Below are 57,671 nucleotides of genomic sequence, written 5' to 3' on the forward strand. Positions count from 1 at the left end.
CGCCGTACCGTTGTACCAGCACACCATAATGCCCATGATGAGTGCAGCCATAAGGATGGTGAAGTAGCCGCCGTGGAAGAACTTGGTGAGCGAGCTCACAAAGAAGAAACCCTCGAGCAAAAGGAAGAAGGCAGCAAAGATCCACGGCGCGACCTTGAGATTGCGCTCCACGTGCAGATAGAAGAAGAGCAGCATTGTCGTGCACATCATGGTCAGGGTAATGGCCAGGCCGTACGCGGCCTCCATGTGCGCCGAGTTCTGGAACAGCAGCACCACGTCGACGCAGCCCACGAGCATGACGTTGTTGACCATGGGGATGTAGAGCTGGCCCTTGGTCTCGGCAGGATAGAAGACCTGCATATGCGGCATGAGGTCCAGGCGGCTGGCCTCGGACACCAGCGAGAATGCACCGGTGATGAGCGCCTGCGAGGCGATGATGGCCGCGACGGTGGAAAGGCCGACGGCAAAGGGGCGCAGACCCGGGGCGAGCATCTGGTAGAACGGGTTGAGGTCGGCGATACCCATGAGCTCCGGGTTGCCGGCGTTGTTGATAAGCCACGCGCCCTGGCCCATGTAGGACAGCAGCAGGCAGCACTTAACGAACGGCCAGGTGGCATAGATGTTGCCGCGGCCCACATGGCCCATGTCGGAATAGAGCGCCTCGGCACCGGTGGTAGCGAGGAAGCAGCTGCCCAAAATCATGATGCCCGCATGGTTGTTGGGGCTCAGCAGAAAAGCGATGCCACGCAACGGGTTGAGGCACAGCAGCACCGCGGGATACTGGCAGACAAAGAACAGGCCCGTGCCGCCCAGGAACAAAAACCACAGCGTCATGATGGGGCCGAAGGCGTGACCGATCTTGGCCGTGCCGATGCGCTGCACCAAGAAGAGCGCGATGATGATGGCAAGCGTGATGGCGACGACACGACCCTGGTCGTCACCGAGCACGGCATGGACCGCCGGGATGGTGCGCAGGCCCTCGATGGCCGTGGTGACGGTAACGGCAGGCGTCAGGATGCCGTCGGCGAGCAGCGCCGCGCCGCCCAGCATGGCGGGGATGATGAGCCACTTGCCGCAGCGCTTGACCAGGCTGTACAGGGCAAAGATGCCGCCCTCGCCGTGGTTGTCGGCGCGCAGCGAGATCAGCACGTACTTGACGGTCGTCAGCAGTGTGACCGTCCACACGACAAGGGAGAGCGCGCCGAGCACGAACTCCTGCGTGACGCTTCCGATGCCGCCGTTGCCGGCAACGAGCGCCTTGGTTACATACATGGGGCTGGTGCCGATATCGCCATACACCACGCCCAGCGTGACGAGCATCGCCGAGATGCTCACAGGAATCGCAGCGTGCGAAGCTGCCTCCTTGGCCTTTTGATTCATAAGCCGGTTTCCTCCCAACTTTAACGTTCGACGGGATTATATGTAATCAGCCCATATTTTAATGGCACCGTTTTCCCAGCTAGATAAACATTTATGCGGCCTTTAGGCCACCGCGGCGATATGGAATGTGACAAAGGGACTGCTCCCTTTGTCACATCCGTCATTTTCCGAACCAGTTTTTGAACCACCACTCCATGGAGCGGCTCATCTCGGCCATAAAGGGGCTCGTGTGCTTGCGGGTGTAGATATCGATGACGCGCTCGCCCGCCTCGCGGGCATGCGGGCGAAACATCGCGTCCATCTCGGCCACCTGCGCATCCATCGTCTCGGCGTCGGCGCGGCGGTAGTGCTCCTCGTGCACCAGGTTCACCACGGGATGCGCGATTGCCGGGCGCTCCTTACGGGGCGTGCCGATGATGAGCATCGACAGCGGCATGGTATAGGGCGGCAGATCGAGCAGCTCGGCGACTTCCTCGGCATTCTCGACGATATCACCGATATAGCAGCTCCCCAAGCCCAGAGCCTCGGCGGCAACCACGGCGTTTTGCGCGGCGATCACGGCGTCCTGGGCCGCGATGGCAAAGTCGCCCAAACCCGGCGCGCGGCGGGGCGCCTTGCCCGTACGCTCGACAAACTCGGGCTCAAAGCAGCCCACGTGCTCAAACAGATCGATCCACTTGGCATAATCGACCACAAATAATAGTGCCCAGGGCGCCTTGGCGATCATGGGCTGGTGGTCGCACAGGTCGGCCAGACGATCGAGCGTGGCCTGCTCGCGGATGCTCACGATGGAATACATCATCATGGCGCCTGCCGACGGCGCACGGCTCGCCGCATGCAGAATCGCCGCCCGCTGCTCGTCGGTCACCGCCACGGGTCGGCCGTCGTCATCGCGCGCAAAAGCGCGCGTGGAGGAACGGTGCTCCAACGTGTCCAGCACCGCATTGCCCGTGGTCTCGACCGGATAGCCGCACGTATCGACCGCCGCTCCATCGCCGCCCATGTCCGCCTTGCAAACCTGCTCGTTCATCGCCTCATCCTCGCTAATTCTTTAAGAAGCCTTTACGTTTCCGTGTAATTCCCGTCCATTATCGCGCAGGTCGCCACCACATTGCGCCACACCGCCACACGTGCGCGTTAATATGGCTGGTTGTTGTGCGCAGACACCAATTGCAGCGCATATCTTGGTAACAATCGGGTAAACCCCCGCTTTCGTAGGTTTTAGTTTGTGAGGAGTCTCAGCATGTTCGCTGCCGCCATCTCGCTCGTCGGTCTTGCGGCGACCGTCTACCTTGTCTTGCGCGAGGCCAAGGCCATTCGCGCTCAGTCGGGCACCGTTGCCAAAAGCGCTCTTGGGTGGAGCGTCGCCTTCGGCCTGTTCCAGCTCTTTTTGACCATTTGGGGCGCCATTGGCCTCGTCGCTCAAAACGAGCCGCTCGCCTTTGTGATTCTCATCCTGACCAACGCCATTCTCACCGGATGCGCTTGGGCCAGCATCGCCCGCGACCGCATCGCACCGCGCGTCTTTGCGTTCGCCTCGGCCGACGCTCCCGCCCCCACTGGCAAGCTCGCCCGCCTGCGCGGCGCCTTTGTGGGCAAACCGCTCGTCGCCGCCGTCCTGTGCCTGCTGCTCGCCGGCGTCTTTGCGCTGCTGGGCATGGAGGTCTCGTCCAACCACGACTTTACCTGGGTCTACCCCCTGTGCATCCTGCTCGAGTGGGCCATCATCACCGTGCTCATGACCGGCCTGTTCTTCCTATTCCAGCGCCACGGCGCAGCTCCCGCGGTCCTGGCCTTTGCCCTCTTTGTCCTGGGCATTGCCGAGTTCTTCGTTATCACGTTTAAATCCATGCCCATCCAGCCGGGCGACCTTTCGGCCATCTCCACCGCCGCCGCGGTCGCCGGCAACGGCTACACCTTCTCGATCTCGCTGTTCTGCGTGCTGTCCATGGGCTTTACCGCCATCGCCATGCTGCTGTGCGAGTACGCCGGCCTGGTGGCACCGCACCGTCAGAAGGGTGCCGCCAGCGCCAAGCGCATGCTGCTCACCAACCTGCTCGTGGCAGTGCTATGCCTGGGCGGTGTGACCGCGCATGTCACGCTCATCGACTACTACAACACTCTCGGCATCACCGTCTACACCTGGCGTCCGCTCGAGAGCTACTGGCGCGAGGGCTACCTGCCTGCCTTTATTAGTGCGGCGCAGTCCATCAAGCCGCCCAAACCCGCCGACTATTCTGTCGATGACGCCAAGGCCACGCTCAAAAAGTACGCCAAGGCCTACGACAAATCCGACGCGGCCAAGAGCGACGAGCGCGCCGCCGCAAAGGAGCAGTTCGACAGCGAGAAGCCCACGGTCATCGCTATCATGAACGAAACGTTCTCGGATTTGTCGATCTACCAGAACATGCGCGCCGGCTACGAGGGCCCGCAGTACTTTAAGAACCTGTCCAACTGCCTCAGCCGCGGCAAGCTCTATGTGAGCGCCTACGGCGGCGGCACGGCCAATACCGAGTTTGAGTTTATGACCGGCAACTCCATGGCCAACCTGGGTTCGGGCGTGTACCCCTACACCATCTACAACATGGAGACGACCGGGAACCTGGCAGAGCAGTTCAAATCGCTCGGCTATTCCACCACGGCCATGCACCCCAACCACGCCACCAACTGGAACCGCGAGAACGTCTATAAGGACTTTGGCTTTGACCAGTTCCTGTCCATCAACGATTTCCAGGGCGCCGATACCCTGCGCGGCATGGTGACCGACCAGGCTACCTACGACAAGATTCTGGAGCTTCTCGACCAGAACGCCGACCCGCAGTTCATCTTCGATGTGACCATGCAGAACCACTCGGGCTACGACACGGGCCTGCTGCCGGCAGATAAGCAGATGCACCTCAACATCGACACGACCGATCTGGACGCCAAGACCGTCGAGGACGGCACGCTGTCCGATGTCGACGAGTACGTCTCGTGCATCGAGCAGTCCGACCAGGCGCTTCGCTACTTCCTTAACGCCTTGAGCAAGCTCGACCGCAAGGTGGTCGTGGTGTTCTGGGGCGACCACCAGCCGTTCTTCCCGTCCAAGTTCAACGATAAGTGGTTTACCGGCGAGGACGACGCCACGCACCAGGAACGTCTGTGGCAGACCGACTACATCATCTGGGCCAACTACGACGTTGCCGGTTGCGACCAGACGAGTGAGGTCGACGACCTGTCCACCAACTACCTGTCCACCCAGCTGATGCAGCTGATCGGCGCACCGCTGACCGACTACCAGAAGGCGCATATGACATTGCGCGACTCGCTGCCCGCCATCAACTCCGTCGGCTACGAGGACGCCAGCCTGCGCTGGGCGCTCTCCTCCAACGTCACCGGTGACGACGCCGCTGCCGCAGCCGCCACCAAGGCGCGCGAGGATTACGCCAAGATGCAGTACTACGAGATGTTCCGCGACGGCAAGAACGTGTATACCGAGCACTTCCAGACCGAGGCCAACGAGACCGACCCCAACCTGGCGCCGGGTACGACCAAGATCAAGTAGCGGGTCGCTCATAACTGAAACGTCTGTCCGGGCGGAGGCATATAAGGTTCCCTGCTCGGACAGTCCTGCGCAAGACGGAGGCCACATTAAGTGGCCTCCTTTGCGTGCGGAACTCGCGATGAACCTTATATGCCTCCGCCCGGACAGACGCCTTGTTGTTGGAGCACGGCTTGTCATGGGGGTATCCGCTGAACATATATAAGTTGAAGGCCACGTCATGTGGCCTTTTTTGCATCCGGAAGCCGTATCCCAGAATTCACGTCCGGAATGGGATGCAGTTTCCGCTTACGGCCCCGTTGGGAAACTGTATCCCATTCCGATTGCAAATTCCGGGTCGCATTTTCCACCAGAGCCCTCAACCGGAAACCGCATCCCATTCCAAAGCCAAATTCCGGGACGCACTTTCCGAAACGCCGCGCATTCGGAAAGTGCGTCCCGCTCTGAATACATCCGGACATGGAATATCCGCTTATTAGGCCTTCCATCAATAAAGGGGCGCCCTCCCGAGCGGCGGGCTCGAAGTTCATCGCGAGTTCCGCACGCAAAGAAGGCCACTTAATGTGGCCTTCTTCTTGTGCAGGACTGTAAAGCAGGGAACTTCGTGCCCGCCGCCCGGGAGGGCGTTGCGTTTAGAAGATGGACCTAGCGCTTATCCCTCCGGGACAAAAGTAGCGCGGCTATAAAAGCGATGCTGGCAAGAGTTAGCAAAACTAAAAGCAACGTGAGCGTGTTGTCGCCCGTTGCCGCCAGACCAAGCAAGCCGGGCTTCTTGCTGTCAGCAGACTGCACGGGAATCTTCTCGCCATCGTCCTCGGCGGTAATCTCCCAGCGAATTGCCTTGTTTGCGTCGGCAAGCTCGTTGCCCACCGACGTCGGGACACTTAGTTGCAAATTGAGTACCGTGCTGCCATCGCTCGTAAACGTTGCGACCTGCGTGGGATAGGCAAACACGCTGCCCGGCGTTCCCGTCTGGAGCCAACCGGCAGACGCATCGGCCGCCGACGCCGTTAGGGTAATGGGCGACAGCAGACGTGCCGTCTCGTGATCGACAACAGCCCGCACAAACACACGTACCTGGGACTTTACACCCGTGGCACGAACCCCAATCTGTTGCTCGCGTACATCGCCGGGCATTAGATCTTTAAAGGCTGGAAACAGATCGGGCTCCCCCGAGGAGTCCGTCGCTCCCGATACCGTTAGCTGGCGTGCATTTCCGTCATAGGCAATCGAGGGCGTATCGGCGAACGCACGGGCAGGAACGGCGAGCGCGACCACGCAGAAAATGGCCGCGACCACACAACGCAAGGAACGCGCAACGTCTTTGAAAATCGGTAAAGCCATGCTTACGCACCTCCGTGCGGCGGCACCAGCACGCCATCTTTGACCGTACAGTTCCATGCCTCGGTGACCGCATCGTCGGGCGTAGACTGAATCGCTTGGGTCGAGATGTCAACAACTAGGTTTTTACCATCTGCCTTCTTCTCGGACACGCCCTTGATGAGCACGCCCGTCTTGTCGAGCGGCGCAACAGGAGACGTCCAGTAGTAGAACCCGTCGGCCGAGCGAACCCAAGACGAGGCGCTGCCAGTAGTTGAGGCATTGGACACGTTGCCCCACACAATGGCGTAGTCGGTACCCTCGACCGGCTCATCCCACAGGCGCGCGCCATCCTGGTCCTGCCAGTAGATATCCACCGCAGCACGCAGGTATGCCGGAGCCGAGCCCTTGTTTGTAATCGTGACGTCACTCTTCACGTTGCCATTGAGCTTCTCGTCTACCGAGGGCGCCACCGAACCAAAGCCAAACTCGTTGACCAGCACGCCCGTAACCGAAAGCCACGCAAAGGTGCCGGCAACGCCAGCCAAAAGAAGAACGCCGACAAGGAGGGCAACGATCTGCTTGCGCTTACCCATCCTAGTCCTCCCTCCTTAGCGTGCCGTTTTCCCAAACATTCTTGGCACGCGAGCCACCATCGACCCATTTGTCCTTCGCGCGCGTGTTAACGCACGTCACCACGGCGTCGCCTGCGCTCGAAGCAGACGAAATCGTCAGCTCGGCAGTTTTACCGGGCGCCTTGCCCGGCGTGCTCAGCTCGCCCCGGTAGCGCCATGCCCAAGCCGTATCTTCCTCGACGGTATAGATGCCCGCCGGAGCGGCGAACTGCACGCTGCCGACATACCAGGTCTCACCGTTTTCCGGCTGCTGCTTATCGACTTTCACCTCGACCATGCGCGTCTCGGCAGGAGAATCCTGCGACATCTTTCGCGTTACCTTAAAGCGGAACGTTTGCCCCATAGCGCTGGCATCGGTCGTCTTTTTAACGATCGTCAGCGCATGAGTCTGGGCAAAGTTGAACACGGCTTTGCCGGGGCCCTGATCGCCCTCGCCCGTCTTCTTGGACTCCAGACGGTTGGCCAGGTCGAACGAGCCGCCACCCGAACCCAGACTGTAGAGCGAGACAAACTTGCCGTTCACAGGCTTTTCCGCCGCAGAAACGCCCTCTGCACCAGGGCCGTAGCTTGCCTGCGTTACCGTAACGGTCAGTTGTGTTCCCATAAACGGCTCGGCAAAGCAGACCTTAAACGGCGCCTGGTCGGCACCGTCATCGACGGTGTTGGCGGCGGCGGGATCGAGCAGCCATTTAAGCTGCGCGGTCATGGTTACGGGTTTCGCGGGATCAGACGTATCGTTGGCAACCACGCGATACGTCACGGGATACAGGTCCATGTCGCCCTTGACTGGCTCGCCCTTGAACTCATCCCAAGACTTTGCAGTGCCATCGGCACCCACATATCGCCACTCCAAGAAGAGCTCGCGCTTATCGCCATTGGCAGCAGCCTGTTCATCGAGCAGCGCGACGATCTTGGAGTGGGCGTCCGGATCGTACGCCACGGATTTTTGCTCCATCACAGGATTGCCGTCGTTGTCGTAGAAAGGGTTGCCGCTCTCGTCCATTTTGGGAACATCGACCGTGTAGACAAAGCCAGGCTTACCGTCCTGCGCGCGCTCGTCGCCCGAGTCGACCGTCGCCGTAAAGATGACCGCCCCGTCGACGCTGTGATAGCGCACCTTATACGGCGTGACCTTGTACACCGCGGTATACGTCGCGCCCTTAAAGGGTTCACTACCCTCGAGGGGATACTTATCGTCTTCGGTCAACAGGGTGTATTTGCCATCGGGTTCATAGTCGCGCGACCAGCCGACAAAGTCGTACTTGGTGCCGTCAATGCCGACAACCTCAGCTGTAGCTCTTACTTCCAGCGAAATTTGATCGCCAGAGTCGGTGCGCGAAAGAGAACGCACGGAATCGGGGTTATCCAGATTGGCATCGATATTCGATTGGACAATTACCGCGCTGGCACGGTAGACCGGGTACAGCTCCATGGGGGCGTTAACCACAGTGTTTGTATTCACCATGGGAAGGCCGTCCGACCAAACGACATAACAGTTGCCGGATGCCGGTTTAGTTTCCGTCCAGCCTACGAAGGCATTGTATGCGTTCGTTGCATCATCGATGTCGCCAACGTTATACGTCGGCAGCGGGATGCCGTCCTTAAGGCTGCCGAGCGTATCGCCCTGCTGGGCTACCTTGCCATCCACATCTTTGGCATTGAGATGGTACACGACCGCCAACGGCGAATAGTACGCCACAAATGTATAGGCTCCGCCGGGTTCCACCTGATAGGAATACGAGTTATCGCCGTTAGGTTCGAGCTTTTTAACCTCACCGTTCGGGAGTTCGATTTCGACCTTATTCAGCTTGTATAACTCGCCGCCGGACTTGTATACCGTCGTTTCGATATCAGGAGTCACCGTTGCCGTGGCGGGATCGTTGTCCGCATTGAGATTAGGGGTGATGTCATACCTAGGAACATTCACCTCGGAAGTGCCATTAAAACCGGCGCGGTGCAGGTTGGTGGTGTAGTTGACGTCGAACTTTGCGTAGACGGGATAGGCATCCTGACACTTGGTGACCTTGAAGTCATCCGTCGCCAAGTATGGCGCCGCCTTTTCCGGATCGCTCGTCACATAGGGGTCGTTGGCGACATCATAGATATAGTTCCAGACGGGAGAATCCTTCTGGACCTCGGCGGTCGAAATCCAACCCAAGAACTTATATCTCGGATCCGGCTCGCCCTTAGGATTCCGCACGGCCATTTCAGTATCGGTCGGAGAAGACTCGAGGGTCAGGGGGCTCTCATACGATCCCTTCTCACCATCTTCTGGCTTTTCGGCCACTTTAACCGACTTATTAACATGCGGGTAGTAATACGTGAACGTCGGATCCGCCCCGTTCACCTTGGTCTGCAGCAAGTTACTCTCATAGCGCCGCGTGGCAGTCCTCACGACATTATCGCCCTTGTTGTAGAAATTAACGTCCGTGGTAATCATCGCGCGAACGTAGTACTTCTTATCTGTACGCACCATGCTCTCGATGGGATTTTTCACATATGTCCAATATTTACCATCGCGCTCAAGCGTCCAGAAATTCAGGCGATAGCGATCATTCACCGGTTTGACCGTTACGTTCAGCGAAGCCGAAGTCCAAGTATCGCTTAGCGTTGCAGCGCCTGGAAAATCGGTATCGGCATAGAGGTTTTTTAGAGTATCGGCTCCCGTATCGTTTTTAACGTTGTGCGAGTACGCGTTAAGGGGACTCACGACAAGGGTTTCCTTCGTGAAGCGTGTGCCACACGTTTCATAACTATCCTTTATACCGTGGTCAACATGCTCCGGGCCCCAGTGGACGACGTTTTCACGCACGAAGGTACTACCGACGTTTTCCTCAAAGGGCGTTTGATAGCGATTCCAAACGGAACAAAGTAGCTTGCTGTCCGTAAACTCATGGTTGGTATAAGCCCGAACGTAATAATCCACTCGGTACTCAAAGCGGGCGATGTAGGTATGCGGCGCGGTTAAATCGACATCGGTGGGGAGCGTATAGCTGGGATCGCGGCTTACGCGCACCTCAAGCGGGGCATCCTCGGTTCCCTTGTTTTCATACCAACCCAGGAAACGGTAGCCGTCGGGCAGCGCACCGTCCTCTGATAAAGGCTTGTTGTCCACGTCGCACACCCGCACCGTGTACACACCGGTGCCATCCTCGGCAGTCTCAACCTTAACGTCAGTTTTGCCCACACCATCGCGCCGAGTCTGATCGTCGATTGCATCCTGCTCATTGCCCTCAAACACCGTCATGATGTTCGACACATAGTCGGTGTACACCGGATAAAAATCGGTAGGGCCAAGCACAGTGATCTCAGCGCCGGCAGGATAGAACGCACCGGCGTTTTTTAGCTCGGCAAGCTTAGGCGAGGTGATGGCCGCGTAACCGCCATGCATCCCGGCCTCGCCGCTCGGCTGCGTCGTCCAACCAATAAAGGTGGCGCTGGCAGATAGAGTGCCGCGGTCCGCAGGGGCAACCGGCGTTAAACCGACACCATAGCGGTACCAATCCGTCGACTTGTCGTGCGCCTCGCCGCTCTGCCACGAGAGCATCTCACCCTTGACGTTATAGAACAGCACCTGCGCCTCGTACGAAGCAATAAAGAGGTCGTTGCCCTTAAAGGCCTCGGCCCCCTTCGCGTTATCGGCAGTATAGGTCGACGTTTTGTCGTTTGCCTCGTTCTTCTGGACCTGCTTGCCAGCAGCCACAGCATCGGCATCGGTCTTGCCGTCAAACCAGCTGTTGTCTTGTCCAATTCGGTTCACACGCACATCGGGCTCGCGGAACCAGCCCATAAAGCGGTAGCCGCCGTTCGCCTCGCTCAGGTCGGCAGGCTTTGCAGAGGTCTCCTGCTTAAACGTTACCGAGGTATCGCCCTGGGCCAAGCCCTGAGCAGTTCCCGCCAGCACGGCACTCACGGCAAAGGCATACGGATCCGAGGTCGCCTGATCAATACCGAGTTTGGTTGCCGTAATAGTCGCGGTACCCGCACCGGGAAAATCGATCGTCGCCTTAACGCTTTGGCCATGCACGGGGATATTCAGCTTGTAATCCATCGCCCATTCGTTTGCATGGTCGCCGCCCAGATAATCGTTATTGGCAGTCGAGCGCATGGTGCCGGCACAGAAGTCGTAGTCGTGCTCTTCCCATAGCTCACGCGTGGTATAGCGCTCGTCGTCCCACGGGCCATAGCCGTCGCCCTTGGTGGTACCGTCGCCGCCAAAAGAGGGGATCTTCTTCTTAGCCGCGGTACCCTGGCTGCTGCCGTTTAGGCTCACGCTCGGCTTAAAGTAGCACTCGGTGACCGTGGCGTCGCCCTTGTTGGCGCGCGCAGCAATACCGCCCAGGTTCACGTCGTTTTGGATGATGGGGATCACGGCGATGGGGTTGTATTGACGCGAGCTCAGGTCACCTGCAAAGTGGCTGCGGACGAGCTCATTGCCTTCTTTGGTTAAAATACGACCCGCCAGGCCACCCGCCCACGCGCGCGTCACGGCGACAACGCCCACGTACGACGCGGCATAGCTGTAGCACTGGGCCGTCGAGAAGCAGTCGATGATCTTGGCGTCACCTGCCATGCAGCCCACAAAGCCCGAGGCGTACACGTTGTTGCCGCCCAGGGCGCCAATGGCCACGTCGTACTTATTGGTGACGTCGGTCATGCCCTTCTCGGCAATCGAGCCGTCGTCCTTACGCGTCGGCGTCACGCGGCAGTACTCGATAGTCGATTTCTCAACGTAGCCGGCAAACGCCGCCATATACAGACCCTCACCGCCGAGCGCCTGCACGCCCGAAGTCGTGTTGTTAACGGCGCGGCCACCACGTACCTCGCAGTTATAGAGGGTACAGCCGTCGAGCTCGCCGGCGATGAGACCGCCCTCAAAGCCTGCGTTGGTAATGAGGTTGAGAGCATTGTTGGCGCAGGTCACGTGCAGCGTGCTCTCCATGACCATAACGTTTTCGAAACGCGTATTGACGGCCTTGCCCACGATAATGCCACCGCGGAAGTCCGCCCACACGTTGGCGTCCTTGACCAGGAAGTTTTTGATGGTGGCACCGTTGGTCTCGGCAAAAAATCCCGTATCGCGCTCGGGGTCAAAAGCGTCTTTATCGTAGTTCAGGCCCTCAACGGTGTGGTTTTGACCATCGAACACGCCCTTAAACGGATGCTCCTTGTTGCCAAACGACAGATGCTTAACGGTGTTTGCAACGATGTCTTTCATGTCGTCGCTGTCGAGCTCAATGTCGTTATCGAGATAAACGTGCCAGCCGGACGTATCGCGCTCGCGCGACAGCGCCACACACGACAAAAAGTCAGCCTCGTTTTTGATGTGGAATTCGTTTTTGTTCTCGGGCACGTCCTCGGCATGCACCGCCGTCGGCAGCGCCATAACGCAGCAAATGGCAATCGTCGCGACGGCAACTAGCCTGCTAAGCACGCCCCGGTTCATGTTCTTGATCTTCATAGGCTAGTTCGCCTCCGGCCAACCCACAACGTCAAGTACGTCGAGGGCGGTATCGCTTGCCTGCTGGTTTTTGGCCTGCACGGCCTGAACATCGATATCGAGCCTGAATGAGCCGCCGCGCGCGGCATCGTGGTAGTCGTCCACAAAGCGCAGCGAGTCCATGAGGCTTTCCGTCATGGCGCCGGGGTCGAGCGTGCCGCCACGCCCGGCCAATCCGCGGTAGTAGTACCACCCATCGCCGCCATCGATCCACGGGGACCCCTCGCCCGCGTTCACGTTAAAGGCAACGTTGCCCGAGGCGTCCGCGCTCGAACCGTCGGGCGCCACCGACGTCATGCGCAGACGCGCGCGAACGTACTCAGGCTCCGCGCCAACGTTCTCCACGCGCACTATGCGGCTGATGTCAGAGCCCCCAGCCTTGGTGTCGGGATAGTCCCCGTGCTCGTTGGGCTCAAACGGAATCTCCTCGCCCTGCTCGTTGAGGGTGTATTCGCAGACTCGTACCTTCACGCTGCCAAACGATAGAACGTTGTTCGCCGGAACCATATCAACGGTAAAAGCCAGCGTGCCGCACAGGCACGCCAGGGCCAACAGCGCCATCGCGGCAAGCGCCAAGGTGCGTTTCTGATTGTCGGAAAGATTATTGAGCATTACGTTCGCCAGTCGTCAATCAAAGGGGGACCGAGATCCCAGCCCGAAAATGGGGATGGGGAGCGAGCCGGGATCTCGGTGGGGGGGATTAAGCCTGAGTCTTAGCCCATTCCTTGGCCTGCTTAAGGGCATTCTGCGCGTCAGCATTTTCACCCTGCTCGGTGCCATTCTGGCCCGCGCCAAAGATGTAGGCAGAGACCGTCATCGTGGGAGCCTGTTTCGGGTCAGTAGTAGTCTCGACAACATCGGTGTTGTTCATGGCAGAGGGAATCGTCACGGCAGTGAAAAGCTCATCGGTATAAACGTCCTGCGCTGCTTTGTTGGCTTCGAGCTTTGCAGGCAGGTTCTCTGCGGCAGGGTTCTTGGAGTACATAAACAGACCGCTCACGTACTGGTTGCCAGAGTTGTCAGATTGGTTGGTCTTGACTTGACCCTCAACGGGCTTCCAATTCGTATTTTTGAGCGTAAAGTACGGGGTCTTTTCAAGGCTGGTGCCAGGCTTGACGATGGCATTCTTTACGTAAATGAATACGTATGCATCATCAGAGCCAGCCTTGATGCCGACATTGGGGTTCTTGGCCACAGTGGCGCCAGGAACCATCTTGGAGTTGGCAACCCACTGGGTCTCGAACAGGTAGGCCTTTTCAGTGTTCGGATTATCGGGGTCCGGTTTCTCGGGATCGGTCGGATCAGGCTTGTTTTCCGGGTGGCCAAAGCTACCCACCGTGAACACGTTGTCAATGTGCTCCTGCGCCGTCAGCCATGCATACGTTCCCACGCCGGCGGCCAGCACCAACAGCAACAGGGCGGCAATGATGCCGTAGCGCTTTTTCTTCTTGTTTTCCATCGTTCTCTTCCTTTCGAGAATCGTTTTCCCCGGCAACGGCCCCTACCGCCGCCGACGCTTTTCCCTGCCGCTATGAACGCCGCTCCCTCGCATGCACGCGGGTATGCTTGCCCGCAGGCTCGTCGGGAACCATCCGATCGAGCACTATCGACGCCGCGATCAGCAGCGCCAGAACGGCCACCACAACAAGCAAACCGGGCATCGTCGTGCAATATGCGTTGACGAAGCCCAGGTAAGGGACACAAAAGGAAACAGTGCCGATAACACTCGAAAAAGGCGTCTGCTCGGCATCGTGCATGATGCTTCCGTCTGCATTTTTGTTCGCAATTCCCTGCGTGCCGATCATCTGCGCGGCAGGGTCGATCTCGTACACCTGGTGCGTCACCACGGCGCCGTCCGATCGGTAAAAGGTTGCATTGTCGCCCACGGCAATATCCGTTGGCTCAACCTGGCGGACAAACACCATGGAGCCAACGGGAAGCTCGGGTTCCATAGAGCCCGAAAGCACAGCAAAGGGCGTGTATCCAAATGCGCGAGGCACAAAAGAAACAACGGCAAGGGCTATGACAAGCGCGAACGCCAAGCTACTCAAAAGTGCAATAAATCGTTTGAGTCTACGCGCCGTCAAAGTGATAATTCATCCCCCTTGAGGACCTATTCGACCCATCCAAAGGTCAGCAAGTTTCAACAGGAACCGCAAGGCGCTTGAAAAGTGAGTCCGAAATAAGCCAATTTGGAATCTTTTCGTAATAAAAACATAGCGATGTGCTACACATTTTTCAATGTTTTATCGCTAAATGCTACTTATTTTGGCGTAAGTGGTCATTTATCCCCAAATTAGTCTGTTTTATCCAATACTTATAACTAACCCCCTACGCAACTTCCCCATAGAAGGTTCGATTTTTTGCGGAACTAAAATAATGGTACCCCCCCCCACATTAAAACAAATTGCTGGAAGTGTCATTTATTTCCGACCCCCCTTTGCCGGAGTTTTATGACAGCCCCATGTAGTTCGCAGCCCATAATCCTCTGAGAACCGTGTCCCAGAATTCGCTTGCGAAATGGGATGCGGTTTCCGCTTGTGGCCCCGTTGGGAAACCACATCCCACTCCGATCGCAAATTCCGGATCGCACTTTCCGCCAAGACCCTCAACCGGAAACGGCATCCCATTTCTCGGCCGAAAACTGGGATGCGGTTTCCACAGAGCCCCTCAACGGGAAACCGCATCCCATTCCAAAGGCAAATTCCGGGACGCAGCTTCCGCAACCCCACCCATCCGGAAATCCCATCCCACTCCGCACACATCCGGGCATAGAACAATCAGCTTATTAGGCCTTCCATCAATAAAGGGGCGCCCTCGTGTCACGAAAAAAGCCTCGAGAATCTCGAGGCTTTCACGTTTGTATTATCTCGAGCGCGAGGCGACACGCCTACTCGCCCAGCACGGCCTTTTTGGCGGCTGCAGCCATGTTATCCAGATCTTCCTTGGTGGGATGGTCCTTCGCGGCAACCCAGTTGTCGAGCAGCATCTTAAATCGGGCGTTTTCGGGATCTTGCTCGAGCATGGCCTCGTAGCGCTGCTTAACCGCGGGACCCATCTTGCCCTGGCACATCGCCCAGCCCGCAAGCTCGGCATCCTCGGCCAGATTGGAAGTTACGCGGTCGACAATCTGCTGGTAATAGCTCTGGTCGGCCCCAAAGCCGCAGGTGCCAAACAGGAACACGCGCTTGCCGTGCAAGGCGGAGAGCAACGCCGCCACCGAGGGCGTGCAGGCACCCTTGTCGCACCAAAAACCGACAAGCACCGTATCGGCAGCGCAGGCACCCTCTGCCTCGTGCGCGACCTGCTCCGGATCTGCATCATCGCTCAGCGCGGCGGCATGGATAAACTCGACGCCTGCAGCCTGCAGGGCGCGCTTGATCGCCCCCGAAACCATCCTGGTATTACCGCTCTTGCTGTTAACCACCATAGAGCATGTCATAGTCACGTTGCCTCGTTTCCCCCGAAACTCGAGCCATTAATGCAATTTGTTAAAAGCATATCTTAGTACTAACGACGCAGATGTAAACCATCTGCCGCTAATCGGCAGCCCCTACTGGGCAAACTGGCTGCGGTAGAGCTCGGCGTAGAAGCCGCCTGCCGCTAGCAACTCGTCGTGCGTGCCGCGCTCGATAATCTGGCCGTCGCGCATAACCAGAATGCAGTCGGCATTGCGGATCGTCGACAGGCGGTGCGCCACCACAAAGCTCGTGCGGCCAGCCATGAGCTCGTCGAATGCCGCCTGCACCTGCAGCTCGGTGCGCGTGTCAATACTCGAAGTCGCCTCGTCCAGCAGCAAAATCGCCGGGTCGGTGAGCATGACGCGTGCGATGCACAGCAGCTGCTTTTGGCCCTGGCTAAACGTGCCGCCGTCCTCGCCGATGACCGTATCGTAGCCGCCTGGCAGCTGCACGATAAACTTGTGCGCGTGCGCGCGCTTGGCGGCTTCGATAACCTGCTCGCGCGTGGCGTCGGGACAGCCGTAGGCGATGTTTTCGGCCACGGTGCCCTCGAACAGCCAAGTATCTTGCAGCACCATGCCAAAGGCACGGCGCAGACTTGCGCGCGTGTAGTCACGCGAGGAACGGCCATCCACCGCAATGCGTCCGGCATCGATATCGTAAAAACGCAGCAGCAAGTTGATGAGCGTAGTCTTGCCGCAGCCCGTGGGGCCAACGAGGGCAAAGCGCATGCCGGCCTTGGCCTCGATGCAGATATCCTGCAGCAGCTTGCGATCGGGCACATAGCTAAAGTCCACGTGCTCAAAGGTCACCTCACCCTGCGGGGCGGCAAGTTCAACGGCATCCGCCGCATCAGGCTCCTGCTCGCGGGCATCGAGCAGCGCAAACATGCGGCGCGCCGAGGCGTACGCGGTCTGAATCTGCGTAATAACGTTGGTAACCTCGTTGAACGGCTTGGTGTACTGGTTGGCGTAGGACAGGAAGATCTGCACGCCGCCCACCGTGAGCGCCGCAGGCACGCCCGTGATCACGCCCACGCAGCCGATCACAGCAACCACGGCATAGATGATGTTGTTGATAAAGCGCGTACCGGGATTGGAAAGCGAGCCCATAAACTGCGCGCGCTCACCTGCCGTATAGAGCTCGGCGTTAAGGGCATCGAAGCGCTGCTGAGCGTGCGGGCCGTAGGCGAAGGCGTCCACGAGCTTTTGTTCACCAACATACTCCTCGATATGACCGCCAAGTTGGCCCTGGATGCGCTGCTGTGCCGTAAAGCTCTTGTTGGAAAGCTTGGCGATGGCGCCGGCTGCAAAAATGGAAAGCGGCGTGACGAGCACCACCACGAGCGTCATGGCCAGGTTAATGGAGAGCATAAACGCGAGCGTGCCCACGATGGTGATAACGCCGGTGAAGAGCTGCGTGAAGCCCTGCAGCAGACCGTCGCCCACCTGGTCGACGTCATTGACCACGCGGCTCATAAGGTCGCCGTGGGCATGGCTGTCGATAAAGCTGAGCGGCATACGGCTGAGCTTGTCGCTCGCCTCCACGCGCATGTCACGCACCGTCTCGTAGGACAGGCGGTTGACGCAGTAGCCCTGCAGCCACTGGCAGGCCGCGGCACCTACGACGACAATCGCGAGTTTGGTGACAAGCGGCAGCAGTGCATCGAAATTCACCTGGCCCGCGGCAACGATCAGGTCGATGCCCTCGCCAATGAGAATAGGCGTATAGAGCTGTAAGATCACCGAGACGGCGGCGCTCACAAACGACGCCGTAAACGAAATACGGTGCGGACGGACGTAACCCATCAGGCGGCGGGTCACCGCACCCACGGGATAGCGCTCGGGATCACCGGGTTGGCGCGGACCGTCGCCCAGGTCGTTAAGGTTATCGTTGCCGGACACGTTAGCGGTCATCGTGGCGACCGAACCGGAGGAAGTATACGGATTCATCTAGCAGCCCTCCTTTGTGCAGACGGATGCGGGGGCAGTCGAGGCGGGCGCGGCGCCTGGGGCGGGGGCGGGCGACGCGCTCCCCTGCTGACCCTCGAGCTCCTCACGGCGAAGCTGCGACTGACAGATTTCGCGGTAGAGCTGGCAGGTCGTGTACAGCTCATCGTGCGTGCCCAGGCCCGCAACCGAGCCGTGGTCGAGTACGCAGATCATATCGGCGTCGCGCACGGTCGAGACGCGCTGGCTCACAATCACCGTCGTGAGCGGCAGCCCGCCCTCGGCGGCACCGCGCATGCTGCGCTCGCGAATGGCACGGCGAAGCGCCGCATCAGTCTTAAAGTCGAGCGCCGAGGCGGAATCGTCCATGATCAATATCTGAGGCGAACCCACCAGGGCGCGCGCGATAGTCAGGCGCTGGCGCTGACCGCCGCTGAAGTTCTTGCCGCCCGCCTCGACCGGGGCGTCGAGCCCCTGGGGCTTGTTGTGCACGAACTCGCTCGCCTGCGCTATGTCGAGCGCCGCCCAGAGCTCCTCGTCGGTCGCCGCCTCGTCACGCCAGGTCAGGTTGCTGCGGATGGTGCCGCTCACCAGCGACGCGCGCTGCGGGACGGTCGCGACCACGTGGCGCAGCTGATCGAGCGGCCAGGTGCGCACGTCGGCGCCCATTACGCTCACGCTGCCGGTGCCCGCATCGTACAGGCGCGGGATAAGCGAAACGAGCGTGGACTTGCCACTGCCCGTGCCGCCGATAATGCCGAGCGTCTTGCCCAGCGGGAGTTCCAGACTCACATCGTTGACGGCGTTGGCAGCGCCGGCGCCAAAAGAGAAGCTCGCATGGCTCAAGCTCAGCGCGGAGGTCGGAGCGACATTGCCCGGCTCGGGCAGCGCGACCGGCTGGTTGCCCTCGTCGGTGATGCTCGGCACGCAATTGAGCACCTCGTTGATACGTGACGCACTGGCGCTCGCCTTGGTAAAGACCACGACCAGGTTGGCGACGTACACGATGGAGGTCAGGGTCTGCGTCATGTAGTTGACGAACGCCATGACCTGGCCCTGCGTGAGCTCGCCCACGTTGACCTGGATGCCGCCCACCCACAGGATGGCACACACGCCCAGGTTCATCACCAAAAACGTGACGGGATTAAGGATCGACGAGAGCTTACCCACCGCGATGGCGACATGCGCCTGATCGTCGGCCGCATGGGCAAAGCGCTCGCGCTCGTGATCTTCGCGCACAAACGCACGGACCACGCGGGCGCCCGAAAGACCCTCGCGGCAAATGAGCGCGATGCGATCGAGCTTTGCCTGCAGCTGCTTGTAGTACGGGATGCAACGCGCCATGACAAACCAAAACACCAGGCCGATGGCGGGCGTGCAAATCAAAAAGATGATGCCGAGCTTAAGGTCGATGGCAAGGGCCGCGCACATGGAGCCCACCGCCAAGAAGGGCCAGCGGATAAGCATGCGCACGCCAAGTGCCACGGCAAGCTGCACCTGATTGACGTCGTTGGTGATGCGCGTGATGAGCGACGGCGTGCCAAAGCGATCGAGCTCAACATAGCTCAGCTTGTTGATGTGCTTGTAGAGTGCGCCGCGAATGTCGGTACCCATGCCCTGCGAGGTGAGCGCCGCCATCTTTTGGCAGACGAGCGTAAACGAGATGCCGATCACAGCCATGGCGGCGAGCACCATGCCGTAGTGGACGACGGCACTCACGTCGTGCGCACCGATACCTTTATCGATCATCTGGGCAATCACCAGCGGCGTAAGCAGGTCAAAGATCACTTCGATCAGCTTGCACGCAGGGCCAATCACCATATACCGGCGAAACTTACCACCAAAACGCCTGAGCAACTCAATCATGTATAGGCGCTCCCTATCATCATCCACACTCAATTCGAATCATGATAGTACGGTGAGCCCAAAAGAAGCGTAAACAACTCGTCATTTCTAATGGGGTTCGGTTTCCAAAGAAGGGTTTCCAAAGAAGCGGAGAGGTCGCGCGCGCCCGGTCAGCGGCGCGCCAATCGCTTGGTATACTTACAGTAGTGCTACCAGCCGAGCCGCCGACCCTTGAAATGAGGTGCCGAGATGAACGACATTCTCGCAAGAAGAGCAAGACGAGCAACTGTGGGCATCGCCCTTTCCGCGGCGCTTGTCGCGGGAATCGCCCCCCGTAACGGCGATCGCGGCAGAAACCAGTTCCCCCACCGGTGCAGTTGCCTTGCAGACGGAAGATGCGGCCGCCGCAAAAGAAAAAGCGTATGCAACCATGCAGGAAGCGCTCAAAACCCTCGAGGCCGCAAAAGACGCCGCAAGTCCTGAGAAACTTGCGGTAATCGATGATGACATTGCCGCTTTTCAAGAGATCTACGACATGGTGGTGACGGAAGCCGCCAAATGGAGGAAACCCCTTCCCGCCATGCAAGCGAACGTCGATGCAGCCCAAGCCAAATACGATGAGGCCCACAACCGGACAAGCGGCCTTCAGGCAGAATTAAATAAGGCAATCGACGACGGAGCTTCTAACGAAACTATTAAGCAGTTGCGAAGTGAGATCATGTCGGCAGAAAGGCGAGAAAAATCTTGTGAAGATGATCTTCACCACTGCCAACGCCGGCTCGAAAGCCAGGAAAGACAGGTTCAGCGTTTCGAAAGTGAGGCGGAGAAAGCCAAAGCCCACATCGATGAGGACGTAGCCAAGCGAGATGCGCTCCTCGACGATTTGGAAAAGGCGCAAGCGGCCTATGACGACGCCTGCAAGGCATACGAAGAGGCGAAAGCCGCGGCAGACAAGGTCACCTCGCCCGAGATAACGCAACCGACCGAGACGACGCCTCCCTCCAACTCGGCGCAACCCGCCGAACCGGCACCGCCCGCCAGCTCGCCCGCGACCGGCAAAGGCGCCACGCCGAGCTCCACCAAGCAAGCGAACGCGAGCAGCGGCAAGCCCGGCAAGCTCGCAAACACGGGCGACACTGCACCGAGCGCAATCGCACTCGCAGCAGTCGCCGCCGCAGGCCTCGGAATAAACGCCACGGCTACACGCCGCATCAAGAACTCAAAATAGCTGCCAGCGGTTATTGTCTTCGCCAATCCACAAGCCCAGAGACAAAAAGAGGCCCGTTTCCCCAACCCAGAGAAACGGACCTCTTTACTTGTAAAAACAAATGGTAATGCCACTGTCTCTTGAAGCACATCGCCACCGCGCTCCAAACAACGCCAGCGAGCAGCATTCCTTAAGGGATAGATTTAATTAGGCTAACGCGCCTTTACGGGTGATTTTTGGACGAAGTGGTCCCGGTGCCGGTGGGCTGTTTGGTAGTCGAGCGATCCCGCAGGCAAAGCCGAGGACCAGCGAGGCACCAAACAGCCCGCCGACACCGGGACCGCATCGCGGCACCAAAAAAGCGCCCGTGCGCTCGATGGATTCGGATGCCCGACAGAGGCTCCTTATGGCTGCTTCCTTCCGGACCTGACCAGATTCGGAACATGTCGTCATCCGAACCCATCGAACGCGCTAGGCGCTCGATATATATTACCTGCTCCCGCCCGATGGGGCAAGACAGCTAATTTGGGACGAGGCTTTTTTGACTACTTTTTGACTGGGGACATCAGGGTGACGAAAGTAGCCAAGAAAGCCCCGTCCCAAAAAGACTGATCTGGTGCTGCGCCACGAAAAGGGCCTATCTACTACGTTTTGGTCGCAGGGGTCGACCATAGCCGACTTTTTCGGAAATCGGCAAGCTCTCTACCTGCGGTTTCATTTTTGCAAATTCCGAGATAGTCGAGGGTGGTCGGTTAAACGTAGTAGATAGCCGTGTTTCGTGGCAAACGGTCCGACTCGAAACCCATGTCGACCAGCCTCGGATGACCATTCACGAAGTTGCGGTGGAATACGTACTGAATTGGCACCTTAAAGGCAAAAACACTCCGTATTTCACCGCAACTTATAGAGAGATAGGTTTTAGAGGCGGGCGAGGTCGTAGGATCGAGCGGCAGACTCGCCGGCGCAGATAAGGTTGGTTATGGCTTCTTGGGGATCGAGCGCCAGCTCAAGGCCCATGGGCTTGCGGCAGATCGTCAAAACCAGGTCGACGCCCTGCTCATACACCGCATCCAGGTTGTCAGCGCGACCGCCCACGACGGCAACAACCGGCTTGCCATAGCGCTTGGCACGGCGGGCCACACCCACCGGCGCCTTGCCGGCGGCGGATTGCTCGTCCATATTGCCCTCGCCCGTTATGACCAGGTCGACATCGCGCACGCGCTCGTCAAACCCAATCAGATCAAGCACCGTCTCCACGCCCGAATGTAGCTCTGCACCGAGCGTTAGCAGCGCGGCGCCCAGACCGCCAGCGGCACCGGCGCCGGGCACACCGAGCACCGAGCCAAACGTCCGCGCGCCCTCGGGCACGCGCAGTAACCACTGAGCCCGTGCCTCGGCAATCGCCGTATCGAGCAGGCGACCGTAACCGACCATCCAGCCGTCGTACCCGCCCAGTGCTTCGACATCGTCTGTCGGCAGGCCCTTTTGCCCGCCAAACACCGCAAGTGCCCCGCGACGCCCCACGAGCGGGTTCTCGACATCGGAAAGCACCACGACACGCGCGCCGTTCAGCGCCCGAAGCGCTGGCGCCAAATCGATACTCACCACGTGTTCGAGACCCGCAAGACCGGGGGCGATATTGCAGCCACACTCATCGACAAGGCGCGCGCCCAGCGCCCGCAGCATACCGGCGCCACCATCGTTGGTGGCGCTGCCGCCCAAGCCAATATAGATAGTCTTTGCCCCGGCACGAACTGCACGGAGCATCAGCTCGCCCACGCCATAGGTTGTAGCAGCCAGCGCCGACAACTCCGTGCAAGGCGAATACCCAATGCCAGCCGCCTCGGCCATCTCGATGACCGCGGACTCGCGCTCGACATCAACCAGCATCCGGGCAGACGCGCGCTTGTCCAAGGGGCCTGCCACCTCGCAGGTCACAATCTCACCGCCGCACGCGGCAACGGCATCGAGCGTTCCCTCGCCACCATCTGCCAGCGGCAATGTGCGAACCTCGGCATCGGGCCACACACGGCGCACGCCTTCGGCAACGGCCGCCTCCGCCTGTGCACTCGAAACGCTGCCCTTAAAGGAGTCGATCGCCAGCAGCACACGGCGGGGCCGGCGCTGCACGGGGCCAAAATCGACCGCCTCAACGGCAATATCTTCGGCACACGCGAGCGCCTCGGCATGAGCGGCATGCGCCTCAAGATCGGCCCCACAACTGCAGCCAGCACCATCGGTACCACGCAGCCCACCAAAATAGCCGCTCAACACCTCACGACACTCATCCGCCAGTACGCCGGCATGTACGTTAAACCGATGATTCAGGCGCGAATCGACATTGAGGTCGTATAGCGAGCCCAGCGCACCCGCCTTGGCATCGGTCGCGCCATAGACGCAACGCCCCACGCGCGCGTTAACCATAAGCCCCGCGCACATACAGCAGGGCTCGAGCGTCACGTAGACCGTGCAATCGGAAAGGCGCCAGCGACCGAGCGACCGAGCGGCAGCGCACAGGGCCGCAAACTCTGCATGCGCCGAAGGGTCCTGGTCGAGCTCGCGGCGATTATGCGCCCGCGCGACAATCTCACCCGCGCGCACCACCACAGCGCCAATGGGCACTTCGCCCACTGCCGCGGCGGCGCGCGCCTCGGCCAACGCCTCGCGCATGAACTTCTCGTCGATTTCGGTGCTCGTCATCGTTCGCCTTCCCTGTTGCAAATTCAAAACGATGCTATCATTACGACTCACGGAGAGATGGCAGAGCGGTTGAATGCGGCGGTCTTGAAAACCGTTGAGCGCGAGAGCGTTCCGGGGGTTCGAATCCCCCTCTCTCCGCCACTTCTAGTGATGCACCGGTGTCATGGTCCGCTCAAACAGCGCATCGACCACGTCGGCCATCTCGGGTCGACGCTCAAGATCGTGGCCCGATTCCCACCATATCGTGAAAAGTCGAATAATACCGCCGGCGACAAACTCAGACGTCGTCTCGAGTGACACGGGGGCCAGGGCATCCTCGGCAAGCACGTTCATCACACGCTCGCGGATGGAGCGGGCAATACGGTCGCAAATAACGTTGGTCAACATGCCCGACATGCTGCTTGCCAAAATGTTATCCATGAGCTGCTCGTGCGCCAGAATCAAATCCATGGCATCGTCCAAAATCGCGTGCCGAAGCGCGCGCACGTCCTCGGCAGACACTGCGCCGGCCTCATCGGGCTGTTTTTGCGGCAAGCCCGACATGAGCTCATCGATATAAAAGGCAAAGTAATCGTTCTTGTCGCGAAAGTGCTTGTAGAACGTCGTGCGGCGAATCATGGCGCGGTCGCACAGCATTGCAACCGTCAGGTCCTCAAAACGATGCTCCTCGAGAAGCTCGGTAAAGGCATCGAACAGGGCACGGTAGGTTTTCTTGATGCGAAGGTCCACTGGTATCGCCATCCTCAGGGCAAAGACAACACTCGTCAATCTGTCGCATATCTTACACCTGTACCTCGCGCGCTTTGCCCCAGTGCCAACCCCACCGAAAACATAACGCTTACCGGAAAGTTCGGCACGGCAAAACGTTGCGGGTATACTAGTAGCGTTATACCAACGGCAGCTGGCGCATGCCGCCGCGGCCATTCGAAACGGAGACATCATGATTACCGTCATCATCGGCATCGTTGTTGTCATTGTGATTGTCTGCGCCATCGCCGGCATCTACAACAACATGGTCACCAAGCGTAACCGCATCGATAACGCCTGGCAGAACATCGATACGCAGCTGCAGCGCCGCAACGACCTGATCCCCAACCTGGTCGAGACCGTCAAGGGCTACGCCAAGCACGAGCAAGAGACGCTCTCCGCCGTGATCAGTGCGCGTAACACCGCCGTCAAGGCCACCACGCCCGAGGCCAAGATGGAAGCCGACAACGTGCTGACCGGTGCGCTGCGCCAGCTCTTCGCCGTGGCCGAGGCCTACCCCGATCTGAAGGCAAACACCAACTTTACGCAGCTGCAGGCATCGCTCGAGGATACCGAGAACAAGATTAGCTATGCACGCCAGAGCTACAACGACTGCGTGCTCAGCTACAACAACGCCATCCAGACGTTCCCGGCTGTCATCTTTGCCGGCATCTTCCAGTTTAAGGAGCGCCAGGGCTTCGAGGCCGCCGAGGCAGCCCGCCAGGCCCCGACCGTCAAGTTCTAGTAGTTTGGCAGCGCATCCTTAATCGGCCAAATGTATAAACCGCCCCATCGAACGCATACTTCGACGGGGCGGTTTCCTTTTTCGCGAAGGTCCCCCTCTAAGCGCCGTGCATTTTTGGGAGTATTCAACATAACCAAGAGCATCGGGTGCCACGACATAGGCCAAAGACCGCGAATATCCCTGCAAATCACCCGCTGTCAGCCCATAACCCCGCCCATCATTCGTAGAAAACATCGAGAAATCCCGATTTTTTGCCCGAGGTCGGTATGCAGGGGCCTTCGATTGCAGAATACTCGCAAAAATGCACGTCGCCATCACCCCCACATGGCGCGAACCAAAACAAAAGCGCGGCCTTCCTTTCCGGCGCACTCCGCAGGACGAAAGAACCTCCGCCGCACGAAGTGCGCAGCGGAGGTTCTTTCATGTCCGAGGACGCGCCGGAAAGGAAGGCCGCCCTCGGGCCGGACAGCTAAGACAGCTTACGCGACGGTGTAAACCCAGTTGTGCTTATCCTCGACAGCACCGGACTGGATACCAGTCAGGGTCTCGCGGAGCTTCTTCATCACGGGGCCGATCTCGGTGTAGCCAGCCGGGAAGGTCACGGTCTCGTCGGCACCGTAAACCTTGTTGTCGATCTCGCCGACCGGGGAGATGACGGCAGCGGTGCCGCACAGGCCGCACTCGACAAAGGTACCGGCCTTGACCTCGGCCCACTCGACGGGACGCTGGTCAACGGTCATGCCCAGGTCCTGAGCAACCTGAACGAGCGAGCGACGGGTGATGGAGGGCAGGATGGAGTCAGTGTGCGACTGCGGAACGACAAGCGTGCCGTCCTCCTTCACGAACAGGACGTTAGCGCCACCGGTCTCCTCGACATAAGTGCGGGACTCGGAGTCGAGATACAGGTTCTCGGCATAGCCCTCGCGATGGGCCTCCATCGTGGGCTTGAGGGACATGGCGTAGTTCAGGCCGGCCTTGATGTTGCCGGTACCGTGCGGTGCTGCACGGTCATACTCGGAAACGCGCAGCTTGACGGGCTTAAGGCCACCCTTAAAGTACGGACCGACCGGGGTCACGAGAATGCGGAACGTGTACTCAGGAGCGGGAGCCACGCCGATCACGTCACCGGAGCCGATCATAAACGGACGCACGTACAGGGTCGCGCCGGAACCGAAGGGCGGAACCCAGGCGGCGTTGGCAGAAACGACCTGCTTGACGGCCTCAACGAACTTGTCCTTGGGGAACGGGGGCATCTCGAGGCGCTGCGCAGAGTTGTACATACGCTCGGCGTTCATGTCGGGACGGAAGCAAACGATGCTGCCGTCCTCGGCGGTGTAGGCCTTCAGGCCCTCAAAGACCTCCTGGCAGTAATGGAAGATGCCACCGCACTCGGAGACATGCAGGGTGTGGTCGGTGGTCAGGCCACCCTCGTCCCACTCGCCGTCCTTCCAATGGGCCTCGTAGCTGTAATCGGTCTTCATGTAGCCAAAGCCGAGGCTACCCCAATCGATATCCTTCTTCTCGACAGTCATATGTCGCTCCTTACATACACAGTTGCATACTCGCGAACCCGCACGCAAGGACCGGGGCCGACCGCGTCGCAACGTCGCACGCCCGGAGCGTAGAGCCGGACGGGACACGCGGACAGCATCAAAGCCGATGGCACGTCGATTCGCATGCACGAGATTGTACTCCCCACATGCGTTGGATAAAACGTTTTTCTTTAACTAACTAAAGTATTTTCATTTGACCGAAGCAAAAAGGCCCGCCACCGTAAGCGGTGACGGGCCTCAACTGCACGGTTTGCGCGCTGGCTCGAGCTAAGCGTTCTTTTTGCCCAGCTTAGCCTTAACCAGACCGACCACGGTCGGGATAATCGACACGGCAACGATGCCAACGATTAGCAGCTCAAAGTGCTCCTGCACAAAGGGAATGCCGCCAAAGAAGTAGCCCAGCAGCGTAAAGACCGTCGACCAGGTAATGCCGCCCAGCACGTTAAAGATGACAAAGTTGCGCCAGTGCATGCCGCCCATGCCAGCGATGAAGGGCACAAAGGTGCGGATAAACGGAAAGAAGCGGCCCAGGAAGATGGCCAGGTGGCCCCACTTGTCCAAGAAGTCCTCGGACTTTTTAATGCGCTCGGGCGTCATGGCCTTGACCTTGCCCGAGGCAATGATCTTTTTGCCAAAGAAATGGCCGATCATAAAGTTGCACTGATCACCCAAAATGGCAGCCGCCCATGCGACGGCCAGCAGGGCCACGATATTAAAGCCGCCGTTGTGGGCAAAGAAGCCCGAGGCAAACAGCAGTGAATCGCCGGGAAGGAACGGGAAGAATACCACGCCCGTCTCGATAAAGATGATCAGGAACACGCAGCCGTAAGCCATAAGCGGGCCGGCGGCGATCCAACTGGCGATCGCAGTGCGCGGGTCTTTGAGCAGCTCGGCGATAAAATTAATGAAACCCATGAAGTAAAACCTCTCAGTTGTGGGCGCGGACACGTCCAAGTTGACCAGTATACGGTTGCGGCGCCCCCTCGTACGCAACCCCACAAAAGCATGACTCCATTACCAGCAAGTTTGCATAACTGACACCTGTCACGCAAAGCCGTGAAAGATTGCTCTTCCTAATCCCTAGCGAATCGCTATACTTTATTGAATTGCATTGTCGCGGCGCTAAGGGAGGGCGGCCGGTGAGCTTTATCAATACCATTCGCGAGGACATCAAGACCGTCCAGGCACAGGACCCCGCCGCGCAAAACGGCCTAGTCATCTTCCTTTCTTACCCCGGCCTGCACGCCAAGTGGAACCACGTGCCCGAGCACTGGCTGTGGGAACATGGACATCGCTCGCTCGCCCGCGCGCTCTCGCAAATCACCCGCCATATCACTGGCGTCGAGATTCATCCTGCCGCACAGATCGGCAAGCATTTCTTTATCGACCACGCCATGGGCGTTGTCATCGGCGAAACCGCCATTGTGGGCGACAACTGCGTGCTCTATCAGGGCGTCACACTTGGCGGCACCGGCAACGAGACCGGCAAGCGCCACCCCACCCTGGGCAACAACGTCACCGTGGGCACAGGCGCCAAGGTGCTCGGCAACATTCGCATTGGCAACAACGTCAAAATCGGCGGCAACTCGGTTGTCGTCAAAGACGTGCCCGACAACTGCACCGTCGTGGGCGTGCCCGGCCGCATTATCAAACGCAACGGCTGCCGCGTGTTCGAGGAGACCTTCGACGCCAAGCAGCATCGCGAGTACATGCCCGACGACGCAGCCGAGCAAAGCGCCCTCAACCGCCAAGGCATCACCGAGAACGCACGCCGGGTCAAAGAGCTCGAGCAAGAGGTGGCCGAGCTTAAGGCCCTCGTCGCCAAACTCGTGGACGAACGCTAAAAGCGGACGGCCGCCGACAACATCGACGCCAACGCAAAGGCGCGCCAGGGAATCCATCCCCGGCGCGCCTTATTCCTGATGTGACAAAGGGACTATTCCTTTGTCACATTATGCGAACTGGCTCAGGTAGAGGTCGGCATAGGCGCCCTCGGCAGCCAGCAGCTCCTCGTGCGTTCCCTGCTCGATGATATTGCCGTGGTCCATGACCAAGATCAGGTCGGCGTCCACGATCGTCGACAGGCGATGCGCGATCACAAAGCTCGTGCGCCCGCGCATGAGCGCGTCCATGGCGCGGCCGATAGCAAGCTCGGTGCGCGTGTCCACACTTGAGGTCGCCTCGTCCAGGATGAGAATCGCCGGGTTGTTGAGCAGCACGCGTGCGATGGTTAGCAGCTGACGCTGGCCCTGGCTGATGCTTTCGGCATCGTTGGCCACCCGCGTGTCGTAGCCCTGCGGCATGGTACGCACAAAGAAGTCGACCTGCGCGGCGCGCGCAGCCGCCACGATCTCGTCGCGCGTTGCCTCGGGGCAGCCGTAGGCGATGTTCTCGGCAATCGTGCCGTCGAACAGCCAGGCGTCCTGTAGCACCATGCCAAACTGCTGTCGCAGCTCGCCGCGATCCATGCGGCTCGTATCCACGCCGTCGAGCGTAATACGCCCGCCGTCAATCTCGTAGAAGCGCATGAGCAGGTTGATGAGCGTCGTCTTGCCTGCGCCCGTGGTTCCCACCACGGCAATCTTCTGGCCCGGCTCGGCGGTAAACGACACGTCGCGCATGAGCGGCTTGTCGGGCACATAGCCAAAGCGCACGTGCTCAAAAGCGACGCGGCCCTCAATGCGACCCGGCAGCTTGGCGGCCTCGTCCGGCAGCGGATCGGCCTCCATCTCGGGCTCATCAAGCAGGTCGAACACGCGCTCCGCACTCGCCAGCGCGCTCTGCAGCGAGTTGAAGGTAAACGAGAGTTGCGTCATGGGTTCGGACGCCTCGTAGATAAACTGGAAGAACGCCTGGAACACGCCGACGGTCATGTGACCGGCGACCAGCATGCTGCAGCCCACGAGCGCAATCACAATCTGCGCCAGGCGACCGATAAAGCGAACCGCGGGTCCGACGGCGTTGATCATAAAGTCGGCCTTGGTGCTCACGCGCGCCAGCTCGCCCGAGGCCTCGTGCACCTCGGCAGAGCTCTGGTGCTCGCGGTTGAATGCGCGAATCACCAAACGGCCCGAATAGCCTTCCTCGACCGCGCTCGTGATTTTGGACACCCACTCCTGACGCTCGCCCGTCACATCATGCGTACGGCGCGAAACCACCTTGGTCACCAGCAGCGACAACGCCGTAAAGAACAAAAAGACTAGCGTAAGCGGCACGCTAAACACGAACATCACGCCCACGGCGCCCACCACGGTGCCGATCGACACAAGCAGCTGCAGCAATCCGCGCTGCATGCTCTCGGACATCTTGTCCAAGTCGTTGGTCGCACGGCTGACGACCTCACCGGGGCGATGCGCGTCAAAGTAGGCGAGCGGCAGGCGGCTGAGCTTTTGCGCAATGCGGTTGCGCAGGCGCAGGTTGAGTCGCTCGGCCACACTCGACATCAAAAAGCTCTGCAGCGCGTAGAAGGAGGCGGCAGCGGTCCAGATCATAAAGTAGATAAAGATGGTCTTGCCGCAGTGCTCCCAAGTAATGCTGAAGGTGGTGCCGTTGGCAAACGCCACCTGCATATGCCCCCACAGCTCGTCGATAACATGGGCGCTATATGCCGGCGCGGCGGTGTTAAAGATGACGTAGAACACGATGCTCGCAAACACGATGTAGAAGCGCCAATGGTCGCCGGCGGCCTCGCCCCACAAGCGGCGCACCGTCGCCCAGGTATCGCGGGGTTTCTCGTCCTCATCCTCGTCGTCCACATCGCGCATGCGCTCTGCTTCCGCGCGGGCACGCTCGTCCTCGGCACGCTCGTTTTCCTCGTACAGCGCTTGGCGGCGAGCCTCACGCTCGGCCGCGGCCTTGGCAACGTCATCCAGCTCGGTCGGCGCGGCAGCCTGCTCGACCGCTTCCTCGGCAGCGTCCGCAGCGGCGGCATCGATAGCGTCGCTGCGCTTCTTGAGCTCCCCGGTCATGCTACTCACCTCCCTTCATCTGCGATTCCGCGATGGCGCGGTACACCTCGCAGGTTTCCATAAGTTCCTCGTGCGTGCCCAGGCCCACGACCTCGCCGTCCTTGAGTACAACGATCTGGTCGGCGTGCAGAATCGTCGAGATGCGCTGCGCGATGATGAGCACCGCGGCGTCGCGCGTCTCGTCCTGCAGCGCATGGCGCAGGGCCGCATCGGTCTTAAAGTCCAGGGCCGAAAAACTGTCGTCGAAGATATACAGGTCGGCGCGCTTCATGAGCGCGCGAGCAATGGCCAGGCGCTGGCGCTGACCACCCGAGAAGTTCGTACCGCCCTGGGCAACCGGGGTATCGAGCCCCTGCGGTTGATCGAGCACAAAGGTGCTCTGGGCAACCTGCAGCGCATGAAGCATGTCCGCCTCGGTCGCGTCCTCGTTGCCAAAGCGCAGATTGCTTGCCACGGTGCCCGAGAACAGCCACGCCTTCTGCGGCACATAGGCAATGCGCCCGCGAATCTCGTCTTGCGAAAGGTCGCGCAGGTCAACACCGTCCAGGCGAATGGCGCCCTTCGTGGCATCGTGAAAACGCAGCAAGAGCTTTGCCACCGTCGACTTACCCGAACCGGTCGAGCCCACGATCGCGGTGGTCTGCCCGCGACGACAGGCAAAGCTCAGGTCGCACAGGGTGTCCTCGTCGGCATCGTCAAAGCGAAACGACATGTGATCGAACACGGCGACCGCATCGGCCCCGTCCTTTGAGTCGGACGCGGCCGCATCGAGCGTACGCTGGCCATCGACGATGCTCGGCTTAATCTCCAGCACCTGCTGTGCGCGGTTCAGACATGCGGCGGCACGCGGAAGCGTCAGCACCACCATCTGAGCCATCATCACAAAGAACAGGATCAGAAGCGCGTACTCCAGCACCGCCGAGATGCTCGCGATCTGCATGGCGTGGGCGCCCACGCGGTTGCCGCCCACCCACAGTACCGCCACCTCGGCAATGTTCATCAAAAAGAAGGTGGAGCTGTCGAGGCCCACAAACAGATGGTTGACTTTGATGGCGTTGGCGGCGTAGTCGCTAAACACCTCGTCCAGGCGCTGTTCCTCACGACGCTCCTTGTTAAACGCACGGATGACGCGCACGCCCACGATGTTTTCGCGCAGCACCACGTTCATGCGGTCGATAAAGCTCTGCAAGCGCATAAAAATCGGAGCCGCGTTGGCAACCGTAAAGACTGCCGCAACCAGCACGATCGCAACCACCACGCCCAGAAGCATGCCCATGGCCGGATCGATGAGCCAGGCGAAGATGATGCCCGCCACTGCCAGGAACGGCACCGGCAGCACCAGCTGAATGGTCTGCAGAATCGCCTGCTGAATCACGTTGATGTCGTTGAGCGAGCGCGTGATCATCGAACCCGTGCCAAAGCGCTCAAAGTCACTGGCAGACAGCTCGAGCGACTTGTCGTAGACGGCATTGCGGATATCGCAGGCCACGTTGGCGGCCAGGCGCGCCGAAAGATAGCAGCCCAACACCGCGCCGCCGCTGGCCATGCCGGTCGCGATAAGCATGTAGAGACCGTTGCGCAAAATGTAGTCGACATCGCCCGTGGTGATACCGGTGTTGACCATGTTCGCCAACATCGTGGGTACCAGCAGTGTGCCGACGTTGTCGATTAGCAGCACCAACAACGTCACCGCGACAAGCCTGCGATACGGCTTCATAAACCTCATTAAGAGTCGCACGACTCCCCCTCACCTTGATTCTCGGCCTGGCTCTCGGCAGCGATATGCTGTTTAAAGGCATCGCACTCATCGCCGAGCGCATGGGAAAATTTTCCGATTAGGCGCATGATTTCACGTTGCTCACACGGCTCAAGCGCGCCAAAGGCTCGCTGCTCGGCCTTGAGTGCCGGCAGTGCATAACGCTCGGCAAACCGCATGCCCGCTTCGGTCAAACGCACAACCTTGTTCTTACGGCTGCCTTCGGCAAACTCCAACGTTGCAAAGTCCCGCGCCGTCAAGGTTTTAATGGCCGAGTTGATGGTCTGCTTGCTGTAGAACCATTCGCTCGTCAGGCGGCTTACGGCAATACTGCCGCCCGCCGTGCTGGTATCGACGAGCATCCAGTAAGCGCAGTCCGAAAGACCGCAGGCGCGCGAGAACTCCGAATAGATATGGTCGAGTCCATTGAGCAACCGGTCGAAGCCGACCAGCGTAACCGCACTATTCATCTATCCCACCATTCGATTGTCCAATTTTTGACCAATTTTGTATCTCTAGATTAGTCCGAGTTTTGACTATCGTCAACAGGCTCTCCGCAAATGCTTGCACTTTTATGGCCTATCGGCAGAAAAAGACCGCCGGCGCGGGGGGCAGCGCCAGCGGTCACGTGAAAATCGGGTTTTATTGCCCGTTAAGCGGCGACGGCCTCATAGACCGTAGCGCCCGAGAAGCTGTCATGCAGGCTCTTGCCGGCAATCCACGGCAGCTCGACAACCTCGCAGACCGTGTTGACCAGCTCGGAGCAGTCAGTAAAGTGGCCCTTGTCGTTGAGGGCCTCGCAATCCTGAACACGCCAATAGCCATCGGTGTGCGTGATGTAGTACTCGTGATCGTCAATCGTCACAAAAGCGCGCGTCTTGGAACGCAGCAGCTTCAGAAATCCTTCGAAGTCGGTCTCGACGACATCTCCAGCCTGGAACATGATGTTACCTCCTGGCCCGGCGCCACCACGGCGCATTGATAAACGTTGGTACTCCTTTAGTAAAACCTTTATCAGAGGTTATGCGTTCGTCATTTAGGCAAGTGGTAAAAAACCGCAGGGTAGACGGGATAAAACGTTTAACCATCCCATTTGTTTGTCACATTCTGAAGCTACTTTTATGCAAACCTACTTTCCCAATTGGAATCTATCCTTTTGGCCGGGCAATTGACCGTCTATCGTTTGAGCCCGACGGGTATGAACGGGGCATCTGCAACGCCACCGCAAGGAGACACCATGGAGACTATCGAAGCACTCATCCATCGCCGCAGCTGCCGCAAATACAGCGATCGTCCCGTCGAGGCCGAAAAGCTTGCACGTATTATCGAAGCCGGCCAATATGCACCGAGCGGCATGGGCCGCCAACCGGTGACGTTTGTCGCCGTCACCGACCCCGCGACCGTCGAGCGTCTCTCACAGCTCAACGCCCAGATCATGGGCAGCAACAGCGACCCCTTCTATGGCGCCAAGACCGTTGTGGTGGTGCTGGTCGACCGCAGCGTGCCCACACATCTGGAAGACGGCTCGCTCGCCATGGGCAACTTGCTCAACGCCGCCTATGCACTGGGTGTCGATTCGTGCTGGATTCACCGCGCGCATGAGGTCTTTGACTCGCCCGAGGGCCTGGAGCTGCTGGCCAGCTGGGGCCTGCCCGCCGACGGCAGCCTGCGCGGTGTCGGTCACTGCATTCTGGGCTATGCCGAGGACACGCTACCCGAGCCCAAACCCCGCCGCGACAACGTCGTCTACGTAAGGTAACCCAGGAGCGTCATAGGGGTAGCTAATTTGGGACGGGGCTATTTTAGCCACCCCACTCGCAACTTATCTTGCCGATGGAGTTGTCGTCGTTTCGTTCGTGTGGGTCGTTTCGGCGCCGTCGCCCTGTTCGCCGTCGTCCTTTTGAGCGTCGGCGATGGTGGAGGCTGCCGCAACGATACCGCGCTGGGGCGCGACGCTCGTCTGGGTCTGAGCGCCCTCAACAATTTCTGTGCCTGCATGCGCGAGCTCGGGCGATTTAAACACTGCGTCCAAGTTGGCGCCGCCGCCGGCGTAGCCAAGCGCAGCGAGTGCGATGACGATCACTGCAACGACGACCGCGATCGGAACATAACGATGCCAACCAGCCGGATTGAGTCCGCTGCGACGAGCCGCCCCGCGGCTGATGTAGCCGAGCGTGCCGTCGTGCTTGAGCTTTGAGCCCACCACGCGTTTGCGGTCCCACAGCGAGGACTCTGCCTGCATTGCCAAGCGGGCACCTGTCGAAGGATAGCCGTATTTAGTGCGCTTGAACGAACCATCAAACCCCGAGGCGTGTTTGCCCCACGTCACCGATGTCGTGCGTCGGTTGACCGGTGCGGCGCTCCGCCTTCTGCGGCTCGGTTTTGTAGTCTCAGCCATACGCCCCCGCACGCCGTAACCAAATCGAAACAATAACGCTTTGGACTGTAGCACACGCGTCGCGCGCGGTCACGGGCGCCTCGCTCAACGGTCATCGTCCTTCAGCAAGCGCCACAGCGTTGTTCGGCTTATGCCCAGCACCTCCGCCGCACGGGTTCGGTTGCCGTGGAGATGATCTACAACCAGATGCGCGATATCTCGCTCGGTATCGGCCAACGGTCGCAGGATATACAGGTCGCTTTCGAGTGTCGGGGCGCCAAAGGTTGCGGTCTTAATCACGTCCTCTTGGGCTAGCACTTCCTCCGCCACAGCGCGATCCACCGTGCCCGTCCCCACCAATATATACAGTCGTTCCGAGACCTCGCGGAGCTGCAGATAGTTGCGCGGCCAGCGGTAAGCATCGAGCGCCTTCGTCGCCGCGGCAGACAGCGTGGGCGCTGCCGTCCCAAATGCACCAGCGAGATATTCCAAATAGCGCGCAACCTTCGTCGACGCGGCTCCCTGCTCGACGATTGCCGGCGCCACGCTCACCGCACAGGCGAAGCGCTCGGTCACAAAGGCGGCTTGATCACTTTCGCTGCCGCCCGGCATGTCATTCGCCGTCAGCACCACATGGCAGCGCGTCGCCAACGCGGTGTCGGCCATCGTGGAAACGAGCTCGCGAAGGCGCTGGGGGCCAACCGCATTCCAGCCCGCAATGCAAAGTGTCAGCCCCGTTTGGAACAACGGCGATTCGGCGCTTTTGAGCACGTGGCGCCAACCGCGATCGGTAAGCTCATCGAGCGCAACGGCAACAAAGGGTTGATCGGCAAAAGGACCGTCCAGATAGAGGCGCTTGGCGATCTCGATCTGACCCGCTCCCAGCTCGCCCTCGAGCATAAGGGGCACACCGCGCGCGTAGCTCTCGGCGACCGGCGCAGCTACCGAGGCCGCCCCCTCAACGATGCCGTACGCGCTCGATTCGTAGCGGGCCTCAACTTCGTCGGCGTTGAGCCACTCGATGCCCGCATGTGCCGCGGCGCCGCGTACCTCGCGGACCACGACGACCCAAAGGCCCCCGCCTTCTTTGTCGGTGGGGCGAACGGTCAGGCTCAGGCGCGTACCCGCACGCCCCATAACCAGACGCGCGCCGTCTCCTATACGGTCGAGGCGCTCAGCGACAAAAGCCGCCACATCCCGCTCAAGCGCCGCGTCATTCATGGTCGAAATCGCGACGTCCCCACGCGCATCGATTGCCAATGCCGAGGCCCCGGCAGCAGCCAAGGCCTCGATCAAGATTTGCAGCTTGGCGTCACTGTTCATATTGCGCCCCGTCCTCAGCGCCACGCCGCCACCGACGGCCGCGCGGGCGAGTGTTTCAAAATTGAACGATATTGCTCACCAAACACTATAGGGCAGAAGCCGCCGTCCTGCGAGTATATGAGTTGCCCCGCATCGCCATCCTGGCGGGGCGATAAGAGCTCTTCGGGACCTATAAACCTGCGGACAAGCCATACCCGCAAGAGCTCCTATCGCTCCACCGCGAGGATGCGCTCGCCAGCACGCAGCACGCAAATAAGCTGCTTCTCTACCAGATTCCCAGCACGTGCTGCATTCCCAAACTCATGCACGCAATGCCAATCCAACAGCAAAAGCCCAATGCGATGGGCTTGCCGCCCTTTTTGACCAGCTCGACGATATCGGTATTAAAGCCAATAGCCGCCATGGCCATCACGATAAAGAACTTCGACATCTCCTTGATAGGCGCCGTAACGGATGCAGGAAGCTGAAGCACCGTGGTGATTACGCTCGCCAGCACAAAGAACAGCACGAACATGGGAAACGCGCGTTTAAGCGAGAACGTGCTTTTGGCGTCGCCGCCGGCCTTGCGCGCCAGATGCATCTGCCAGCATGCGAGCACCAACGTAATGGGAATAATGGCCAGCGTCCTGGTGAGCTTGACCACTGTGGCGCTTTCGAGCACATTGGCGCCGGGATGCATGCTGTCCCAGGCGCTCGCCGCAGCCGTTACCGACGAGGTGTCGTTGATGGCGGTGCCGGCAAACAGGCCAAAGCCCTCGTTGGTCAGCCCGAGCATGCCGCCGAGCGTCGGAAACACGAGCGCCGCGATAACGTTAAACAGGAAGATGACCGAAATAGCCTGGGCAATCTCGCGATCGTCGGCATCGATGACGGGCGCGGTCGCGGCGATGGCAGAACCGCCGCAAATCGACGAACCCACACCCACAAGCGTCGCGATCTTACTCGGCACGTTCATAACGCGGCAGAGCACAAAGGCAATGACAAGCGAAGTCGAGATTGTCGCCACGATAATCGGCAGCGACTGGGCGCCCTTGGACAGAATCTGCGAGAGGTTCATGCCAAAGCCAAGCAGGATTACCGCGTACTGCAAGACTTTTTTAGACGTATAGGTGACGCCGGCGGCGAGCTGTTCGCGACGATTCTTGGGAAAGACGAGCGCCAGGACCATGCCAAAGAGGATGGCAAATACCGGACCGCCGACCACTTCAATTTGTTTGCCGAGCAACGTCGCGGGAATGGCGATAATCAGGCAGAACAAGACGCCTTTCCAGCGCTCGCGTACGAAATTTGCCAGTTGCATATGGGATTCCTTCTTTCTATTTCACGTTTGCGACGGCTTATGATACGGCAACATTGAGCGCAGCCTTGCGCAAACACAGACTAAGATGCCGCAATAGTTCTTGGGCAACAGCCGAATTACCCACCGCGGAGAGCTGATTCGCGGCATAATTAACAACTGACATATGAGTCTGATAGAACAGTTGCGAGGCGCTATGGAAGAATCGATGCACGTCGGCGAGCAGGAAACGAGCCTACAGGACCAGTCCTACCACACCATTCGACGCAAAATCGTCTACCTGGACTACAAGCCGGGCGAAAAGCTGGGTGTCAAGCAACTTTGCGACGACCTGGATATGGGGCGCACCCCTGTGCGCGAGGCACTGGTGCGTCTGGCGCAAGAGGGCCTGGTGCGCACCGTGCCCCAGAGCGGTACCTACGTCTCGCCCATCAACCTCACCCTTGCCGAGAGTGCCTGTTACATCCGCGAGCATCTCGAAAAGCAGGTGATCGTGGAGTGCTGTGCGCGCGCCACGTCGGCCGGCATCGAGCAGCTCGACCGCGCCATCGCGCTGCAGGAAAAGGCCATGGCCGAAGAGGATCGCATCGGCTTCTTTTTGAGCGACAACCTCATGCATCACATGATTTTTAGCATTGCATGTCGCAGCACCGTTTGGTCGTGGCTCGAAGAGACCAATGCCGACCTGGAGCGCTTCCGCTGGCTGCGCGCCGCCACGCAGGTTCTCGACAATCGGGACATCGTGAACGAGCACAAGCAGATTCGCCGCGCTATCGCCGGTCGCGACCCCATCGAAGCGAGCTTTTTGGTCAGCAAGCACCTGCACATGATGTTCCGCAACCAAACCGAAGTTCTGGACCAATTCCCCGAGTACTTCGAGACCAGCAAGCTTCGCTAACCTGCCAAAAAGGGACAGGTTTATTTTGGCAGGTTTTATCTGGGCAAATGCAACAAGGCCCGGCTCCGTCACTTGATGCGGAGCCGGGCCTTAGTTGTTAGAACGACGGAACTCGATTATTCGACCGTGACGCTTTTCGCCAGGTTGCGGGGCTGGTCAACGTCGCAACCGCGCAGGATGGCCACCTCGCGGGCGAGCAGCTGCAGCGGGACGCTCGCCGTGATGGGGCTGAACACGTCGCGGACTGCTGGCACGCGGATGATGCAGTCGGCGATCTTGTTGATCTCCTCGTCGCCCTCGGTGGCAACGACGATGACCTTGGCGCCGCGTGCCTTGCACTCCATAAGGTTCGACACGGTCTTGTCGTAGGTGGCGCTCTTGGTGGCCACGGCGATGACGGGGAAGCCCGGGTCGATCAGGGCAATGGGGCCGTGCTTCATCTCGCCGGCGGCGTAGGCCTCGGCGTGCAGGTAGCTGACCTCTTTGAGCTTGAGCGCGCCCTCGTAGGAGATAGCGGCACCCATGCCGCGACCCACGAACAGTGCGGACTGCGCGTCCTTGCACAGCAGGGCGGCCTCATGCACGGCCTCGGTCTGGGTATCCAAAATCCACTGGATCTGCTCGGCCGTATCGGAAAGCTCGCGGAACAGCATGCGCGCCTGCTTGGTGGTCAGGCGGTACTTGACCTGCGCCAGCAGCAGAGCCAGCAGCGTCAGGCTCACGACCTGGCCGATGAAGCTCTTGGTCGAGGCGACCGCGATCTCCTTGTTGGCCTTGGTGTAGATGACGCCGTCGCTCTCACGCGCCACGGGGCTGCCCACCACGTTGGTGATGCCGAAGACCTTGGCGCCCTTGATGCGCGCATCGCGAATGGCGGCAAGGGTATCGGCCGTCTCGCCCGACTGGGACACGGCAACGACGAGCGTCGTCGGCGTAATGATGGGGTTGCGATAACGGAACTCGCTGGCCGCCTCCACCTCGGTGGGGATGCGAGCCCAGCCCTCAATGAGATTCTTGGCGATGAGGCCAGCGTGATAGCTGGTTCCGCAAGCGATCACGTAGACGCGGTCGATGTCGTTGAGCTCCTCGAGCGAAAGGCCCAGCTCGTCGATGTCGAGCTCGCCGGCCGGCGTCATACGACCGACCAGCGTGTCGCGCACGACGCGCGGCTGCTCGTGGATTTCCTTGAGCATAAAGTCGGGATAACCGCCCTTTTCTGCCATGTCCAGGTCCCAGTCGATGTGGGTGACCTTGGGCTCGATAGCGTTGCCGGCCTCGTCGGCGTACTCGACGCCTGCGGGCGTGAGCTTGGCAAACTGACCGTCCTCGAGCACCACGACATCGCGGGTGGCGTCGATGAGCGCGATGACATCGGAGGCGACATAGGCGCCGGTCTCGCCCGCGCCGACCACGATCGGGGAATCCTTGCGGGCCACGGCGATCACGCCGGGCTCGTCAGCGCACACGGCGGCCAGACCATAGGCACCGACCACGTGGGTGCACGCCTCGCGCACGGAGGCCATCAGGTCGTGCGTCTCGGCATAAGCCTCTTCGATCAGATGCGCGAAGACCTCGGTATCGGTCTCGCTCTTAAAGTGGTGGCCGCGGCCCTCCAGCTCTTCGCGCAGCTCGGCGAAGTTCTCGATGATGCCGTTGTGGACGATGGCGATGCGACCGTCGCAGCTGGTGTGGGGATGGGCGTTGACAACGGAAGGCTTGCCATGGGTGGCCCAACGGGTGTGACCGATACCGCAGGTAGCGTCACTGTCGATGTTGGAAAGCTCGCTCTCCAGGCCCGCGACCTTGCCCACGCGGCGGATGACGTCGAGGTGCGCCGCGGCGCCCTCGCCCACCTCGAGCGCAACGCCCGAGGAGTCATAGCCGCGATACTCCATGCGCTTGAGGCCCGTGACCAGGATGTTCTTTGCAATATCAGAGCCGGTGTAGCCGACGATTCCGCACATAGGATAAATCCCTTCGTTCGCGTGACTGCAAGACGTCCACGCACAAGGGGCGCTGAGACGCATAACGTTCGAGTATTGTACTCACGCAGGCGCAAGCTGATATACCAGATGTGGTATCTCAACTTAGATACCACCCGATGCACACACGTCCAGCGGGTCCAAACCACCACAATGGGGACAGGCACCTTTGTGGTGATTTGGACCGGGGCGGCGCTCTGTTCTGGCTAAAAATCTCGATCTGTAACATCTGGGCCGCAATAAGCCGGCTTAGCGTTACGGATCGAGACATTGCGGTTCGGCCCCTGCACTATGTCTCGATCTGTAACAGGTAGAGCCAGTTTTGCCGTCCAGATGTTACAGATCGAGACAATTGAAGGCCCGGGCAGCTCAAACCACCACAAAGGTGCCTGTCCCCTTCGTGGTGGTCGCGCTGGCAACGGCGTTTCCCCAGATAAAACCTACCAAAATAAACCTGTCCCTAATTGGCAGGTTTTGACACCCTGGGGGCGGGCGATGCTACAATCTGGCTTGTACTTGAAACGCATCAAAGGGGCCGCTATGGCAAAGGTAAAAATCAGCGACGTCGCGCGCGAAGCCGGGGTTTCGTTGGGCACGGTTTCCAACGCACTCAACCATCCCGAAAAGTTGCGCCCCGAGACCCTCAAGCTCATCAACGAGACCATCAATCGCCTTGGCTATCTGCCCAACCAAAGCGCTCGTCAGCTCGCGGGCGGCGCCACCAAGTCCTTTGGCCTGGTGCTCCCTCGTCTCGATCACGGCTTTTCACTCCAAATCGCCAGCGGCGCCCACAACGAGGCCCGCAAGCACGGCTACGACCTGCTCATCGCCAATGCCGATAACGACGATATTCTCGAGGATCATTACCTGCGCTATTTTATGGGCACGCAGATGTCCGGCGTCATAGTTCAGCCCATGGCGTCCCCCGACTGGCACCCCGCCATGACCAAGATTCCCGTCCCCATCGTCCATCTGGACGTCCATTGTTCAGAACCCGGTTACTACGTGGCCGCCGACAACGAGGCACAGGGGCGCATTATCGCCGAGCTCACCATCGCCCGCGGCGCACACCGCATCGTCGTTGTAGGCCGAGCGGCATTTATGCAGCTCACCCTGCGCGTCCTTGGCATCCACAAGGCACTTGCCCTGCATCCCGATATCAAAATTGAGGTCATCGATGCCGGAGAGTGGAATACCGCAGCCGACGGCTACAGCATCGGTACCCAGATTGCCGAACGCCCTGCTGACGAGCGCCCCGATTTTGTCATCGGCCTGACCGACGTACTGGCGTCGGGCGTTATCTCGGCGCTGATAGACAAAGGCATCTCCGTCCCCGAGCAGGTCCGCGTGGCCGGCTGCGATGGCAACCCGCTTGCCTGGAGCGGATCGGTCCCCCTCACCACGGTAGCACCACCGGGCTACGAGATCGGCCGCAAGGGCGTGCAGCTGCTCATGGAACAAATCGAGGATAAACCTGCCGCCAAGACCAAACGAGTCCGCATCGGCTCCGCCGCGCGCACCGTCACCACGGTCACGGCCACCGAGGACATTAACCGTCAGGAGCTCGTGCGCCCCTTCTTGCTCGAGCGCGTGAGCACCCAAAAGGCCGAGCAGCACCCGACGGGCCCATCCGCGGCCCCAATAACCGACATCAACCTGGGCGCCTACTTGTAACAAAAAACGCCGCAACGGAAACAGGCCCGCTGCGGCGTTTTTTACTGGCCCCATGTGCCCTCCCCGTTTAGCCGGACCTGCAGCTACGGATATTTATGGAATGTAATCCATTTTTCATTAACTTTTTTGTTAGAATAGACTCAATTCCATATTTTTAGATATTTCCTATAAGTATTGATTTTGCTCCAGTTTTTTCTCGCCAAGAAAGGGGTTTCATGAATCTGATTGATCGCAAACAGTACCTCGACTGGCTCATTTCGTGGAAAGACTCACACGTCATCAAGGTCGTTTCGGGCGTGCGAAGGTCCGGCAAATCAAAGCTATTCGAAATCTACCGTAGCTACCTGCGCGATCATGGAATCACAGGCGACCAGGTTATATCCCTCAACTTTGAAGACCTGGAGTTCGAGTCGCTTACGTCGTATAGAGCGCTCTACGACTACATTTCCGCCAGACTCGTCCCCGATAAGATGAACTACGTTTTTCTGGACGAGATACAGCACGTCGAGCATTTCGAAAAAGCCGTCGACAGTCTTTTTATCAAGGACAATGTCGACCTCCACATAACCGGTTCCAACGCTTATCTGCTCTCGAGCGAGCTGGCAACTTTGCTCTCCGGCCGCTACGTAGAGCTCAAGATGCTGCCCCTATCCTTTAAAGAGTTTTGCTCGGCAAAAACCAATGACGGAAAGGCTCCCGCGCAGTTGTTTGACGAGTACATAACCAGGGGCTCTTTTCCCTTTATCGCCGAGACGGGTATTCAGGGACCCCAGGCGCGCGATTATCTTATGAGCCTCTACGATACCATCGTCATACGCGACGTTATCGAACGCCTGAAGGTCTCGGACGTCCCGACCCTGCGCGATATCACCAAGTTCCTACTCCATAGCATTGGAAACCGGATCTCGATTAAAAAAATCTCCGACACGCTCTCGTCCAACGGCAACAAAACCGACCAGAAAACCGTAGCCAAATACCTCAAAGGCTTAACAGACAGCCTTGTGCTGTACTTTGCTCCGCGCTATAACGTGCGCGGTCGGCAGCTTCTTTCAACAAACGGCAAATACTACGCCGTTGACCTTGGACTTAGAGGCGCTCTCGTCAAAACCCAAAGCAGCGATATCGGTCATATCCTCGAAAATGTTGTTTATCTCGAGCTCCTACGCCGTGGATACGACGTCTACGTGGGCGATATCGACGGCGGGGAAATTGATTTTGTTGCCCTAAAGTCAGACGAGACAGCCTATTTTCAGGTTTCAGCCACAACGCTCGACGAAACTACCCTCGATCGAGAGTTGGCCCCCTTTAAGAAAGTCCGAGACAACTACCCCAAGACGCTTCTTACGCTCGACACGCTGTTTGCGGACGCGAACTACGAAGGAGTCCGCAAGCGCAACGTGATCGACTGGCTCCTGGAGTAACTTGTAGCGTCATAACCCTCCGCCAGCTCCTTACCAAGGCCGCAGCCCCAGTCGCTTAAAGCACAATGCCCCTCTTATCGGCCAAAACAGCAATCTTGGCGTGATAAAAGGGGCTGACTGCGTCAGCGCTTCCACGCAGGCGCCGTTGCCGTCACCGTCCCGCGGGATCGGGCGCGGGGCATGGCGACTCGCGTGCGAACGCTAACACACGGCCTTGACCGCCGCCGGCAGATTGAACAGCGTATCGAGCACGGCCTCGCAGCCGTCCACCACGTCCTGCGGCAGCGGCACGATATCGGGGACGGCAAAGACGTGGCAGCCGGCCGTAATGCCCGAGACGCAGCCGTTGCGCGAATCCTCGACCACGGCACACTCCTCGGGAGCAAAGCCCACGCGCTCGCAGGCGAGCAGATACATCTCGGGGTCGGGCTTACCGTGCACGACGTCCCCGCCGCAGGTCACCGTCTCAAACTTGTCAAAAAGACCGACCATCTTAAGGTTGCGCTCGGCCGTAACGAGACGCGACGACGTCGCCAGGCCCACGTGATAGCCCGCAGCCAGCAGCTCGTCTATGCACTCGGCGGCACCGGCCTTAAGCTCCAAATCGGTCTTGACTATCTCGTCGCGAATCTCCTTGTGGCGATGATAGATCGCCTCAGCGGTTTCTCTGCTGCCGTAATGCGCCTCAAGAATGTCCATGACATCGGGCAGCGTGCGACCGATAAACTGATGGATCAGCGCATCATCAATCGCGACCCCAAGCTCGGCGGCGCCCGCCTTCCACGCCTTGATGCCCAGACGCTCGGTATCGACCAGCGTTCCGTCCATGTCAAAAATTACAGCCTTAATCATATCGGTCCCCTCACCTGATTGCGTTACTGCCACTCTACCGCACTTTACAAACTTGTATATAACGTATATAGCATATTGCACTTTCGTTACATAGGTAGAAATCTTATGACAAGCAGCCCGGTAGGATTATAGTTTTCGACCGAGTACTCAATAGCAAGGATCGTTTCATGTTTTCAGACACCACCGCACCTGCAGAGGAGCTTCAGGACAAACTCGCAGCGCTCGAACGGCTGCTTTTGGCATATGGACGCGTCGCCATCGGCTTTTCCGGCGGCGTCGACAGCAGCTTTTTGGCCGCGGTCTGCGCCCGCATCATGCCCGCCAGCACGCTTCTCGTTCACCTCACCACGCCGCTCATCGGCACGCCTGAACAGACCTCGTTTGAGCGCTCCGTTGATGGACAAGCCAATGAGGGGCCGCATTTTAAGCTCCCCGTGCTCAATCTTTCGGTCGATCAGCTGCAGCTCCCCCAAGTAGCCTGCAACGATGCCGACCGCTGCTACCACTGCAAGCGCGCCGGCTTTACCGCCATCGTCAACCACGCCAGGTCGCTGGGCTTTCTCACCGTCATCGATGGCAGCAATGCAAGCGATCGTGGTGACTACCGCCCCGGCATGCGCGCGGCAAAAGAGCTCGGCGTACGCTCCCCTCTCATGGAGGTCGGCTTTACCAAGGACGAAGAGCGCAAGCTGTTGCGCGCATGGGGCTACCCCGTTTGGAACCTGCCGGCAGGCGCTTGCTTGGCCACACGCGTCCCTACGGGCGAGGAGCTCACGCGCGAGAAGGTCAATCTAATCCGCGCCTGCGAGGACTACCTGCACGATCTTGGTCTGGCGCAGGTTCGCGCGCGCTTGGTCGGCGGGTGCATGCATATCGAGGCCGCACCCGCAGATGTCGCCAAGATTGCCGCCCTCGGCGGTGCTGCCGTCGACGGCGAGGGCAAGACCCCGTTGCCCGCCGCCATCGAGTCCGCGCTGCGCAACCTAGGCTGCGGCCACATCTCCCCCGAGGTCACCCCCTACATCCACGGCAACATGAACCAGTAACCTGCCAAAAAGGGACAGGTTTATTTTGGCAGGTTTTATCTTGGAAAATATCGCGGAGCCACCACCTCTCTAGTATCCATCTAACTTCGAGAGACACTAGAGAGGCGACTCGGCTGCATCTACCTCTTCCGATAGCGGCGGTTGCGGCTCGTCGATGAACCCATTACTTCAATGAGTCCTTTATCCGCCATTTTTGGCAGATGGTAACGGACGGACGAAATCTTGACCCCCGATGCAACCGCTATTTCTCGCGCCGTCATATCCATTCCGGCGCCGAGAGCCTCCAAAATCCTATCCGCCGTCGAAGCTGACGATTCTCTGCTCATATCGATAATTTCAAACGTGTCTTTGCCACATTTTGACAGGACATGTTTATTGACAAGGCCCCCGCAGATCAGGCGAATGTCATCCGAATCCCACTTCAAAGCCTCTCGTATTTTTTGAACATCGCATACGCACCCATGCTCCCGCATAAACATGAGCAATGTTTCCTCGCGATGCGTCAGTTCGGTGTCCACATGGCCCTGAATCCACATGCGGTTTTCAGCAAGCTCCGCCCCGTGCCGGGAAAGCAGCACCGTAAACGAATCGGCCTTAACGATAAATTTCGGCCTGCCAAGCGAACGAGACTCCATCTCGCGAATCATAGCCGGGATGCCAGATCCCTGACTTTCCGCAACAGCCCCCTCAGCATGCTCTAACGGCGTCGCCCCCATCAGACTCATGAGCTTTGGGTTTCGGCAGCGCGATTCCCCGTCCGCAAGATTGTCCACCGTCTTTCCGCCCCAAAGCCCGCCGGGGTTTTTGATCTCTATTCTGTCTGGGTAGATATCGACGCTCACGGCCTGCCCCACAAACATGGGCGAATACTCTCGATGGATGCAAGCATTCGCCAAGGCCTCGCGCAAAACCTCCTGGGGTACTTCCCAATCTTCCCTTCTACCAGCGCCTCGCACTATCGCCGCTTTGCGCAAGTTTCGTCCGATCGCAGCGAGGGCATCTTCGATGCAAGCCGGAATCGGGCCATCGCACAACTGGCGGTCAATAAACCGGGGTTGCCCAGGAGCAGATTTTTCCACATCGGAATGAACGGCGACATCGATCATCAGCTTGGGATAGAACTGCTGGGGGTAAATTCCCGCCGACAGCAGCCCCGCGAGCTTCACAGCTCCATCCTTTGTAGTGATATTGAGTCTGGCCAGCTGCTTTTCCAGCGTATCGGCCCCGCGCAAAACGCGCGGGGTCTGCAGCCGGCGATTTGCGATAATGGACCGCACGACATCTGGATCCAAATCCTCGACTGTTGCCTCCGAAACCACCGTACCGTCTGCATCACTCGGAAGCAGCGCACTCTGTAGCTCATATAGCTCAGCGGGCGACATCTTGATATCTTTATCATCCACGCGCTTGTAGCTACCGTTCTGCACGCCGCGCGCGCCGATATAGCATGGCTTCGCTTTGAGCTCAAGTTCAAAGATGCGCACCAGAAGTACCTGGAGCCCGTCGACCTCGCCTCGATCAAGCTCATACCGCGGCGCATGGGTCACCACCGCCGCTGAGCCTCCGTCTCCGATACCCGAAACAAACTGGTCGCGCACCCTGTCGATAGCAAAGTTGGCAGAAGGAACAAATCCTTCGGCTTCGTTCAGGCCCAAAATAATGAGCCCGCCCGCAGTGTTCGCAAAAGCACTCACTGTCTCCCATACGTCTGCACTCAATTTATTCGTGCAGGCTTTAACTTCTACCGATGCGTCATCGGTCCCCCGCCTGCGAAGGCGCTCAACGATGAGGCCAAGAGGTTCATCCAGCAGCATTGGCATTCCGTCTCTCTAAAACAATAGATTTATCTCTCTAGAGTTTAGTATATCTCTCTAACTTTAGAGAGATAAGCGCCTAGTTTTAGAGAGTTATTTAGAGAGATGTATCAAATTCACTGCTAGATTATCTAAGGCCATCTCTCTAACCGACTTTCTCTTTAGAGAGACGTTTAGAGAGACGAGCGCATCTCTCTAACCATGTGTTCCGCTCTTTAAAGCGTACACATCCCAACCGTGCCATAAGTTGCGGCGGGCATTACCCCGCCAACCCGCCAAAAGAGGACGGGTTTATTTTGGCAGGTTTTATCTGGGAAAACGCAAGCAGGGCCGCAACATCGTATGGCGTTGCGGCCCTTTTCCTTGGAGAAGGATCAATTGATTGAGCGGGCTGGTTGCACCTAACCCTCGAGCCCGGCGTTAATAAGCTCCGCGATCTCGGCGGGATCGGTGCTCGCGCGCACCTTGTCACGGAAACCGGCATCCATCAGCATCACGGCAGCCTTGGAGGGCAGACGCAGATGCGTGGTTCCAGCCTCGCCCGCGGGAACATACAGCGCAAGCGCAACATCGACGGGCACGCCGTCAAAGCTCGGCCACTCGACGGGCTTGGCCAATTTGAGCACGGCAACGCCCGGCGCATGGATCGCGTCGCTTTTGGCATGAGGAACGGCAAAGCCGGCGACAAGGCCAGTCTCGGCCTCGTTCTCGCGAGCGATAAAGGCGGCCTCGACGGCAGAAGCATCGTTGGCAAAGCCAAGCCCAACAGCCTATTCAGACAAATAATGCAAAGCATCCTCGCGCGATGCGGCGGCATGCCCAATCGTTACCTGATTGGCAGATACAAATCCCATAGAAAACACTCCTTACAACACGGACCTGACCGCGGCCTCGATACCCTCGGCGTCCAGACCGTACTTGTGCAGCAAATCGACCGCAGGGCCAGACTCGCCGTACACATCGCGCACGCCAACGCGGCGCATAGGCACCGGGTGCTGCTCCGCGAGCACCGCCGCAACGGCCTCGCCCAATCCGCCGACAATCGAATGCTCCTCGGCGGTCACCACACGACCGGTCTTCGTCGCGCTGGCAACCACTAGGCGCTCATCAAGCGGTTTGATCGTATGCATGTTGATGACCTCGGCATCGATGCCTTCGGCAGCGAGCACCTCGGCAGCCTCAAGCGCCTCGGCGACCATGAGGCCGCATGCGATGATGGTCACATCGGACCCCTCGCGCACGACCACGCCGCGGCCAATCTTGAACTCATAGTCCTCGTGGTCGTTGATGACCGGCGTAGCCAGGCGGCCAAAACGCATGTAGACCGGACCCTCAAACTCATAGGCGGCGCGCACGCAGGCGCGAGCCTCGACATCATCGGCGGGGACAATCACCGTCATGCCCGGAATCGTGCGCATGAGCGCGATATCCTCGCAACACTGATGCGTAGCGCCGTCTTCACCGACCGAGATGCCCGCATGCGTAGCGCCAATTTTGACGTTGAGGTGCGGATAGCCGATGGAGTTACGCACTTGCTCATACGCACGACCGGCGGCGAACATGGCAAAGGTGCTCGCAAAGGCGACGCGACCCGTGGTCGCAATGCCGGCGGCAAGCCCCATCAAGTTGCTCTCGGCAATGCCGGCGTCGTAGAAGCGCTCAGGGTGAACGGCCTTAAACTTACCGGTCTGCGTGGCGGCGGCCAGGTCGGCATCGAGAACCACAAAGTCATCGCGCTCATTGCCCAGCTCGACAAGTGCCTCGCCGTAGCTAACGCGCGTGGCGACCTTCTTGACGTCTGCCATTAGAGCTCCTCCCCTGCTACTACGAGCTCGGCCATGGCCTGCTCAAACTGTTCATCGTTGGGCGCCTTGCCGTGCCAGCCCACCTGGTTTTCCATAAAGGAGACGCCCTTGCCCTTCACCGTCTCGGCGATAATGGCCACCGGTGACCCGCTCACTTTGCGGGCCTCGGCAAAGGCGGCGGCAATCTGTGCCATGTCGTTGCCGTCGGCGAGCTCGATCACATGCCACTTAAAGGCACGGAACTTGTCGGCAAGAGGCATAGCCGAGTTAACCTCGTCGATACTGCCGTCAATTTGCAGGCCATTGTGATCGACAATGGCGACAAGGTTATCCAAATCGTGATTACCGGCGAACATGGCCGCCTCCCACACCTGGCCCTCCTCGCACTCGCCGTCGCCCAGCAGTGTGTAGACGCGGTAGCTGTCGCCCCAGTGCTTTGCGGCAAGCGCCATTCCAACCGCAGCGGAAATGCCCTGGCCGAGCGAACCGGTCGACATGTCGATGCCCGGCGTGTCGTTCATATTGGGATGGCCCTGCAGTCGGCTGCCGATATGTCGGAGCGTCTCGAGCTCATCCTTGGGAAAGAACCCGCGCTCAGCAAGCACGGCATAGAGTGCCGGAGCGCAATGTCCCTTGGAGAGCACGAAGCGGTCGCGCTCAGCACGGTTCGGATTCGCCGGGTCGACATCCATTTCCTCAAAGTAGAGGTAGGTCATAATGTCGGCGGCGCCAAGCGATCCGCCCGGATGCCCCGACTTGGCGGCATGGACCGCGGTCACGACACCCTTCCTGACCTCATTGGCGACCTTCGCCAGCTCCTGGTTGGTCATACGAATTCCTCTCTTGAGAACAACCCCGGCACTGGATAATGCGATGCCGGGGCAATTCACTCGTTTAAGCCCACGCGACGACCTTTTCCAGTCAACCTCGAAGGAGGCGAGACCTTGATCGATCAGCGTGTGGTGCAGCCATTTCTTGAGCGCAGCCATAGGCACGGTCGCGATGTCGGCGGAGTCAACGTCTTCCTGCGTCAGCTCCTTCTCGATACCCAGACCACCCTGGGCCTCAACCTTGTGCTCAATGCCACAGGCGGCGCATTCATTTTGAATCGTTTTCTGGTCCATATACGTGTGGGCGATACCCATGGTACAGACGGCAACGCTTATGATCTTCATTTTTAAGATGGCGTGCCAGGCAGACATTTCACCCTAAAACACAAAAGCCCCAAGACAACAAAAGCCAGGAGCCTTTGCCAACTTGGGGCATTACGAGTCGCCGCCGTACAGGCAACGACGACCCTTACTCCTTCTGCCATCAACCGATATAGACAACTCAACTTGTCCGGTTACGGCAGGATGTGGAATCCAAGCGTTTCGATATCACGCGCGAAACCCTTAACGGTGTCGAGCGAGTACTCCATGAGGTCCTTACCGACGTTCTTGCGCTTGGCCAGAATGCCGTTGGGAACGGTAATGATCTGGCACCCCACGGACTCGGCCTGATAGATATTCAGCAGCTCACGGGTAGACGCCCAGAGCACCTCACACTGCGGCTTTGCCGCGGCCTTTTTGACAGACTCAGCCATCAACGGCAGCGGATCAACGCCGGTATCGGCAATACGGCCGGCGAAGATAGAGATGATAGACGGCGTCTCAGCGGAGACAGCGTCCACAAACTCATCGACCTGCTCGGGAGTAAAAATCGTCGTAACATTTACCTTGATGCCGTCGGCAGAAAGGCGCTTAACGAGCGCCGCGGTCGACTCACCCTTGGTGTTGAGTGCCGGAATCTTGACATACACATTGTCAGCCCAAGTCGCAATCTCGCGAGCCTCGGCCTCCATGCCCGCTTTATCGTCCGCAAAGACCTCAAACGAAACCGAGACATCGGTGATGTGCTCGAGCACGGTCTTGGCGAACTCGCGGTAATCGGTCACGCCACCCGCCTTCATAAGCGAGGGATTAGTCGTAAAGCCCTGAACGTTACCGTTCTCGGCCATGTCGAGCATGCCCTCGAGATTGGCACCGTCGGCAAATACCTTGATTGCCATAATGTACTCCTTACATACATGATGATATAGAAATGTACGGACTGAATTGTTTGTCAAAAGCGCCGCCGCATCAGAGTGGAACGGAGAGCCCCTTAATCGAGTTCGATCTCGAGGTGGTAGAGGTCGGCGCGATAGAACGACTCCACATACTCACGGGGCACATTCTGCTGGTCATGAGAAACCCTCGTAATGTTAAGCAGCGGAGCACCGGAGCTGATGCCCAAAAGCTCGGCCTGCTCGTCGGTAGCAACGCAAGCTCCAATCTTTTGGCTCACACGGCTCCAGCGAATATCGCACGAGTTATTGAGATAAGAGCGAAGCGATTCCTTGGAAAAGTCGCGTTCCGCAACATGCGGGACAAAGCCGTCTTCGTAGTAAATCGTCTCCAGATAAAACGGACGATCGCCCGAAACGCGCACGCGGCGAAGGCAAAAGGCCTTCGTGCCCTCGGTCAAACCCAGCTCGTGGGCAACATGTTGAGGCATGGCGACAACACCGGACTCAATCAGTCGCTTTTGCGGCACCGCAAGCTCATCTACGTTCTTTTTGATATAGCTCGAGACGCGCTTGGGCGAGCTCAGTGGCACGTTGGCAATGACCTCGGATCCGCGGCCACGCTTCTTCTCAATCAGGCCATTATTAGAAAGCAGCTCCATCGCCTTGCGCGCCGTTGCGCGCGAAACGTCATAGCGCTTCATAAGATCGCTTTCGGAGGGAATGTAGTCGCCAATCTTGTAAACGCCGCTCGTAATTCCCTGGAACAGGATATCGTACAGCTGAGAATACAGCTGCTCCCTGCCACTAAAATCGAGCTCAGACGTATCGGTCATCATCCCTCCCTATCTAAATCAGCTTCCAAAATCCTTGCTATCAGATGTTGCTTTTTAATAAATGTTAACCGCTAAATCTCAAAAGACACACATCGATAACGACACCAGCACATATTTCCATTCCAGCCGGGCCTGACTCACCAATTCATCAACGGTTCCGGGCGTTCCTTGCGCAAGGAGCGCCCGGAGTACCGGCTAGCGTGCGCCAAAAAGCTTGCGCGGACTGGCGCTCGCGCCGATACGATCGGCCCCAGCGCCCGACATAAGTGCAAGGTCTTCTTTCGTGCGTACGCCACCCGATGCCTTGACCTTCACGCGACCACCGAGCTCCTGCGCAAACAGATAGACATCTTCTACCTGGGCACCGGCCGTACCAAAGCCCGTCGACGTCTTAATAAAGTCTGCACCGGCAGCTTCAACGGCATGGCAGATCGGCTTTTTGGTTTCCTGTGCCAGGTAGCACGTCTCGACGATGACCTTGAGCGTCGCATCCGGCACGGCCTCGCGCACGGCGCGAATGTCATCCTCAATCGCCTTGTAATCGCGGGCCTTAACCATACCCTGATCAATCACCATGTCGATCTCGGAAGCACCGTTGGCGTAGGCATCTGCCGCTTCGGCGGCTTTCGCGGTGCTCGTCATATAGCCAAGCGGGAAAGCGATGACCGTAGTAAGCGCAAGGTCGGGATAGGCCTTGTGCGCACGTGCGATATACGAGGGCGGAATACAGGCGCTGGCGCAACCGTACTCAAATGCCTCGGCGCAAATGGCATCAATCTGGTCCCACGTTGCGGTCGGCTTAAGCAACGTGTAGTCGATGCGCGAACAAAGATCCTCGTCCGAAAGCTCAGCGCCCGCCTTGGCGGCAATATCGGCCACAGACGCAGAATCGTCCAGATACTCATCGACCTTGGCCAAGAAGCCCGGATAGTCAACGGCGTCGACGTTGGTCACATCGAGTTCAATCGTGTGGCCCAGCTCAAACGTGTCGTAGCCGCGGTTCTTAATGCGATCGACAAGGGTATCCAAATCGACCAGATCGTCACCCGTGCTACGGTCTTCGAGCACATCGCCCTTGTGGTAATGCGTCACGATGTGCGCAAGATGACGCGTCGGCTTAAGGTCGCGAGCACGGTAGCGCTTGCTGATCATAACGGGATCCGCGACCAGGCGAATCGTGAGAACGCGATAGCCGTGCTTATCGGCCAGCTCGGCGAGCCTGTCGTGCTGCTTGGCAGAAAACGGATAATCGCACATGATCTGCGGGCCGTCCGCCATGGCCGCGTCGAGACGACGGAACCACTCCTGAAGCGCGTTCGCATCAACCTGTGCCTTTTCCTCGGCGTTGTTAAAGCCGTACGTATCCCAATACTCTTCCTTAACGTCATCAAGCGATACGCTCAAAAAGCTCTCGGATGCATGGCGGGCCTTGATTCGGTCCGCCAAATCGGTTTTGCCCGTAGCCGGAGGTCCAGCCAGCAAAATCAGCGTCTTTTCCATACCAGGAAACCCTTCTTACTACCCGATTATTTGCCACGGAGCTGGTCTTTGGAAATGGCGAGCATCTCGGTAACCTTGTCCATGTAGTACTTAATGGCCTCATCGTCTTTTGCCTCAGCGGCGGCCGCGCGCTTTTTGTTGTACAGCTTGACCAACGCCGCAGATGCCTTGCCCATCGTGCGATTGGCTTCCAGACTTTGCTCGTATGCCTCAACGGCCTCGTCAACCATGTTGGCATCGGCGTAAAGCTTACCAATCTCGTTTAGAACGTTTGCGGCAGCAACACCTTCCTTGCCCTCGAGCTCGGAACGCTTCGCCTCAACGGCGGCGAGAACGGCATCTCGATCAAGAACGGGCGCGGTCTCGGCTGCGGCAGAAGCCGCCTTCTCCTTTTTCTTGCCAAATCCAAACAAACCCATTGGAAACCTCCACTAGCGGTAATAAGCGAAGGGGGTTGTTCCCCTGCCGGGGACCAGGCACAGGAACAACCCCCTTTAAGAAAGACTTGGACCTTCGTCAGCGCTACAAGAAGCCTTATGCGATACCAAAGACGCTGAGGATGGACTTGATGGCCATGAAGAAGAATCCGGTGACGACGGTGTCGACGTCGGTGCAGGTCATGTTCACGAAGCCAATCTGAGCGAGCATCGGGGACAGGAGCGCAGGCAGGATCATGATGAAGATGCCATGGAAGATGCAGCCGATGATGGCGCCACGACGACCGTCGATAGCGTTACCGAAGACGCCTGCGGTGCCGCCGGCGAAGAAGTTGGACATAACGCCGGGGATGACGAGGGTGCCCATGAAGCCGGTGATAGCCATGCCGATCAGCGAGCCAAGCGTGGTGAACACGAAGCCGAAGATAACGGCGTTAGGGGCATAGGTGAACAGGACGGGGCAGTCCAGAGCGGGGCGAGCATCGGGAACGAGCTTCATCGAAATGCCCTGGAAGGCGGGGACGAGCTCGGCGAGCAGCAGGCGGACGCCGGCGAGCAGGACGTACAGACCAACGACGAACTGCATGGCCTGGAGGAAAGCGTAGACCATGAAGTTGGTGGCGCCGCAGTAGTCAGCAGCAGCGGCGGGACCAGCGAAAGCAGCGACGACCAGGTAGAAGACGATCATGACCAGGCCGACGGCAGCATAGGTATCCTGGAGGAAGGACAGGGACTGCGGAATCTCGAGGTCCTCGGTGGACTTGGACTCCTTGCCGCCAGCGAGCTTCTTGGTGATGCTTGCGACAAGAGCGGTGAACATATAGCCAAAGGTGCAGAAGTGACCCAGGGCAATGTCATCGGACTCGGTGATCTTGCGGACAACGGGCTGAGCGAAGGCAGGCATGAGGGTGGCGAAGGCACCACCGACGATGGAGCTGACGACGATCAGGGGGATACCGCGCAGGCCGCAGAAGAAGGCGAACACGACGCAGAGCGTGGACTCCCACAGAAGGGCCTGGCCAGTCAGGAACACATATTTAAACTTGGTGAAACGAGCGAGGATGATGTTCACCACAAAGATGCCAGCGAGGCAGATGGCGATCTCGGAACCAAGGCCGAGGTCGGTCATTGCCTGACCGTTAATGCCCTCGATGGAAGCGACGACGGCGGTCATGCCGTTGAAGCCGAAGGCGGAGTTGAACATATCGCCAAAGTAGGCAAGAGACCCCTGCATGACGCTCGAGCCGGCAGCCAGAACAAGGAAGCCGAGCATCGTCTTAAACGTGCCGAGCAGCACGTCGTTGGCCGGCTTCTTCTGAAGCACAAGGCCCAGGCAGGCGACGAGACCGATAACAACGGCGGCCTGCGTCAGGATGTTATTGATAATAAACTCAAGAACAGCCATGTTGTACACCCCTTTTTCTCATGTACATTTCTATCAATCTAGGTGAAAAGACCCTTACTCCAGGACGCCCATCTCCTTGAGCACCGGAGTCAACTTCTCCTCGATTTCCTTCTTATCGACAAGACGCTTAAGGAACACGCAGGGAAGACCGGTGTTGTAGCTCTCGATCTGCGTCTTGAAGTTTTCGGCAGCGACAATCATGTCAAAGCCCTTGGAGGCACCCGCGGCGCTGGAAACACTGTCGTGGTCCATCTTGCACTGGACCCCGAGCTTCTTCATAACCTGCTCAATAGCCATCTGGCAGGCAAAGCTGCTTCCAAGACCATTGCCGCAGCAGCACAAAATCTTGACCATGTCATTTCCTTTCCTTTTGGGGCACGTGCCCCACCTCGGGGTAGGTGCGGGCGAATACATAGACTCGCCCGCACCAAGCGGCGCTGTTTTACGCCGCCGCTCCCGTAAATGCCTGATAAATCTCGTCGGCGTCATCTGAAGCGACGATTTGCTCGATCTTATCTTCGTCCATAAAGATGCCGGCAAGCACCTGCATGGCCTCGATATGAGAATTAGAATCCTCGGCCGCAAGTGCGACTAGAAGACGAACATCAAAGCTGTCTTCCGAAAACTTAACGGGCTTCTTCAGGACCGTCACGGCAAGCTGACCCTTAATGCAGCCGTCCTCGGGGCGACCGTGAATCAGCGCGACGTCTTCGGTGAGCACGTAGTAGGGACCCATCTCGTTGGTGGCGCGGATGATCTCATCCGCATAGCGATCCTCGACGTAGCCGCCCTCGTTGAGCGGGGCGATTGCAAGCTTGATCGCGTCCTGCCAGGAATCGACAGAATCGGCAAGGCGAACGTTTTCGCGCTTGAGCATCTCCGTAATCTGCATCGGTGCGCCTCGTCCCTAAGCGACGATATTCTTGAACAGGCTGATACGGTGCTCGACAACCTCTTCGACGGCCTTCTGAGCAGGCATAACCATGTTGCGGTTGGAGGCGTTCTCCTTGAGCTCGTCATAGCACTGCTTGGAGGTCTTGTTCCAGTTGACGAGCAGATCGGTGCCAACATTGAACTTGCGGATACCAAGGTCGATGACGTGACGGACGTCCTCATCCTTAACACCGGTGCCGCCATGGATGACCAAGGGGAAGCCGTTCACGGCATCGCGGATCTTCTCGAGCTGATCGAAGGAGATGTTGGTCTTGGACTTGTACTGACCATGGTTGGTACCGATAGCGACGGCAAGGGCGTCGATGCCAGTCTTCTCGATGAACTCGACAGCCTGCTCGGGATCGGTGTAGCGCACATCGGCGTCGGCAACGGCGACGCCATCCTCGGTACCGCCGACGGTGCCAAGCTCGGCCTCGACAGAAGCGCCGTGGGCCTGAGCCATCTCGACGATGCGCTTGGTACCAAGGATGTTCTCCTTGAAGGGAAGCGCAGAGCCGTCAAACATTACCGAGCTATAGCCGGCCTCGAGAGCCTTGCGGATCTCGTCGAAGTTCTTGGCGTGGTCGAGGTGGAGGACAACGTTGACGCCGTACTCCTCGGCCATGGACTTGCACACAGCAACCAGGTTGCGGTGGCCAACGTAGCTAGCGGTGCCCTCGGAGGTCTGGATGATCACGGGAGTGTGCAGGCGAGCCGCGACGCGGATAATCGACGGGCACATCTCGAGGTTATGGGTGTTGAAAGCACCAACGGCCATGTTGAGCTGGTTGGCCTCTGCCAGGACTTCGCGCAGGGTTACGTACATAGTGTTTGCCTCCTGTTGTCTCCACTGGATGTATCAAGTGGCGACCGCACAGGGGGTGCCGGTCGCCGTTCTTGATCGACAACTAGGTTATCACAAACGTCCGTATATTCGGTTGTCCGTATGATATTTCGTTTGATGTGTCCCGATTTGACCGTTCACCTGAATTTTCCGACCGTTTACCCGTAAAAACAGGGCGCCCGCAACCCATGCGGGCGCCCTTGTCTGTCAGCTGCTCTCAACCAAAACGATATGTCCGTTTTAGATAAACGAGCGTAAACGGCGATGGAATTCTAGTCATGATCTTGCGCCGAGCTCGTTCATAGAAGCCCCTTGCGGAAAGTCCGTCCCAGAATAGATGCTCGGAATGGGACAGGCTTTCCACTTAAACCGGAAAGTCTGTCCCGGAATGAGCCGCCGGAGCGGGGCGCGCTTTCCAAAACCCACCCCATCGGGAAAGCGCATCCCTCTATTTAGCCAAAAACTGGGACGCACGGGCCTCAACAGGGAAACGCCGCGAAGCGGCCGAGATGCTCCTCACACTACTCGATGGCAGCAGCACGCCCGGTGAGCAGCGCATTCTCGAGTGCAAGCTCAACTGGCTCGACTCCACCTCGATCTAGACCGCGGGACAAATAAATCAGGAGTGTTTGTCCCAAATCTTAAGTATTTGTTCGACAGAACGGCCCCTGTCGGCTCCTGCTAGACTGGTAGATTCGCAACCGACTACCCAGGAGCCTCAATGTCGCGCAAGTCCGCCTACAAGCAAGCACTTTCCATCGGCACCGCCGTGGTGCTGGGGTTTGCGCTGTTTACGGGATCGCTCGATGGGGCGCCCAAGTTGCTGTCGCCGCAAAGTGATGAGCAGGCGGCGGCTCTGGCCGAGAAGCAAAACGA

The 57,671-nt window shown here is 58.9% G+C and carries 45 protein-coding genes, 1 tRNA gene, 1 other RNA gene and 2 pseudogenes (2 of these 49 cut by a window edge); 11 read left to right on the plus strand and 38 right to left on the minus strand.

Going from position 1 to position 57,671, the window contains the following annotated elements; genetic code table 11:
• Both DW796_RS03940 and DW796_RS03945 read right to left on the minus strand, forming a co-directional pair.
• Positions 1–1,380 carry the 5' portion of a KUP/HAK/KT family potassium transporter gene (locus tag DW796_RS03940; protein WP_118094317.1) on the minus strand. 648 nt of this gene lie to the left of the window's left edge, so only the first 1,380 of its 2,028 coding nucleotides appear in the window; its start codon is at positions 1,378–1,380; its stop codon lies beyond the left edge, outside the window.
• 160 nt (positions 1,381–1,540) lie between these two features.
• On the minus strand, positions 1,541–2,410 hold the full coding sequence (locus DW796_RS03945; RefSeq protein ID WP_118094318.1) for a nitroreductase family protein: 870 nt from the start codon (positions 2,408–2,410) through the stop codon (positions 1,541–1,543).
• A 213-nt stretch (positions 2,411–2,623) separates the two neighbouring features.
• Between DW796_RS03945 and DW796_RS03950 the strand changes: the two genes are divergently transcribed.
• Positions 2,624–4,924 (plus strand): LTA synthase family protein, encoded by a 2,301-nt coding sequence (locus tag DW796_RS03950; protein WP_118094319.1) that lies wholly within the window; start codon positions 2,624–2,626, stop codon positions 4,922–4,924.
• Positions 4,925–5,566: 642 nt separating this feature from the next.
• Here DW796_RS03950 and DW796_RS03955 read toward each other — a convergent pair.
• From DW796_RS03955 to DW796_RS03995, 9 genes are all read right to left on the minus strand, one after another.
• The gene (locus DW796_RS03955; RefSeq protein ID WP_118094320.1) at positions 5,567–6,265 is read right to left on the minus strand and encodes a hypothetical protein; all 699 of its coding nucleotides are present in this window, start codon (positions 6,263–6,265) and stop codon (positions 5,567–5,569) included.
• A 2-nt stretch (positions 6,266–6,267) separates the two neighbouring features.
• Positions 6,268–6,837, minus strand: a complete 570-nt coding sequence (locus DW796_RS03960) for a hypothetical protein (RefSeq protein ID WP_118094321.1) — start codon at positions 6,835–6,837, stop codon at positions 6,268–6,270.
• Position 6,838: 1 nt separating this feature from the next.
• Positions 6,839–12,337, minus strand: a complete 5,499-nt coding sequence (locus DW796_RS03965) for a hypothetical protein (protein ID WP_118094322.1) — start codon at positions 12,335–12,337, stop codon at positions 6,839–6,841.
• A 3-nt stretch (positions 12,338–12,340) separates the two neighbouring features.
• Positions 12,341–12,988: a hypothetical protein gene (locus tag DW796_RS03970; RefSeq protein WP_118094323.1), complete on the minus strand. Its 648-nt coding sequence runs from the start codon at positions 12,986–12,988 to the stop codon at positions 12,341–12,343.
• Between the two features lie 88 nt (positions 12,989–13,076).
• Positions 13,077–13,835, minus strand: a complete 759-nt coding sequence (locus tag DW796_RS03975; protein ID WP_118094324.1) for a SipW-dependent-type signal peptide-containing protein — start codon at positions 13,833–13,835, stop codon at positions 13,077–13,079.
• Positions 13,836–13,905: 70 nt separating this feature from the next.
• Positions 13,906–14,463: a signal peptidase I gene (locus DW796_RS03980; RefSeq protein ID WP_338134617.1), complete on the minus strand. Its 558-nt coding sequence runs from the start codon at positions 14,461–14,463 to the stop codon at positions 13,906–13,908.
• 803 nt (positions 14,464–15,266) lie between these two features.
• On the minus strand, positions 15,267–15,818 hold the full coding sequence (bilS, locus tag DW796_RS03985; protein WP_118094326.1) for a flavodoxin family protein BilS: 552 nt from the start codon (positions 15,816–15,818) through the stop codon (positions 15,267–15,269).
• Positions 15,819–15,929: 111 nt separating this feature from the next.
• Positions 15,930–17,789 carry an ABC transporter ATP-binding protein gene (locus tag DW796_RS03990; RefSeq protein ID WP_118094327.1) on the minus strand — a complete coding sequence of 620 codons (1,860 nt, stop codon included), beginning with the start codon at positions 17,787–17,789 and terminating at the stop codon, positions 15,930–15,932.
• Positions 17,790–19,652, minus strand: coding sequence for an ABC transporter ATP-binding protein (locus DW796_RS03995; RefSeq protein WP_233539658.1), 1,863 nt, complete (start codon positions 19,650–19,652; stop codon positions 17,790–17,792).
• A 361-nt stretch (positions 19,653–20,013) separates the two neighbouring features.
• Here DW796_RS03995 and DW796_RS04000 point away from each other — a divergent pair, with 361 nt between their 5' ends.
• On the plus strand, positions 20,014–20,859 hold the full coding sequence (locus DW796_RS04000) for a hypothetical protein (protein ID WP_147351012.1): 846 nt from the start codon (positions 20,014–20,016) through the stop codon (positions 20,857–20,859).
• A gap of 349 nt (positions 20,860–21,208) precedes the next feature.
• On the opposite strand, the gene ffs is transcribed toward DW796_RS04000, so the two are convergent.
• Both ffs and tadA read right to left on the minus strand, forming a co-directional pair.
• An RNA gene (gene ffs, locus DW796_RS04005) (signal recognition particle sRNA small type) lies at positions 21,209–21,304 on the minus strand.
• A 452-nt stretch (positions 21,305–21,756) separates the two neighbouring features.
• Positions 21,757–23,538 carry a tRNA adenosine(34) deaminase TadA gene (gene tadA, locus DW796_RS04010; RefSeq protein ID WP_118094329.1) on the minus strand — a complete coding sequence of 594 codons (1,782 nt, stop codon included), beginning with the start codon at positions 23,536–23,538 and terminating at the stop codon, positions 21,757–21,759.
• Positions 23,539–23,589: 51 nt separating this feature from the next.
• Here tadA and DW796_RS04015 point away from each other — a divergent pair.
• Positions 23,590–23,679: transfer RNA gene (locus tag DW796_RS04015), tRNA-Ser, on the plus strand.
• 3 nt (positions 23,680–23,682) lie between these two features.
• Here DW796_RS04015 and DW796_RS04020 read toward each other — a convergent pair.
• Positions 23,683–24,267, minus strand: coding sequence for a TetR/AcrR family transcriptional regulator (locus tag DW796_RS04020; RefSeq protein WP_158551589.1), 585 nt, complete (start codon positions 24,265–24,267; stop codon positions 23,683–23,685).
• A gap of 211 nt (positions 24,268–24,478) precedes the next feature.
• On the opposite strand from DW796_RS04020, the gene DW796_RS04025 reads away from it, so the two are divergent.
• Positions 24,479–25,030 (plus strand): LemA family protein, encoded by a 552-nt coding sequence (locus DW796_RS04025; RefSeq protein ID WP_082421874.1) that lies wholly within the window; start codon positions 24,479–24,481, stop codon positions 25,028–25,030.
• 479 nt (positions 25,031–25,509) lie between these two features.
• Here the strand turns inward: DW796_RS04025 and DW796_RS04030 are convergent, their stop codons facing one another.
• Complete coding sequence (locus DW796_RS04030) at positions 25,510–26,562, minus strand: branched-chain amino acid aminotransferase (protein WP_035138743.1); 1,053 nt, start codon at positions 26,560–26,562, stop codon at positions 25,510–25,512.
• Between the two features lie 288 nt (positions 26,563–26,850).
• Positions 26,851–27,498: a DedA family protein gene (locus DW796_RS04035; RefSeq protein WP_117776809.1), complete on the minus strand. Its 648-nt coding sequence runs from the start codon at positions 27,496–27,498 to the stop codon at positions 26,851–26,853.
• 224 nt (positions 27,499–27,722) lie between these two features.
• Between DW796_RS04035 and cysE the strand changes: the two genes are divergently transcribed.
• Positions 27,723–28,427, plus strand: a complete 705-nt coding sequence (gene cysE, locus DW796_RS04040) for a serine O-acetyltransferase (RefSeq protein WP_118094330.1) — start codon at positions 27,723–27,725, stop codon at positions 28,425–28,427.
• 108 nt (positions 28,428–28,535) lie between these two features.
• On the opposite strand, the gene DW796_RS04045 is transcribed toward cysE, so the two are convergent.
• The 4 genes from DW796_RS04045 to DW796_RS04060 form a co-directional block, all read right to left on the minus strand.
• The gene (locus tag DW796_RS04045; protein ID WP_118094331.1) at positions 28,536–30,551 is read right to left on the minus strand and encodes an ABC transporter ATP-binding protein; all 2,016 of its coding nucleotides are present in this window, start codon (positions 30,549–30,551) and stop codon (positions 28,536–28,538) included.
• A gap of 1 nt (position 30,552) precedes the next feature.
• Positions 30,553–32,277 (minus strand): ABC transporter ATP-binding protein, encoded by a 1,725-nt coding sequence (locus tag DW796_RS04050; RefSeq protein ID WP_118094332.1) that lies wholly within the window; start codon positions 32,275–32,277, stop codon positions 30,553–30,555.
• Positions 32,277–32,777: a MarR family winged helix-turn-helix transcriptional regulator gene (locus tag DW796_RS04055; protein ID WP_118094333.1), complete on the minus strand. Its 501-nt coding sequence runs from the start codon at positions 32,775–32,777 to the stop codon at positions 32,277–32,279. The genes DW796_RS04050 and DW796_RS04055 overlap by 1 nt, the downstream gene beginning before the upstream one ends.
• A gap of 182 nt (positions 32,778–32,959) precedes the next feature.
• Positions 32,960–33,250, minus strand: a complete 291-nt coding sequence (locus DW796_RS04060; protein WP_055251737.1) for a hypothetical protein — start codon at positions 33,248–33,250, stop codon at positions 32,960–32,962.
• A 294-nt stretch (positions 33,251–33,544) separates the two neighbouring features.
• On the opposite strand from DW796_RS04060, the gene DW796_RS04065 reads away from it, so the two are divergent.
• Complete coding sequence (locus DW796_RS04065; RefSeq protein ID WP_118094334.1) at positions 33,545–34,066, plus strand: nitroreductase; 522 nt, start codon at positions 33,545–33,547, stop codon at positions 34,064–34,066.
• Positions 34,067–34,129: 63 nt separating this feature from the next.
• Here DW796_RS04065 and DW796_RS04070 read toward each other — a convergent pair whose 3' ends face one another.
• The 3 genes from DW796_RS04070 to DW796_RS04080 all read right to left on the minus strand — a co-directional run bounded on the left by DW796_RS04070 (position 34,130) and on the right by DW796_RS04080 (position 37,307).
• A complete protein-coding gene (locus DW796_RS04070; RefSeq protein ID WP_147351013.1) occupies positions 34,130–34,705 on the minus strand; it encodes a hypothetical protein in 576 nt (191 codons plus the stop codon).
• An 84-nt stretch (positions 34,706–34,789) separates the two neighbouring features.
• On the minus strand, positions 34,790–36,007 hold the full coding sequence (locus tag DW796_RS04075; RefSeq protein WP_118094336.1) for a helix-turn-helix domain-containing protein: 1,218 nt from the start codon (positions 36,005–36,007) through the stop codon (positions 34,790–34,792).
• Between the two features lie 265 nt (positions 36,008–36,272).
• Complete coding sequence (locus tag DW796_RS04080) at positions 36,273–37,307, minus strand: YeiH family protein (RefSeq protein WP_118094337.1); 1,035 nt, start codon at positions 37,305–37,307, stop codon at positions 36,273–36,275.
• Between the two features lie 193 nt (positions 37,308–37,500).
• Between DW796_RS04080 and DW796_RS04085 the strand changes: the two genes are divergently transcribed.
• On the plus strand, positions 37,501–38,202 hold the full coding sequence (locus tag DW796_RS04085) for a GntR family transcriptional regulator (protein WP_233539660.1): 702 nt from the start codon (positions 37,501–37,503) through the stop codon (positions 38,200–38,202).
• Positions 38,203–38,318: 116 nt separating this feature from the next.
• On the opposite strand, the gene glmS is transcribed toward DW796_RS04085, so the two are convergent.
• Positions 38,319–40,166, minus strand: a complete 1,848-nt coding sequence (gene glmS, locus DW796_RS04090; RefSeq protein ID WP_118094339.1) for a glutamine--fructose-6-phosphate transaminase (isomerizing) — start codon at positions 40,164–40,166, stop codon at positions 38,319–38,321.
• Between the two features lie 558 nt (positions 40,167–40,724).
• Between glmS and DW796_RS04095 the strand changes: the two genes are divergently transcribed.
• Both DW796_RS04095 and DW796_RS04100 read left to right on the plus strand, forming a co-directional pair.
• On the plus strand, positions 40,725–41,858 hold the full coding sequence (locus DW796_RS04095) for a LacI family DNA-binding transcriptional regulator (RefSeq protein ID WP_233539661.1): 1,134 nt from the start codon (positions 40,725–40,727) through the stop codon (positions 41,856–41,858).
• Positions 41,859–42,073: 215 nt separating this feature from the next.
• Entirely contained in the window at positions 42,074–43,279 is a 1,206-nt protein-coding gene (locus DW796_RS04100; RefSeq protein WP_118094341.1) for an ATP-binding protein, read from the plus strand.
• A 201-nt stretch (positions 43,280–43,480) separates the two neighbouring features.
• On the opposite strand, the gene DW796_RS04105 is transcribed toward DW796_RS04100, so the two are convergent.
• Positions 43,481–44,131, minus strand: a complete 651-nt coding sequence (locus DW796_RS04105) for an HAD family phosphatase (protein WP_118094342.1) — start codon at positions 44,129–44,131, stop codon at positions 43,481–43,483.
• A 167-nt stretch (positions 44,132–44,298) separates the two neighbouring features.
• Here DW796_RS04105 and DW796_RS04110 point away from each other — a divergent pair, with 167 nt between their 5' ends.
• Positions 44,299–45,177, plus strand: coding sequence for an ATP-dependent sacrificial sulfur transferase LarE (locus DW796_RS04110; protein ID WP_118094343.1), 879 nt, complete (start codon positions 44,299–44,301; stop codon positions 45,175–45,177).
• Positions 45,178–45,296: 119 nt separating this feature from the next.
• Here DW796_RS04110 and DW796_RS04115 read toward each other — a convergent pair whose 3' ends face one another.
• The 13 genes and pseudogenes from DW796_RS04115 to DW796_RS04170 form a co-directional block, all read right to left on the minus strand.
• Positions 45,297–46,991, minus strand: a complete 1,695-nt coding sequence (locus DW796_RS04115; RefSeq protein WP_158567682.1) for an ATP-binding protein — start codon at positions 46,989–46,991, stop codon at positions 45,297–45,299.
• 401 nt (positions 46,992–47,392) lie between these two features.
• Positions 47,393–47,737, minus strand: a pseudogene (locus tag DW796_RS04120) (PTS sugar transporter subunit IIA); the annotation flags it as partial.
• Between the two features lie 120 nt (positions 47,738–47,857).
• On the minus strand, positions 47,858–48,796 hold the full coding sequence (locus DW796_RS04125) for a transketolase family protein (protein ID WP_118094345.1): 939 nt from the start codon (positions 48,794–48,796) through the stop codon (positions 47,858–47,860).
• Positions 48,796–49,626, minus strand: a complete 831-nt coding sequence (locus DW796_RS04130; protein WP_118094367.1) for a transketolase — start codon at positions 49,624–49,626, stop codon at positions 48,796–48,798. Before DW796_RS04130 ends, DW796_RS04125 begins: the two co-directional genes overlap by 1 nt.
• Before the next feature lie 180 nt (positions 49,627–49,806).
• Positions 49,807–49,998, minus strand: a pseudogene (locus tag DW796_RS10795) (hypothetical protein); the annotation flags it as partial.
• 143 nt (positions 49,999–50,141) lie between these two features.
• A complete protein-coding gene (locus tag DW796_RS04135; protein ID WP_118094346.1) occupies positions 50,142–50,846 on the minus strand; it encodes a transaldolase in 705 nt (234 codons plus the stop codon).
• A gap of 92 nt (positions 50,847–50,938) precedes the next feature.
• Complete coding sequence (locus DW796_RS04140) at positions 50,939–51,676, minus strand: GntR family transcriptional regulator (protein ID WP_118094347.1); 738 nt, start codon at positions 51,674–51,676, stop codon at positions 50,939–50,941.
• Between the two features lie 195 nt (positions 51,677–51,871).
• A complete protein-coding gene (gene deoC / locus DW796_RS04145; RefSeq protein WP_158567683.1) occupies positions 51,872–53,176 on the minus strand; it encodes a deoxyribose-phosphate aldolase in 1,305 nt (434 codons plus the stop codon).
• Between the two features lie 26 nt (positions 53,177–53,202).
• A complete protein-coding gene (locus DW796_RS04150; protein WP_199579829.1) occupies positions 53,203–53,595 on the minus strand; it encodes a hypothetical protein in 393 nt (130 codons plus the stop codon).
• A 115-nt stretch (positions 53,596–53,710) separates the two neighbouring features.
• The gene (locus DW796_RS04155) at positions 53,711–55,018 is read right to left on the minus strand and encodes a PTS ascorbate transporter subunit IIC (RefSeq protein ID WP_118094348.1); all 1,308 of its coding nucleotides are present in this window, start codon (positions 55,016–55,018) and stop codon (positions 53,711–53,713) included.
• A gap of 54 nt (positions 55,019–55,072) precedes the next feature.
• Complete coding sequence (locus tag DW796_RS04160; RefSeq protein ID WP_117734930.1) at positions 55,073–55,372, minus strand: PTS sugar transporter subunit IIB; 300 nt, start codon at positions 55,370–55,372, stop codon at positions 55,073–55,075.
• Positions 55,373–55,460: 88 nt separating this feature from the next.
• On the minus strand, positions 55,461–55,910 hold the full coding sequence (locus DW796_RS04165) for a PTS sugar transporter subunit IIA (protein ID WP_118094349.1): 450 nt from the start codon (positions 55,908–55,910) through the stop codon (positions 55,461–55,463).
• Positions 55,911–55,925: 15 nt separating this feature from the next.
• Positions 55,926–56,777 (minus strand): class II fructose-bisphosphate aldolase, encoded by an 852-nt coding sequence (locus tag DW796_RS04170; protein ID WP_118094350.1) that lies wholly within the window; start codon positions 56,775–56,777, stop codon positions 55,926–55,928.
• Between the two features lie 739 nt (positions 56,778–57,516).
• Here DW796_RS04170 and DW796_RS04180 point away from each other — a divergent pair.
• A protein-coding gene (locus DW796_RS04180; RefSeq protein WP_118094351.1) for a DNA/RNA non-specific endonuclease crosses the window boundary here: on the plus strand, positions 57,517–57,671 show its 5' portion. 826 nt of this gene lie beyond the right edge of the window; the window shows 155 of its 981 coding nt (coding positions 1–155); it begins with the start codon at positions 57,517–57,519; its stop codon lies off the right edge, out of view.

The organism is Collinsella sp. AM31-2AC (genome assembly GCF_003469285.1).
GTDB classification, from domain to species: Bacteria; Actinomycetota; Coriobacteriia; order Coriobacteriales; family Coriobacteriaceae; genus Collinsella; species Collinsella aerofaciens_AT.

Excerpts from the sequence above, each read along its gene's own strand:
- DW796_RS03950 (WP_118094319.1), top strand. The coding sequence starts at position 2,624 with ATGTTCGCTGCCGCCATCTCGCTCGTCGGTCTTGCGGCGACCGTCTAC.
- DW796_RS03960 (WP_118094321.1), bottom strand. The coding sequence starts at position 6,837 with ATGGGTAAGCGCAAGCAGATCGTTGCCCTCCTTGTCGGCGTTCTTCTT.
- DW796_RS04115 (WP_158567682.1), bottom strand. The coding sequence starts at position 46,991 with ATGCTGCTGGATGAACCTCTTGGCCTCATCGTTGAGCGCCTTCGCAGG.
- DW796_RS04110 (WP_118094343.1), top strand. The coding sequence starts at position 44,299 with ATGTTTTCAGACACCACCGCACCTGCAGAGGAGCTTCAGGACAAACTC.
- bilS (WP_118094326.1), bottom strand. The coding sequence starts at position 15,818 with ATGACATGCTCTATGGTGGTTAACAGCAAGAGCGGTAATACCAGGATG.
- DW796_RS04100 (WP_118094341.1), top strand. The coding sequence starts at position 42,074 with ATGAATCTGATTGATCGCAAACAGTACCTCGACTGGCTCATTTCGTGG.
- DW796_RS04155 (WP_118094348.1), bottom strand. The coding sequence starts at position 55,018 with ATGGCTGTTCTTGAGTTTATTATCAATAACATCCTGACGCAGGCCGCC.
- DW796_RS03955 (WP_118094320.1), bottom strand. The coding sequence starts at position 6,265 with ATGGCTTTACCGATTTTCAAAGACGTTGCGCGTTCCTTGCGTTGTGTG.
- DW796_RS04140 (WP_118094347.1), bottom strand. The coding sequence starts at position 51,676 with ATGACCGATACGTCTGAGCTCGATTTTAGTGGCAGGGAGCAGCTGTAT.
- DW796_RS03970 (WP_118094323.1), bottom strand. The coding sequence starts at position 12,988 with ATGCTCAATAATCTTTCCGACAATCAGAAACGCACCTTGGCGCTTGCC.
- DW796_RS03990 (WP_118094327.1), bottom strand. The coding sequence starts at position 17,789 with ATGAATCCGTATACTTCCTCCGGTTCGGTCGCCACGATGACCGCTAAC.
- DW796_RS03975 (WP_118094324.1), bottom strand. The coding sequence starts at position 13,835 with ATGGAAAACAAGAAGAAAAAGCGCTACGGCATCATTGCCGCCCTGTTG.
- DW796_RS04085 (WP_233539660.1), top strand. The coding sequence starts at position 37,501 with ATGGAAGAATCGATGCACGTCGGCGAGCAGGAAACGAGCCTACAGGAC.
- tadA (WP_118094329.1), bottom strand. The coding sequence starts at position 23,538 with ATGACGAGCACCGAAATCGACGAGAAGTTCATGCGCGAGGCGTTGGCC.
- DW796_RS04055 (WP_118094333.1), bottom strand. The coding sequence starts at position 32,777 with ATGAATAGTGCGGTTACGCTGGTCGGCTTCGACCGGTTGCTCAATGGA.
- DW796_RS04025 (WP_082421874.1), top strand. The coding sequence starts at position 24,479 with ATGATTACCGTCATCATCGGCATCGTTGTTGTCATTGTGATTGTCTGC.
- DW796_RS04075 (WP_118094336.1), bottom strand. The coding sequence starts at position 36,007 with ATGAACAGTGACGCCAAGCTGCAAATCTTGATCGAGGCCTTGGCTGCT.
- DW796_RS04135 (WP_118094346.1), bottom strand. The coding sequence starts at position 50,846 with ATGGCAATCAAGGTATTTGCCGACGGTGCCAATCTCGAGGGCATGCTC.
- DW796_RS04065 (WP_118094334.1), top strand. The coding sequence starts at position 33,545 with ATGGAGACTATCGAAGCACTCATCCATCGCCGCAGCTGCCGCAAATAC.
- DW796_RS04125 (WP_118094345.1), bottom strand. The coding sequence starts at position 48,796 with ATGGCAGACGTCAAGAAGGTCGCCACGCGCGTTAGCTACGGCGAGGCA.
- DW796_RS04070 (WP_147351013.1), bottom strand. The coding sequence starts at position 34,705 with ATGGCTGAGACTACAAAACCGAGCCGCAGAAGGCGGAGCGCCGCACCG.
- DW796_RS04030 (WP_035138743.1), bottom strand. The coding sequence starts at position 26,562 with ATGACTGTCGAGAAGAAGGATATCGATTGGGGTAGCCTCGGCTTTGGC.
- DW796_RS03995 (WP_233539658.1), bottom strand. The coding sequence starts at position 19,652 with ATGATTGAGTTGCTCAGGCGTTTTGGTGGTAAGTTTCGCCGGTATATG.
- DW796_RS03965 (WP_118094322.1), bottom strand. The coding sequence starts at position 12,337 with ATGAAGATCAAGAACATGAACCGGGGCGTGCTTAGCAGGCTAGTTGCC.
- DW796_RS04050 (WP_118094332.1), bottom strand. The coding sequence starts at position 32,277 with ATGAGGTTTATGAAGCCGTATCGCAGGCTTGTCGCGGTGACGTTGTTG.
- DW796_RS04160 (WP_117734930.1), bottom strand. The coding sequence starts at position 55,372 with ATGGTCAAGATTTTGTGCTGCTGCGGCAATGGTCTTGGAAGCAGCTTT.
- DW796_RS04080 (WP_118094337.1), bottom strand. The coding sequence starts at position 37,307 with ATGCAACTGGCAAATTTCGTACGCGAGCGCTGGAAAGGCGTCTTGTTC.
- DW796_RS04150 (WP_199579829.1), bottom strand. The coding sequence starts at position 53,595 with ATGGGTTTGTTTGGATTTGGCAAGAAAAAGGAGAAGGCGGCTTCTGCC.
- DW796_RS04045 (WP_118094331.1), bottom strand. The coding sequence starts at position 30,551 with ATGACCGGGGAGCTCAAGAAGCGCAGCGACGCTATCGATGCCGCCGCT.
- DW796_RS04035 (WP_117776809.1), bottom strand. The coding sequence starts at position 27,498 with ATGGGTTTCATTAATTTTATCGCCGAGCTGCTCAAAGACCCGCGCACT.
- deoC (WP_158567683.1), bottom strand. The coding sequence starts at position 53,176 with ATGGAAAAGACGCTGATTTTGCTGGCTGGACCTCCGGCTACGGGCAAA.
- DW796_RS04095 (WP_233539661.1), top strand. The coding sequence starts at position 40,725 with ATGGCAAAGGTAAAAATCAGCGACGTCGCGCGCGAAGCCGGGGTTTCG.
- DW796_RS04105 (WP_118094342.1), bottom strand. The coding sequence starts at position 44,131 with ATGATTAAGGCTGTAATTTTTGACATGGACGGAACGCTGGTCGATACC.
- DW796_RS04165 (WP_118094349.1), bottom strand. The coding sequence starts at position 55,910 with ATGCAGATTACGGAGATGCTCAAGCGCGAAAACGTTCGCCTTGCCGAT.
- DW796_RS04130 (WP_118094367.1), bottom strand. The coding sequence starts at position 49,626 with ATGACCAACCAGGAGCTGGCGAAGGTCGCCAATGAGGTCAGGAAGGGT.
- glmS (WP_118094339.1), bottom strand. The coding sequence starts at position 40,166 with ATGTGCGGAATCGTCGGCTACACCGGCTCTGATATTGCAAAGAACATC.
- DW796_RS04060 (WP_055251737.1), bottom strand. The coding sequence starts at position 33,250 with ATGTTCCAGGCTGGAGATGTCGTCGAGACCGACTTCGAAGGATTTCTG.
- DW796_RS04170 (WP_118094350.1), bottom strand. The coding sequence starts at position 56,777 with ATGTACGTAACCCTGCGCGAAGTCCTGGCAGAGGCCAACCAGCTCAAC.
- DW796_RS03945 (WP_118094318.1), bottom strand. The coding sequence starts at position 2,410 with ATGAACGAGCAGGTTTGCAAGGCGGACATGGGCGGCGATGGAGCGGCG.